Raw genomic sequence first — 57399 nt, 5'->3', positions numbered from 1 at the left:
GCGACACCGTGCGGCGGGAAGTCCGTGTAGTAGAGCTCGGCGATCTGCGCGAAGATCGTGTCACCGGTGATCGCGTAGCAGCAGATGTGCTGGGTCATGTGGATGGTGTGGTAGGTGCTGGCGTCCGAGCCGTGCCGCAGGCAGTACTTGCTGCGCCAGTGCCGGTTGCGGATGTCGGCGTAGACGTCGCGCATCGTGGTCAACGCGCCCTGCAACAGCACCTTCGCCCGCTCGTCCCGGGTCAGCACGAAGAAGTCCCAGAGGCCGAAGAGCGAGAAGTTGTGCCCGTTGTAGGTGAGGTCGCCGGAGATCCGCTGCGGGTGCGCGTACTCCTCCAGCCAGAGGCGGCCGTTGCGCACGTAGACGCCCCAGGGGCGGCCGGCGACCGGGGTGACCAGGTAGGAGCCGAAGGTGCCGTTGAGACCGGCCAGCCAGATGCCGGCCCCGGTGAGCTTGTAGAGCCGGCAGAAGAGGCTGAGCGCCTGCCCCTGGGCCATCATCGAGTACCACGGCGGGTCGTAGCGCTCGTTCGTGCCGTGCAGGACGAACTCGAACGGGTACGGGAAGAACCATCCGCCGCCGTGCTCCACCCGCCGGTCGACGAGCCGCTGCGCCTGCTTCTTCGCCCGTTCCAGGTATTCGGCGTTGCCGGTGATCCGGTGCGCCTCGATCAGCGCCAGCCCGTACTGCGCCTGGGCCACCGGGTGGTCGTACATCCGTCCGTTCCGGATGGACATCCGGACCCCGGTCGAGTCGTGCGGCTCGGTGTCCTCGAGTGGCACCGCGAGCCGCAGGTAGTAGGGCCGGATCTCGTCGGGAAGGTCACGGATCTCGAACGGGTGGTACTGGAAGTCGAACGGAACTCCGGGCACCGAACTCGACGAGGAGAGCGACGCGATGCCCACGGTCGACTCGGCGGCGGGGGCGAGCCGCCGGGCGTCGGCCTCGGAGAGCCTGGGTACGTCCCAGAGGGCCTCGGGATTCAGCGGCGGCGAGATCTCCCGGGCCGGGTCGATGAGCGGCCCGGGGGAGCCGAGGAAGGCCGCCTCCGGGCGGAGTCGTTCCCTGCCGGGTGCCGGCGGCTGCCCGCCCGGCACCCCGACCGGCCGGGCCCAGGCCGTCTCGCCGAGCAGGGCGGCGCCACCGACCGCCAGCCCGGCACCGAGGACGCCTCGTCGTGACAACCGCCCGGATCGGGGCTCACCTGCTGGAACCTTTCCGCTCATATCCACTCCCCTCGATTGCGTGCCAGGCTGGGTCACCTATCTAGCAGCATGGGGCATGAGTGGCGGAGCCGGAAGCCGGACACTCCTTTCTGTACCGGCGAGCCGCTGTCGTCCCCGGCCCCGTGGCCTGCCGACCCCGATGGATGTCGATCGGCGACCCGGGGCCGGGGAGACGTTCACTCCGTGCGCAGTCCGGTCGGGCGGAGCAGCCGCCACAGCGCGGGCAGGCTGAGCGCGGTCACCAGCAGGACGACGGCACCGGCGATCCCGGACATGCTGGCGATGCTGGGCCAGTCGAGGCGTACCGGCTGACCGACCAGGACCAGCAGGATGGCGCCGAGCGCCGTACCCAGTCCGATCGCCAGGGCGAGCCCGAGCAGCACAGGTACGGCGGTCTGCCAGAGTACCGAGGTACTCAGGGTGCCGCGCCGGGTGCCGAACGCCACGAGTACGGCAAGCGCGCGGCGCCGCTCCCGCAACTGCTCCAGGATGCCGACGAGCAGGCTGGCCCCGAGCAGCAGCAGCGTGGCCACCACCCCGACGTAGAGCGCACGGCGGATCTGGGCGAACCGGGTGACCTCCTCGGTGGCCCGCAACGTCTGCACCTGCGCCACCGGGTCGATTGCGGCCGCCGCGTTGCGGACCAGTTCGATGGTGTCGGGCCGGCCCAGATCCATGCTGAGGTAGACCCTGGCACCGAGGCCGCGCAGCGTGCCCGGGTCGAGCGCGCCGGGGGTGGCGAGCAGGCCGGTGAACTGGTTGCCGGCCGGGTCGGTCCGGCCGGGCACGGTCCGCAGACCGGCCGGGACGGTCCACCTGGTGGTCGTCGCCGGGTCCCGGATGCCAATCTCCAACTCCCGGCCGGGTGTCGGGACGTTCGCGGCGTCCAACGGCTGTTCGCCGGCGACCTGGAACACGTCACCGTCCACACAGCGTCCCGGGTCGGCGAGTTCGCGCAGCGCCGCGCAGTCCGCGATCCGCAGCAGGGTCGCCGGCCGCTCGCCGTACTCGTCGGGCGTCCAACCGACCGGCGAGACGGTGGTGTCGAAAACGCCGACCGCCGCGTCGACCCCGGATATGGTCCGGAACCGCTCGGTCAGGGCGCCGGGGTCGGCCCCGGTGAGTCCCTCCCGGGCGACCACCATCGCCTGGGCCCGGCTGACGTCGTGGCCGGTGGCCTTGACGTATTCGTGTTGCACCCCGGCGAAGAGCATCTGCAGGGCGATCCCGCCGGCGACCGCGACCGCGACGCCGCTGACCATCCGGGCCGAGGACTCGCTGTCGAGTTGCAGCCGCCGGATGGCGAGCTGCCAGGAGACGCTGCCGCCGCGCAACCGGCCCACCACGGACTCGACCAGCCAGGGCAGCAGCGCGGCGACCCCGACCAGCAGCAGGGCGACTCCGGTGATCACCTGGGCCTGGTTGACCGGGCCACCGGTCTGGTCGATCCCGCCGGTCAGCGGAGCCAGCAGTGCGGCGCCGACGATCGGCAGGGTCAGCCGCCACCACAGCCGGCGCCGCCGGTTGGCCGACCGGCGTACCACACCGAGCGGCTCGACGACGATCCGGCGCAGCGCGAGCTGGGCGACCGCGACGGCGACCGCGGGTACCGCCAGTGCGATCAGGACGGCCAGCGCCGGGCTCGGCCGGACGTCTCCGGCGAAGACGCTGATCCCCTCCAGGGTGACCTGTTCGACGAGTTGCCGGCCGAGCAGGAAGAAGACCGCGCCGGCCAGCAGTCCGAAGAGCGCGCCGACCAGCGCCTCACCGGCCGCGACCCGCCGGGTGGTGACCGCGTCCGCACCGACCAGCCGGAGCGCGGCGAGGCGCCGGTCCCGGGCCTCGCCGCCGAAGCGCACGGCGGCGGCGATGAAGACCGCGATCGGCAGCAGCAGCACCACGAAGATGATCAGGACGAGCAGCATCAGGACCGGATCGAGCCCCTCGGGGCGCGACCCGGAACCGAAGTGGTCGATCCGTATCGTGGGGCCGCCCGGCCGGAGCTGGTCGCTGCCGAGGTAGTAGGCGTACTCGTTGGGGCCGGAGAGGCCCTGGTCGGCGATGGTGCCGACGACGGGATGGTCCAGCCGGGGCCGCAGCAGCGCCCCGTCCGGCGAGTCGAGCAGCCGGGCCAGCGCGGGGGAGACGACCAGCTCACCGGGGCCGGGAAGCCGGGTCAGCCCCGGCGGTACCGGCGGATGCGCGCCGTCGGGCTGGAGCAGCCGGCCCCGGATCACCTCGTCCCGGTAGACGGTGTCGGCCGCCGTGACGAGCAGGGTCCGGTCGCCGGGCGGCGGCTGGGCGGCCCCGAAGAACTGGTCGTCGCGGGCGGCGTTGCGCTCCGACCGCCCGTCGAGCATCGTCGAGACGGAGGCGCTGGTCAGCAGCAGGGCCACCCCGAGACCCACCCCGACGGCGGTCATCAGGGTGCGCAGCAACCCGTTGCGGCCACCGGCGAAGACCAGCCGGGCGCCGAGGGCGAGATCCGCCACCCACCCGGTGGCGCGGTGCCGGCTCATCGGTCCGCCAGCACGGTTTCCCGGGTACGCCCGTCGCGCACCACGACCTCCCGATCGGCGTACGCGGCGACCCGGGGCTCGTGCGTGACAAGCACGACGGCGGCGCCAGCCTCCCGGGCCGCCCCGGTGAGCAGCCGCATCACCTGCTCGCCGTTGAGCGAGTCCAACGCACCGGTCGGCTCGTCGGCGAAGACGACCCGGGGCGCGCTGACCAGGGCCCGGGCCACCGCGACCCGCTGCCCCTGCCCGCCGGAAACCTCGCCGGGGCGCTGCCCGGCGACATCGGTGACCTCCAGCCGGGCCAGCCACTCCGTCGCCCGGCGCTCGGCCTCGCGGCGGCGCACCCCGGCCAGCCGCAGCGGCAGCGCGACGTTCTCCAGGCAGCTCAGTTCCGGCACCAGTTGGCCGAACTGGAACACGAAGCCGAACTCGCTGCGGCGCAGCGCGCTGCGTTCGGCGTCAGACATCGCGGAGAGTTCCCGGTCGCGGTAGCGCACCGTGCCGGCGTCCGGACCGACGATCCCGGCCAGGCAGTGCAGCAGGGTCGACTTGCCGGAGCCGGAGGGACCCATCACGGCCACCACCTCGCCGGCCCGGATCGCCAGGCTGGCACCGTCCAGGGCCGGAGTCGTCCCGTAGGTCTTGTGCAGCGCTATCGCGGCGAGCAGTGGCTGGTCCTCGGTGTTCATGCCGGCACCTCGCGTCCGGTCGGGCCGTCGTGTTGCTGTGCCGGACCTTGCCCTGCGGCGGGTGGATCGGCGGTGAGCGTGGCGGCGAGTTGGTCGAGGCGGGCGGCGGTCAGCTCCAGCCACCGCAGGTCGGCCTCCAGATGGAAGAGCGCGAAGTCGCAGATGAGCTGGTCGGCGAGGTCGCCGTCGGCCTTGCGCCGGGTGAGGGTACGCATCAGTCGCAGGTGCTCGGCGCGCTGCACGTCGAGGATGTCGGCGGCGTCGCGGCCGGTGAGCAGCCCGAGTACGACCTTGGCGTAGAGGGTGTTCTGTAGGTAGGTGTCGGGTTTCTCCGGTCGGCTCAGCCAGTGCTGCACGTCGGTGACCCCGGCATCGGTGATGGCGTAGCGCTTGCGCTCCGGGCCGGCGCCGGGCTCGACCCCGTCGACGGTGACCAGGCCGCTGCGCAGCAGCCGGGCCAGCGTCGAGTAGACCTGCCCGTAGTGCAGCGGGCGGCCCTGGCCGAAGCGCTCGTCGTAGACCCGTTTCAGCTCGTAACCGTGCCGTGGGCTGGCCTCCAGGAGGCCCAGGAAAGTCTGTCCGATCGACATGCCGGGGACTCTACACCAGGCGTATACACCACGTGTATAGCCCGGGTGCGTACCGTCTGCGTGACCTCGGTGATCGATTTGCGTTGTGAGGGTTCGTTAACACGACGGACATCGATGAACTCAGATTCATGAAATCCATCATTCCTACGGTTCTCGCACTACGCAGCGGTCCTGCGGCGAAAGGGGAGAGGCGGATGCCACGAGGCGTGCGGAACCGGCTGGTCATGCTGGTCGCGGCGGCGGTGTTGCTTGCCGTTGGCGGATGTGCCGAAGATCCGACGACGGCGTCGGGCGCTGGCAGTGGAGGCACCATCAAGGTCGGCGTCCTGCACTCGTTGAGCGGCACCATGGCGATCAGCGAGGTGACCGTACGGGACGCCGAACTGCTCGCCATCGAAGAGATCAATGCGGCCGGTGGGGTACTCGGCAAGAAGCTCGAACCCGTCGTCGAGGACGGCGCCTCGGACTGGCCCACCTTTGCCGAGAAGGCACAGAAGCTCATCTCCGCCGACCGGGTCGCATGCGTCTTCGGCGGCTGGACCTCGGCCAGCCGCAAGGCGATGCTGCCGGTCTTCGAGCGCAACAGGGCGCTGCTCTGGTATCCGGTCCAGTACGAGGGGCTGGAGAGCTCGCCGTACATCTTCTACACCGGGGCGACCACCAACCAGCAGATCGTGCCCGGCCTCGACTACCTCAAGGAGCAGGGCAAGAAGAGCATCTTCCTGGTCGGCAGCGACTACGTCTTCCCGCGTACCGCAAACAAGATCATCAAGGCGTACGCGGCGGCGAACGGGATGACCGTGCTCGGCGAGGAGTACACGCCGCTCGGGCACACCGAGTACAGCACCGTGGTGAACAAGCTCCAGCAGGCCAAGCCGGACGCCGTCTTCAACACCCTGAACGGGGACAGCAACGTCGCCTTCTTCAAGCAGTTGCGCAGCAGCGGCATCACCGCCGAGACGATGCCCACCGTCTCGGTGAGCGTCGCCGAGGAGGAGGTCGTCGGCATCGGCCCGGAGAACGTCGCCGGCCACCTGGTGGCCTGGAACTACTACCAGACCACGGCCGGGGCCCGGAACGAGACCTTCGTCAAGGCGTTCAAGGCGAAGTACGGCGCCGCCAAGGTCACCTCCGACCCGATGGAGGCCGGTTACAACGCCGTCCACCTCTGGGCGGAGGCGGTCAAGAAGGCCGGCAGCGTGGAGGTCGAGGCGGTGAAGAAGGCGTCGGCCGGGATCTCCCTGGAGACCCCCGAGGGGACCGTCACCATCGACGGCGAGAACCAGCACGTCTTCAAGACCGCCCGGATCGGGCTGGTCCAGCCGGACGGCCAGATCAGGGAGGTCTGGAACTCCGGCAAGCCGATCAAGCCCGACCCCTACCTCAAGGGGTACCCGTGGGCCGCCGGCCTCTCCTGAGTACCGGATGAACCCCGACCGACGGCCGCGAACCGGGACGGAGGTGCCGGCGCCATGGCGACACTCAACCAACTGGTGATCGGGGCGAGCATCGGAGCGGTGCTGCTCCTGATCGCCCTCGGTCTGACCTTCACGTTCGGCCAGATGGGCGTGATCAACATGGCCCACGGCGAGTTCATCATGGCCGGCGCCTACACCGCGTACCTGCTGCAACCGCTTGTCGGTACCCAGTCGGTGCTGGTCGCCCTGCCGCTGGCGTTCGCCGTCTCCGGGGTGCTGGGGCTGATCCTCGAACGGCTGGCGATCCGGCACTTCTACGGACGACCACTGGACACCCTGCTGCTCACCTGGGGGATCAGCCTCGTCCTGCAACAGGTCGCCCGGGACATCTTCGGCGCGCCGAACGTGCAGGTACGCGCACCGGGCTGGCTCACCGGCGGTCTCGACCTCGGCGGCGTACGGCTGCCGTACAACCGGGTCTTCATCATGCTGCTCGCGGTCGGCTGCGTGGTGGCGATCTGGCTCTACCTGACCCGGCTGCGGCACGGCCGGCGGATGCGCGCGGTGATGCAGAACCGGCAGCTCGCCGCGGTCAGCGGGGTGGCCACCGAACGGGTCGACCAGCTCACCTTCTTCATCGGCTCCGGCCTGGCCGGGGTCGCCGGGGTGGCGCTCACCCTGATCGGTCCGGTCGGGCCCACCCTCGGCACCAACTACATCGTGGACGCGTTCCTGGTGGTCGTCGCCGGCGGCCTCGGACAACTCCGGGGCGCGGTCATCGCCGCCTTCGCCCTCGGCATCCTGAACAGCTTCGTCGAGTTCTGGGTCGACAACGGGGCCAGTTTCGCCAAGGTGGTGGTGTTCGCCGTGATCATCGGGTTCCTCCAGCTCCGTCCACAGGGGATGTTCGTCGTGCGTACCCGGGCACTGTCGTGACCGGGGCGGTCGCGTCCGGGCCGGACCGGGCGGCCGGCCCGCCGCGGCGCCGGCTGGCCGGCCCGGCGCTCTTCGTCGCCGCCGGCCTGCTGCTGGTACTTGTCGCTCCGGCGGTACTGTCGCCGTTCCGGCTGGACCTGCTCGGCAAGTACCTCTGCTACGCCATCGTGGCGGTCGGGATCGGCCTGGCCTGGGGTCGGGGCGGGATGCTCACCCTCGGCCAGGGCGTCTTCTTCGGCCTCGGCGGCTACGCCATGGGGATGCACCTGAAACTGCGCGAGGCCGGCCCCGGCGGGCTGCCGGACTTCATGGTCTGGAGCGGGGTGGAGAGCCTGCCCGCGCTCTGGCGGCCGTTCGCCAATCCGGTCTTCGCGCTCGCCATGGTGGTGCTGTTGCCGGTCACGGTCGCGGTGCTGCTCGGCCTGCTGGTGTTCCGGCAGCGGGTCCGGGGCGCCTACTTCGCCGTGCTCTCCCAGGCGCTTGCCGCCGCGTTCGTGATCCTGCTGGTCGGCCAGCAGGGGCTGACCGGCGGCACGAACGGGTTGACCAACTTCCAGATGTTCTACGGCCTGGATCTCTACCAGCCGGGCGACAAGCGGATCCTCTACCTGGTCGTGGTGGGCGTGCTCGGGGCGATGTTCCTGCTCGCCTGGCAGCTCTCCCGCAGCCGGTTCGGGCAGTTGCTGCTCGCCGTCCGCGACGGCGAGGACCGGGTGCGCTTCCTCGGCTACGAGCCGGCCGTGGTGAAGACCATCGCGTTCGCCGTCTCCGCCGGGATGGCCGGGATCGCCGGTGCGCTCTTCGTGCCGATGGTCGGCCTGCTCAGCCCGGCCAACCTGGGCATCGTCGCCTCGCTCGAACTGCTGATCGGGGTGGCGATCGGCGGCCGGTTCTCGCTGGCCGGGGCGGTCGGCGGCGCCCTGCTGGTCAACTACGCCAAGACCATCTTCAGCGAGGAGTCGGCCGACAACTGGATCTATCTCCAGGGCGCGATGTTCGTGGTGGTGATGCTCTGGGCGCCGCGCGGGCTCGCCGGGCTCGTCGCCGACCTGCGGGCCGCCGTCCGGCACCGGCGCCGCCGTCCGGCCCGCTCCGTCGCGGCTGCGCCCCCGTCGGGTACGCCGGCAGCGAACGGATCCGCCCCCGTCGACCCGGTCCTCGTCACACCGGCCGAACGCCCGCCGGCCGGGGTGCCGGTGGCCGCCAACCGGGCGGAGGAACCGGCATGAGCGAACTGCTGCGGGTACGCGGGCTGAACGTGGTCTTCTCCGGCTTCCGGGCCGTCACCGACCTCGACTTCACGGTCAGCGCCGGTGAGCTGCGCTTCCTGATCGGGCCGAACGGGGCAGGCAAGACCACCCTGATCGACGTGATCACCGGGCTGACCAGGCCCGCCTCCGGTTCGGTCCACTTCGCCGGTAACGAGCTGGTGGGGCGGCGGGAGCACCAGATCGTCCGGCTCGGCATCGGCCGTACCTTCCAGACGTCGGTGGTCTTCGAGCAGTTGACCGTACTGGAGAATCTGGATCTGGCCGCGACGTTCCGGCGCCCGCTCGGCACCCTGCTGCGGCGGCGCCGGGGCATCGCCGACCAGGTGGCGGCGGCGCTGGAGACCACCGGGCTGGCCGGGTTGGCCGACCGGCCGGCCGGGGTGCTCTCGCACGGGCAGCGGCAGTGGCTGGAGATCGGCATGCTGCTCGCCCAGCGGCCCAGCCTGCTCCTGCTGGACGAGCCGGTGGCCGGGATGAGCCGGGACGAGCGGGCCCGGACCGGCGAACTGCTCCGGCAGGTGGCCAGGGAGCACACGGTGATCGTGGTGGAACACGACATGGACTTCCTGCGCCGGTTCGCCAGCACCGTGACGGTGCTGCACGAGGGCCGGCTGCTCTGCGAGGGGACGGTGGCGCAGGTGCAGGCCGATCCCCGGGTGCAGGAGGTCTATCTCGGCCGGAGTCGCAAGGAGAGCGCCGAGTTGGTCAAGGAGGCGTCGTGATGCTCACCGTGCAGGGCCTGGACGTGGCGTACGGGCGGGCGCAGGTGCTCTTCGGGGTGGACCTGGTGGCGCCGGCCGGTTCCCTGGTCTGCGTGATGGGACGCAACGGGGTCGGCAAGACGACACTGCTCAAGGCGATCATGGGCGTACTGCCGGTCCGGGCCGGCCGGGTGCACTTCGCCGGGGAGGACATCACCGGGTGCAGGACCCACGACCGGGTACGCCGGGGACTCGGCTACGTGCCACCCGGCCACGAGACCTTTCCGCAGCTCACCGTCGGGGAGAACCTCCAGGTGGCGGCGGAGGCGGCCGGCGAGGCCAGTCGGGGAGCGGTGGACGAGGCCCTCGACCTCTTCCCGGCGCTGCCGGGGCTGCTCAAGCGCCGGGCCGGCTTCCTATCCGGTGGGCAGCAGCAGCAACTCGCCATCGCCCGGGCGCTGGTCAGCCGGCCGAAGATGCTGCTGCTGGACGAGCCGACCGAGGGCATCCAGCCGTCGATCATCCTGGAGATCGAGGAGGCGATCCAGCGGCTGCACAGCGAACTCGGGCTCGCCATCCTGCTTGTCGAGCAGTACCTGGACCTGGCACTACGGCTCGCCGACCGGTTCGTGATCCTCGACGCCGGCGAGGTGGTCCGCTCCGGTGACCGGGCCGACCTGCGCGATCCGTCGCTGCACTCACTGCTCTCGGTCTAGGTTCCGCCCTGCTCTCGGTCGAGGTTCCGTCCTGCGCTCGGTCCAGGGTCGTCCTGCTCTCGGTCGAGGGTGCGTCGTCGCTGGTGCGGGCGGAGTCCGTCGCTGCCCGCCGTGTCCGGCATGCCCTCTGTGTCGGGCATGCCGGTCCTTGCGCGAGGTCCGGCCCGACCTGCCACCCCGAATAGGATGCGGTAACCGATCGTCGATGCGCTGGCGTCGCCCGATCACCTCTCAGCCCCCTTACGGTCGACTCGCCAGCCGACTCCGCCGTGGATCTGGCGCCGGCCGAGCCTCCACGAGAGATCGCCACCATCGTGTTTCCGTTTTTCCCGGCCATCGCCCCGGCGGACGGGTGGCCTCCCGGAACGGCGTGCCGCCGATGACCGATCCACCCTGGACCGGCGCACCGCTCTGGAGCTGGGGCGTCTCCGGCCGGCCACCCCGGCCGTTGCCGGCCCGCCCCGGGCCGTACCAGCCGGTGCCGGCCTGGGTCACCGCGCTGGTCGGGTTCACCGACGACCGGACCGGCCGCCCCCGGGCGCTGGTCACCAGCTACGCCGGGGCCCGGGTGGTGCTCGACCTGCCCGACGGCGTGCTGGTCGGCGCGGTGGACGAACGGGCGCACGCGCGGTCGTCCGCGACCGCCCGGATCGGCGGCGAGCAGTTGGTCGTCTCGGGCGCCGGGGCCGGTTACCTCCAGGTCAGCGACCTCGACACCGGCCGCTCCCGCTGGCGGCAGTGGTGCGGCGACGTGCGGTCGCTGGCGAGCGTCACACTGGCCGGTCGCCCGTTCGCGGTGCTGACCGGCGGGTCGCCGCACCTTGAGATCTGGGCGCTCGGCGCTGACCGGGGCGCCCGGGTGCACACGCTGCGGACCGGTGGTGACCGGATCAGCGTGCTTGCCGCGACCGAGGCGGGGCAGGGCGCCGTACTGGCGGTCGGCACGAGTACCGGTCGGGTGTCGCTGTGGCGGCTGGCGTCGACGCCGGGCGGGGACGGCGTCCGGGTCGAGCCGCTCGGCGGGTACGCCTTCGAGGTCCCCGGGCTGGTGAGCGTGCTGACCTTCGCGGAACTGTCCGGCCGGCGGATCCTGCTCGGCGCGGCCGGCCGGGTCGCCCAGGGCTGGGATCTGCGCGCCGGGCGCCCTCTCGGACCGGCGTTCACCGGGCACACCGGCCAGGTCAACTCGGTACTCGTCGGCCGGCTCGGTGGGCGTGCGGTGCTGTGGAGCGGCGACGACGCGACGGTACGGGCCTGGTTGCCGGAGACCGGCCGGCAGCTCGGCGAGGCGTTCCGCTACCCGTACGAGGCGGCGCCGACCCGGACGATCGGAGCCGAGATCGCCGGACGGCCGATGCTGGTCACCGGGGACGGTGCGGGCCTGGTCTGGGTCTGGGACCCGGAGCGGCCGTACCCGTTCCGCCGTGATCCTCCGTCGACCGACCGGGAGGAGAGGACGGCTGATCTCCCGGACGTTTCCCGGTCCCGCCTCGCGACCGGCGGGTCACCGGGCCGGCCGGTACTGCTCGCGGCCTTCCCCGGGCACCCGGCCCGGGGATTCGAGCCCGGTACCGGCGGAGAGGTCGAGCTGCCGCTGCGCGGTACCCCGGAAGATCTGACGCTGGCCCCCGGCACGCATCCGCTGCTCGCCGAGGTCGGCCCCGAGCGGGTGGAGCTCCGGGATCCGGCCACCGGCGACCGGATCGGCGCGCTGCCGGTCGGCAGGTACCGGCCGGGCCGCCCCGGTGCGCAGCCGGTGGGCGACTCGGGGGTGGCTGGCGACCCGGCGCCGCTGGGACCGCTCGCCGTCGGGATGTTTGACGGTCGCCGGGTGCTGCTGGTGGCCGACGGTGCCACGCTGTTCCGGGGCGACGTCACGGCCGGCCGGCTGGACGGGCCGCTGACCAGCCACTCCGGACGGATCCGCGCGGTGGCGGTCGCCGAGCTGGCCGGGGTACCGGTCGGGTTGACCGCCGCCGAGGACGACACCGTACGGCTCTGGGAACTCGGCGCCGGCTCCTCCGGCTGGACGGTGCTGGACGGCCACGGCGGCGCCGCGTACGCGGTGGTGGCCGCGACTGTGCACGGGCGCGCCCTGGTCTTCGGGGCCGGCCGCAACGGCCAGGTCCGCTGCGCCGACGTCACCGACCTGGTCCGGTCGATCCGGGCCGCCCGACTGAGCGACAACGAAACCGATGCCGGGGCGGCCCTGCCGCCCACCGACGAGCTGCCGCCCGAGCCCGTCGTCGTGCTGACGGCCACCCGGCCGGTGCGGTCGCTGGCGGTCGTCCAGGCAGACCGGGCGAGCTGGCTGGTGGCGGCGGACGGCAGCGTGCTGCGGTGGCAGCCCGTCGGCGAGCCGGGACGACCGGGCCGGATCATCGAGATGGGCGCACCGGTGACCGATCTCGTCGCGCTGGCCGGGGTGCTGGTGGTGGCGACCGTGGACGGCCTCGTCGGTTACCGCCCTCCGCCCGACCCGACCGGATAACCCGACCGGGCCGGACAGCATGGTCGGGCGGCTGCTACCAGCGGAACCCGGCGCCGTACGAGATCTCGGCCAGTACCCGCTGCCCGGAGGCGTTCGGGTGGAAGTAGTCCCAGCCGGACAACTGGCCGAGCGTGAAGGGGTAGTTGAACACCGCGTTGCCGTCGAAGACGCAGTTCGACCCGTACCCGGCACAGGCCTGGGCGAGCTGGCTGTTGTAGTCGACCACCCGTTGCCGTACCCGGTTGCGCCGGTCCACGTCGGCCTGCGCGGTGGAGGTCGGGTTGGCCAGCATCGACTGGCAGATGCCAAAGAGCGACCAGGCCGTACGCGCGGCGACGCTGCCCCGGCCGACCGACCAGAGGCGCTGGATGTCCGGCACGCTGATCACGAGTACCCGGGCGTTCGGCAGTCCGGACCGCAGCCGGCCGAGTGCCGCGTCGATGTTGCTCCGGAAGGTTCCCACCGGGGTCATGCTCGACTCCGAGCTGGTGCAGGCGTCGTTCGCGCCGATCAGCATCGTCACGTAGTCGACGCCCTGTGAGACGGCGGTGTCGGCCTGGCCGGCCATGTCGGCGGACTTGGCGCCGGAGCGCCCGTCGTTGTGGTTGCGGCCGTTGATCGCCGGGTTCACCGCCCGGATCCGCAGGTAGTGGCTGTTCACCCCGGAGTCGTCGCCGGTGCCGAACGAGCGGGACGGGCAGTCGACGTACCAGCCGCAGGCGTTGAAGCCCCGGGTGATCGAGTCACCCAGGCTGGCCATCGAGGCGGGCGGTGGACCGGGGTCGGCCTGTGCGGGGCTGGCGACGAGCCCGACCGAGCCGACGAGCACGACGGCGGTGAGGAGGGTGGACAGCAGGGTGGTGGTGCGGCGGGGAGCGGACATGGGCGGCCTCCGGATCGCGGTTGCCTGAGCCAGCTGAGGTGGGCCGAATCATATAGAGCGACCTGAGTCTCCACAACGGAGTCGACCATAAGGTGAACGCCCCGTTGCAGGCGATATGTTAGGCATCTTGTTCATGATCTTAGATGTCTGAATACTCGTATCAGATGTGCCAACTCGGCGCAGACACCTCCAAACCCCCCTTGGGAGGCTCTACATGCGACCCACAAGGTCATCGATCCGATTTGTCGCGATCGCGTCCGCGACCGGATCCCTCGTCGCCGGAATGCTGATCGGGGTGCCCGCGCAGGCTGCCCCGGTCGCCACCCCGGAGGCCGCGACGGCGCTCTCCGAGCGGCTCGGCGCCCGGTCCGCCGGCACCTACCTGGACGCCGACGGCAAGATGGTCGTCACCGTGACCGACGAGGCGGCAGCCCGCCAGGTCCGGGCCTCCGGGGCGACCCCCAGGGTCGTCGCCCGCGGTGCCGCCGAACTGGCCCAGGTCACCGCCGAGTTGGACAGGTCGGCCCGGATCCCGGGCACCGCCTGGTATGTCGACCCGGTCAGCAACCAGGTCGCGGTCGACGTGGACAGCACGGTCACCGGTGCCAAGCTGGCCAAGATCAAGGCCGTCACCGCGCGCTTCGGCGGTGCCGTCCGGATCCAGTCGATCCCGGGCACGCTGAGCACCACCATCTCCGGCGGACAGGCGATCTACACCAGCGGCAGCCGGTGCTCGCTGGGCTTCAACGTCCGCAGCGGCAGCACCTACTACTTCCTCACCGCCGGGCACTGCACCAACGCCGGGGCGAACTGGTCGGCCAGTTCCGGCGGCTCGATCATCGGCACCCGGGCCGGCAGCAGCTTCCCCGGAAACGACTACGGCATCGTGCGGTACAGCAGCACCGCACAGCAGCCGGGCAACGTCTACTTGTACAGCGGCACCCGGGACATCACCGGTGCGGCCAACCCGACCGTCAACCAGTCGGTGCAGCGCAGCGGCAGCACCACCGGGCTGCGCAGTGGCCGGGTGACCGCGCTCAACGCCACAGTCACCTACCAGGGCAGCGGTACCGTCTCCGGGCTGATCCGGACCACCGTCTGCGCCCAGCCGGGCGACAGCGGCGGCCCGCTCTTCGCCGGTAACACCGCGCTCGGCCTGACCTCGGGCGGCAGCGGCAACTGCAGCATCGGCGGCACGACGTACTTCCAGCCGGTGGTGGAGGCACTCAACGCGTACGGCGTACAGGTCTACTGATCCGAGCCAGGTGCGGTGACCCGAGTCGACGACCGGTCGGCGTGATCGGGATCCCGGGTAGGTTCGCCGGCGTAGTGCCGGCGCCCCACCTGGCCGATCACGCCGACCGGCGTGTCGCGCGGTTGCCGCGGCGGTACAGGGTCACCACGACGACAAGCGGCCAGAGCGCCTCGGCGCCGGCCGCGGCCCGTTCAGCCAGCCCGGTCCACGCGCCGTCGGGCACCTGCACCGCCAACCACAGCCCGAGCGCGAGCATGACGCCCGAGGCGGTGCCGCCGACCGCCGGGCGCAGCACCCAGGGCCGGCCCCGGTCACCAGGGCCGGCCCGCCGACCGTGCCGCGACGGCACCGGCAGGGTGGCCACCGCAGGCCACGCCGCGAGCGCCACGAAGGCGACCACCGCGGCGATGCCATGTGCCCTCGGCGTCTGGGAGTCGATCTTCGGCACCGTCGCCACCACGATGGTGGCGACGCCGCCGAGACCGTAGACCAGGCGGGCGGCGGTGCGGAGCGGCCGCAGCCCGATCGCGGTGACCAGGTGGGCCACCCCGAGTCCGGCGAGACAACCGACAAGGATCTGCCGGTTGACAGTCCCGTACGACGACAGCTCGCTGATGGTGTCGCTGATCGGGTCGTAGCCGGGTGGTTGCCGTACGGCCCCGGCGGTCCAGCCGAAGGCCAAGAGCACCGGCAGGGTCGCCGCCGAGAAGACCGCCCACCAGGGCACCGCAGGCATGTCGTCACCTTACGGGACAACATGGGGCGAACAGGGGTGAAGGCTTCTCCAGCCGTTACAGCGGCTTGTCCGGCCGGGTCTCCGGAGCCGGGGCGATGCTGGAACTGTAACCGCCCCTGGTGCCGTACCAGGTGCTGTTGTGCAGGAACGCCTTCCAGTTGGCGGCGCTGGTGAGGGACCCGCTCCTGCCGATTCGGGATAGTGCCGTTGACACGGCACCGCTGGTCTGCGATCCCCACGCGCCGTCGATGGAGACCGAGAGGCCCCAGATGTAGGTCAGGCACGACTGGATGGTCCGGATCAGGACCGGGGAACCGGAGTTGAAGGTGGTGCTGGTTGCCGTCCCCGACCGGCCGTTGTCCATGTGCACGTGGTTGCGGTGCTCGGCGTTGTAGCGGTGGTGCAGGACGTCTGCGGACCGGTAGTTCATCGCTGCGATTGTCGACCAGTAACGGATCCGGTCGATGTCGTAGGCACGTGCCGTGCCCCAGGAGTCCACTCTGGCCTCGAATGCGGCGAAACGGTTGCCCCCATCGATGTCAATCATGGTTATAGAGGCGAAATCGATGGCCCGACCGTACATGTGCCAACTGTTGGCCTTGTCGACGTGCACCCCGAGAACGTTGATTCTCATCTCGGGTCGCCAGTCCTGTGGAACGAGATAGTAGAAGTCTTCCAGGAAGTATTCGACCCGGTGGTAGAAGGCCGCGTCGTAGGCGCCGGTGAAGCGGCTGCCACCATAGAAGGTGGGCTGGTCCCAGAGTTCGTTGCGGGACACGAGGTCGCCGTGGAAGGGAACCACCAGGTCGGTCGGAAAGTCCTCGGCGCAGTTCCCGGCCGTGGTATCGGCGTGCGCCGGCATGGCGCCGCCGCCCAGGACCAGGCCCGCCGCCCCCGCGCCGGCGAGCCCGAGCACCGATCGGCGGGACCAGGACCGTTGCCCGCCGGGTGGTGGTGCGGCATGGGTCGGACGCGATTCGCCGTCCTTGTCCGAACCAGGTGCATCAGTAGTTGGAATCATTCGGCTGCCTTCCGTGATGCCCGAATTTGACGGACATCGTCAATTGACGGAGGGCAACAGAAAACTCGCGGTGCGTGACACCGCGGAAACTGCCGACACCCCCGTGCTGGCCTCTGGGACGGTTCATCGTCCAGGTGCGACGAAGGTATCCCCATAGCTGATCGAGGTCAATACCGTTCGATATCAGAACTCGAGCCGAAATCGTTGTCGGTGGGCTGACCGGCACTTTCGCCGGCACTGCGTCGGTCGCTCTACTGTGGCATCGCGGCGACCGCGCCGAAACCGCCAATGAAACGGAGCGACAGAGTTACCAGCCGTGACGTACCGTTCGTCGAACCCCCGCCGGAGGTCTCTTCATCGATCACGTCGACACGCCGTCAACAACGCTCATGGTCACTACAGCCAGCGCCACAGCAGGGAAAGCGCACCACTACCAGGCCTGCGGGACCGAGAGCTTGTCGAGGTGGTCGCGGACGGTTGCCGGATCGGGGCCGACGGCACTGATCAGGACGGCCGGGCCGCCGGCCAGCGGCAGGACCGCCGCCGCATCGCCGGACCGGACCCCCTGCGGCGGCCTGGGCTCGGGCTGTGGTCCGGTTTCGGACCAGGCGGGTTCGACAATCAGGACCGATCCGGTCGCGCGGGCGGAGCCGAGCACCGCCGCGCCGGACCAGCCGGACGAGCGGGGCCCGACGGCCAGGTCGCTGCGGAGCAGGGTACGGCCGGCGTACCGCAGCGTCGTCTCGATCCGTACGTCGCCGGGCGGCTCGGCGTGCCGGCCGCAGACCAGTTCCTCCCGCCAGATCAGGCTGGCACCGGCGGCCAGCTCGACGCGGCTGGTGGTGACATGGTTGCAGCCGGTCGCCCCGATCAGCGGCTCGGGCAGCCAGCGCAGCGCGCCGCCGGCCCCGACCCGGGCGGTCACCGACAGCCGGGACTGGGCACCGGCCGGACCCGGCAGGGCCAGCGCGGCGGCGACGCTGCGTACGCAGAGCCGGGCACCCGGACCCACCTCGATGTCGAGCTGGAGGTCGTCGCCGCCGAGCGGTCCGGCCGCCCCGCCGACCAGGTGCAGCCGGACCTCGCCGTCGGCGGCGGGTGGCCCGGTGCGGCGCAGCAGCAGCGGTGGATCGCCGCGCAGCACGGTCAGCCGGGTGCCCCCGGATCCGTCGGCGACGACAGCGAGCCGGGCGCGGGCCCGCATCAGCCGCGCGGCGTCGGCGTGGGTCCGCCACCGAGCCGCGAAGGCTCGCCGTGCCGGCTGGCGACCAGCCCTCGGATCCACTCGGCCACCTCGGTCGCCACCGGATCGGCGACCAGGGAGAGGAAGACCGTCGGCAGGTCGCCCCGGCGGGCGGCGGCGTCCCGGGCCATCACCGACAGGTCGGCACCGACCAGCGGCGCGAGGTCGGTCTTGTTGATCACGAGCAGGTCGGCGGAGGTGACACCCGGGCCACCCTTGCGGGGGACCTTGTCGCCACCAGCCACGTCCACAACGAAGATCTGCCGATCCACCAGGCCCCGGCTGAAGGTGGCGGTCAGGTTGTCGCCGCCGCTCTCGAGCAGCACCAGGTCGAGTGGACCGAGCGCGTCGGTCAGCTCCTCCACCGCGTCGAGGTTGGCGGAGATGTCGTCCCGGATCGCGGTGTGCGGGCAGCAGCCGGTCTCCACCGCCCGGACCCGCTCCGCCGGGAGTACGCCGTTGCGGAGCAGGAAGTCGGCGTCCTCTGTGGTGTAGATGTCGTTGGTGACCACCGCCAACCGGTACTCGTCGGCCAGCGCCCGGCAGAGCGCGGCGACCAGGGCGGTCTTGCCGGAGCCGACCGGGCCACCGATGCCGACCCGCACCGGCCCGGCGGTACCGGACGTTCGGGCGACCAGCGGCGGGTGCGGGTCGACGGCCGGATCAGGATGCCGGTGCGGCACCGCCCCGTCCGAATGGTCGTGCGGCCCGGCCTGCAAGTGTGGTTCAGAATGCTGCGACTGTGGTTCAGGATGCTGTGACTGTGGTTCAGGATGCAAAGAGACGCACCTCCCAGCTTGCGTGAATCTCGGCACCGATCTCCAGCAACGGTGCGGAGTCGGCGGGCAGCAGGTCGACGGGATCCCCGATCCGGGTGACCGCGTCGGCGGCGATCCGGTCGCACTCGCCGGCCAGCTCGGCGAGGAGCGCGTGTACCGCGTACGGGTCGAGGCCGAGCAGCCGCACGGCGGCGCTGGCCGGACCGCTGATCGCGCCGTAGGCCCCGGCGACGGCGGCCTCGGCCGGGTCGAGCCCGGCCGCTGCCGCCACGACGCCGAGGGCGACCGGATGGTGCAGGTCCCGGTGGGCCGGGTCCACCGACCAGAGCGCCCGACCGGCGCGGAGCAGGGCCCGACCCTGCACCCGGGAGGCCCGCCGCACCGCCGGGGCCGGGGTCCGGGCGTCGAGCCCGTTATCGAGTTCCGCCAGCCGGTCGGCGGGGCCAGCGGTGGCTGCCGGCCGATCCCCGGTGGTGGCGGCGACAGCAGTCGGCCGGTCGGCGGGACCAGCGGGGGTGGTGGCGGCGCAGGCGGCGGCGGTGAAGGCGGCGCCTACCCGGCCGGTGGTGGCCAGCCGGCCGCGCAGGAATGCTGCCAGCCCGGCCAGGTCGTGCAGCCCGCCGCCGACCACCGCGGCCTCCAGCCCGCCCGAGTGCGCGTGCCCGCCGGCCGGCAGCCGACCGTCGGCGAGGGTGAGCAGGGTGGCGAGTCCGGACATGACTCAGAAGAGGAAGTAGCGCTGGGCCATCGGCAGCTCCACCGCCGGCTCGGGCGCCACGACCGCACCGTCGATGCGTACCGTGAAGGTGTCCGGCTCGACCTCGATGCGCGGCAGGGCGTCGTTGCCCGGCAGGTCGGCCTTGCCCCGGGACCGGGTGTCGGCGACCGGGGCCAGCGCGCGGCGGATCCCGATCCGGTCGCCGAGCAGCGCGTCGATCGCGGCCGGGGCGACGAAGGCGAGGCTGGTCGCGGCGGGTGCCGCACCGTAGGCGCCGAACATCGGCCGGGGCAGCATCGGCTGCGGGGTCGGGATCGAGGCGTTGGCGTCGCCCATCTGGCCGAGCGCGATCATGCCGCCCTTGAGTACCAGATGCGGGCGTACCCCGAAGAAGGCCGGATCCCAGAGCACCAGGTCGGCGAGCTTGCCCGGCTCGACCGAGCCGACCTCGCCGTCGATGCCGTGTGCCACGGCCGGGCAGATGGTGTATTTGGCGACGTACCGGCGGGCCCGCGCGTTGTCGGCGGCGCCGTCACCGGGCAGCGCGCCGCGCCGGGCCTTCATCACGTGCGCGGTCTGCCAGGTACGGATGATCACCTCGCCGACCCGTCCCATCGCCTGTGAGTCCGAGCCGATCATCGAGATCGCCCCGAGGTCGTGCAGCACGTCCTCGGCGGCCATGGTGCTGGGCCGGATCCGGCTCTCCGCGAACGCCAGGTCCTCCGGCACGGTCGGGTTGAGGTGGTGGCAGACCATCAGCATGTCGAGGTGCTCGTCGAGGGTGTTCCGGGTGTACGGCCGGGTCGGGTTCGTCGACGATGGCAGTACGTTCGGCTCGGCGGCGACCCGGATGATGTCCGGCGCGTGCCCGCCGCCCGCCCCCTCGGTGTGGTACGCGTGGATGGACCGCCCGCCGATCGCCCGCAGGGTGTCCTCGACGAAACCGGCCTCGTTGAGGGTGTCGGTGTGGATCGCCACCTGCACCCCGGAGGCGTCGGCGACCCGCAGGCAGGCGTCGATCGCGGCCGGGGTGGTGCCCCAGTCCTCGTGCAGCTTGAAGCCGCCCGCCCCGCCGCGCAGCTGTTCCCAGAGCGACTCCTCGCTCACCGTGTTGCCCTTGCCGAGCAGCACCACGTTGATCGGCCAGGGGTCGAGCGCCTCCAGCATCCGCCCCAGATACCAGGGGTTCGGGGTGACAGTTGTCGCCTTGGTCCCCTCGGCCGGGCCGGTACCGCCGCCGATGATCGTGGTGATCCCACTGGCCAGCGCGGTTTCCAGGATCTGCGGGCAGATCAGGTGCACGTGGCTGTCGATCGCACCGGCGGTGAGGATCTTGCCGTTGCCGGAGATGATCTCGGTGCCCGGCCCGATCACCAGTTCCGGGTGGACCCCGTCCATGGTGTCCGGGTTGCCGGCCTTGCCGAGCGCGACGATCCGGCCGTCCCGGATGCCGATGTCGGCCTTGACCACACCCCAGTGGTCCAGCACCAGCGCGCCGGTGATCACCGTGTCCGGGGCGCCGCCCGCGCGGGTGACCATGGACTGTCCCATCGACTCGCGGATCACCTTGCCGCCGCCGAAGACCGCCTCGTCGCCGTACCCGCAGTGGTCCTGTTCGACCTCGATCAGCAGGTTGGTGTCGGCGAGCCGGATTCGGTCGCCGACGGTGGGACCGTAGAGGGCGGCGTACCGGCGCCGGTCCATGGTGCTCACGGTGCCTCCCCGCCGGGGGGCGGTGCGGCCGGGTCGGGATCGGGCGGCTCCGCCCGGTCGAGCGGGCCGGCGCACTCGCCGCGCAGTCCGGGGACGATCCGGGCGCCGCCGAGCGGCACCAGGTCGACGTCCCGGTCGATGCCGGGCTCGAACCGTACGGAGGTGCCGGCGGGTACCCCGAGCCGGTGTCCCCAGGCAGCCGCCCGGTCGAACTCCAGCGCCGGGTTCGCCTCGGCGAAGTGGTAGTGCGAGCCGACCTGCACCGGCCGGTCCCCGGTGTTGCGCACGGCAAGGGTGCGTACCGGCCGGCCGGGGTTGATCGTCACGTCGCCCGTACCGGGCAGCAGTTCGCCGGGGATCACGCCCGCCCCCGTCACGGAATCGGCTCGTGTACGGTCACCAGCTTCGTACCGTCCGGGAAGGTCGCCTCCACCTGCACCTCCGCGATCATCTCCGGGACACCGTCGAGTACGTCGTCGCGGCCGAGCACCGTCCGCCCGGTCTCCATCAGCTCGGCGACGGTACGCCCGTCCCTGGCGCTCTCCAGCAGGAACGCCGTGATCACGGCGACCGCCTCCGGATGGTTGAGCCGTAGCCCGCGCTCACGCCGGCGCCACGCCAGATCGGCCGCGACATGGACCATCAGCCGTTCTTGCTCGTGACGGGTGAGGAACATCGACACCTCCGCAGCGGGCGAGGACTCAGCGGATCGTGTCAGTCAGAGATTTCGATGAGGTTACGGCCGCCGCCTGCCGGGATCGACCCGCGGACCGGCTCCGGGCCACGCCGCCTCGCCTGACCGGGCCGCCACACGTCGACCGAACGGCCAGAACCCGACGCGGCACTTGGAGCCCTCCGGGCGAACACGTACGGTTACGAAAACCAAACCCGAAACCTGCTCGGAAAACTAACACTACCTGCGCAAAGGGCCCCTCGATGCGGGACGCCATCCTGTTGGCATCAATTACTCTCGGTGCAATTGTTCTGCTGGCAGTACTCGTGTCCTTCGGTGTCGGCTTTGTCTTCCCGGACCGGGTCGCGACGGCTCGGCACCGGCGACCCGACTACCCCCGACACCAGCCGGTCCCGCCGGAGCGGGTGGCGATCCTGATCGCCTGCAAGGACGGCGCGGCGACGATCGCCGGGACGGTCGCGGCGGCCCGGGCCACCGGCGCACCGGTGTACGTGGTGTCGGACGCGTCGACCGATCAGACCGCGAGGATGGCGGCCGAGGCCGGGGCCCAGGTGCTCGAACTCGACGTCAACGTCGGCAAGCCGGCCGCGCTGCACGCCGGCTACACCCACTTCGCCCTCGGCCGGAGCTACGCCGCGGTGGCGATCCTCGACGACGACGTGCTGGTCGCCCCGGACTTCGTCGCCGCCGCCGTCACGCTGTTCGGCCCCGAGGTGGCCATTGTGGTCGGCCACAACGTCACCTGGTGGCCGCCGGAGCACCGGTGGAACATGTGGCTGGCCAAGCGCGCCTTCAGCTACTGGGCCTACCAGGCGGTGATCCGGCGGATCCAGAGCCGTTTCAACGTGATGAACTGCATCTCCGGCTCGAACTCGATCTACCGCACCGAACTGCTGGACCTGATCCTGCCGCAGCAGCCGCCGTACATCGTCGACGACACGTACTGGGTGCTGGAGACCCACCGCCGCCGGCTCGGCAAGGTGGTCTACGCGCCGAGGGCGGTCGCGCAACTCCAGGACCCGACCACACTTCGGGACTGGTACCGGCAGAACCTGCGCTGGCTGTGGGGCACCTTCCAGGGCATCATCGGGCATCAGGTCGGCCGCCGGAACAGCCGGTTCGATCGCGCGTACCTGCTGTTGATGTTGCACTGGTCGCTCTACGTCCTCGGCGCACCGGTGACCGTGTGGCTGCTGGCGACCGCGGGTCCCGGGCTCGGTCCGGGGCTGCTCATCCTGCTGGCCGTCCAGGCCTGCTGGCTGGCCGTCGCCGCCTGGCGGCTGCGCCGGCCCCGGCTGCTGCTCTTCCTGCCGCTGATCATCGCGGCCGATCTGCTCTACCGGGTGGTGCTGGTGCACGCCCTGGTCAAGGCGATCCGGCAGCCCACCGTCGACCGGTGCGTCTGGGTCTCTCCCGCCCGCGTCGCCGTTCCCGTCCCAGCACATCAGGAGGGGAGGTGAACATGTCCGCACAGCAGGATCTCCCGGTTACCGGGGCGCCCGCCGCCGCAGCCGGGCTGATCGGTGGCCTGGCCCTGGCGCTCGGCACGCTACTGATGGCCGCCGCGCGGTGGGGTGCGAAGGCACGCCGCCGGTCTGGCTGACCGATCGGGGCGGTTCGGGGCCTGCCCAGGGCGCCGAACCGCCCTGACCCCACCCTCGGCACGTCGCCACCGACCCGAGTGGCCGTCGACCGGAGTCCACCGTCGTCGGTCGAGTTCATGCTGGTCAGAGGCCCTGTGTGTCGGTGATTTGTCCGTGCGAGGAAATGGTCCGTCACCGGTGGCTCGGTAACATGAGTGCTATCCGGGGTGATCGAGTCCGTCGATCATCGACCTGGCGACCCGGCCGGCGGTGGGGGCAGTGACCTCCCAGGACCTGCGGGCGGGCGGAGCGGCGTTGGGCGTGCACCTGTCGCGGTAGCCCGCACCCCACGAGGTCTGTTCGGGAGAGACCATGCCCACACCGCTCGTACCACTGACCTGTTGGCCGGGACCGGCCACCACCGGCGTACCGCCGAACACCGCCCTCACCCGATCCGGTTCGCTGGAACTGCGTCGGGACGGACAGGTGATCTCGAACCTGAACATCACCGGACGGGTGAGCGTGCACGCCAGGAACGTCACGATCCGCCGGTCGAGGATCGTCTCCGACGGCGCCACCTTTCCGATCCGCACCTTCGACTCGGCGGTCAACCTGCTGATCGAGGACGTCGAGATCGACGGTCGCGGACGCTCCCCGGTCGGTGTCTGCTTCGACGACTACACGCTGCACCGGGTGAACCTCCACCACGTCCAGGATGGATTGTGGATCGGCTCCCGGGTCAACGTCGTCGACTCGTGGATCCACGACCTCGTCCAGGTGCCCGGCTCGCACAACGACTGCCTGCGGGTCGTCGGTGTCGGCGACGTCCTCATCCGGCACAACCGGCTGGACGCGTACCGGCCGAGTACGGCCGAGGCGATGAACTCCTGCCTCAGTCTCGGCGTCGCCGTGCAGAACCTGCGCTTCGAGGAGAACTACTGCGACGGCGGCAACTACACGATCGGGATCCGCCCCGACCTCGCCGCATCGTCGGTGGTGTTCCGGGGCAACGTCTTCGGTCGCCACCACCGGACCGGGATCACCGCCCGCCCCACCCATCCCGGGGTGACCTGGGAGAAGTCCAATGTCTGGTTTGACACCGGTCGGCCGGTCGGACATGAATGAGCGCGAACCACCCCGGCGACCCCGGCCGCGCTGGCGTCCCGGACCCGTCCGGATGGTCTCCGGCCGGCATCCGTTCGAGGTGACCTCGCTGGCCACCGCGGTGGTCTGCGGAGCGCTCCTGGTCGTGCTCGACAGCCGTCCCCGGTCGGTCGCCGCGGCCATGCCCACCCTGCTGGAGCAGGTCTGGGCCGGCGGTCTCGTCGTGGCCGGGATCGCGGGGTTGTGCGGGGTCGCCTGGCGGGGGCAGCCCGCCACCGGCATGGGCGTGGAACTCGGGGCGCTGCTCTCCTTCGGCGCCCTCACCGGGATGTACGCCATCGCCGTCTTCGTCATCTCGGGCCGGCCCGGACTCGCCGCCGGCCTGTTCATCGCCGCGGTGGCCGTCGCCTCCTGGTGGCGGTGCGTGCAGATCGCCCGGGACCTCCACCGGCTGGCCCGGGCGCACGAGAAACGCGGCCCGGTGGTACCGGTACTCGTGGAAGGAGCATTCGGTGACCGCTCCAGTGCCCCCTGAGTCGGGCCCGCCCTGGGTCCAGATCCTGCTCTCCGCCATCGGCATCCTCGGTGGCGGCGGCGGAGTCGCCTCGGCCGCCGCCGTCCTGCTGCAACGGCGCCGGTTCCGGGCGGACGCCGCCGACGTACTGACCGACACCGCGCTCACCCTGGTGCAACCGCTCAGGCACCGGGTCGCCGAGCTGGAGGCGGAGACGATCATCGCCCGGGAGCAGGTGGAGAAGGCGACCCGGGAAATCACCGAACTGCGGACGGTGGTCGGCGAGGCGACCACGATGATCCGGCGGTGGCGGACGGCGATCCTCGCCCCGGACGCCACGATCGGCCAACTGCGGGCTCTCGTCACGCACAGCAGGCCCTGGCACGACGACATCTAGCGGCTGGCGGCGGTCGCGGGCTGGTAGTGGTCGCGGGCCGGCGGCGGTAGCGAGCACCGGGCGGTAGCGAGCACCGGCGGCTTCGGGCGCCGGGCGGCTTCGGGCACCCTGAAGCCGCCCGGCGCCGAACAGGACTTCCGCGACCTGCTCGCCGCTGCGGTCGACTCGCTGCCGACGGATTGACCGGACGGACGGTCAGGGGACCGCCCCGGGCGCTTGTCACATTCGCAGGGCCGTGTGGAGATGGCCGCGCAGGAAGGCGAGGATCTCGCGGCGCCCGGGTCGGGCCGCGGGCACCAGACCCGGGGTACTCAGGAAGCCGTGGGTGGCCCTCGGATAGCAGGTCAGGTGGGCGTCGGTGCCGTGCTCGCGGAGCCGCTCGACGTAGCGGCGCCCGTGGTCGGAGACCGGGTCCAGCGCGGCGGTGACGACCAGCGTCGGTGGCAGGCCGGCGAGATCGTCGAACTTCACGGGAGAAACACTGCGCGGATCGAGGGCGGCCGGCAGGCTCAGCCTGTGGCACGTGCGTAACCGGGACAGTGAGAGGGTGGGGTTGTCGGCGTTGCGCGTGACCGAGGGATAGTCGGTGATCGTCTCTGTCCAGTCCGTACTCGGATAGATCAGCACCTGTGCGGACAGCGGCGGGCCCTCCTTGCGGGCCCGCAACGCGATGAGCGCGGCGATCATGCCTCCGGCACTTTCGCCCACTACCGCGACGGTGCCGGGGTCGATGCCCCAGCCGGCGGCGTCGTCGACGAGCCGGACCAGCGTGTCGTAGCCGTCCTCGACCGGTGCCGGCAGCGGATGTTCCGGAGCGAGCCGGTATTCCACCGATACCACCACCGCCGGACAGCGGGCCGCGAGGTGACTGTTGAGCCAGTCGTTCTGCGCGGCGGTGCCCGCGACGAAACCGCCGCCGTGGAACGAGACGACCAGCGGCAGCCGCCGGTCTGCCCGCTTCGGGCGATGCACCCGCAGCGTCAGGCGGCGGCCCGGCAGGTCGATCGTCGTCTCCTCGATCCGGGCCTGCCGGTCCGGCCAGCCGGTGACGATCCGGGCGGCCCGGGACGACACCGTCCGGTTCGACTTTTCCCGGGCGGCGATCACCTGATCGTTGGTCAGGGTCGTCCAGTCCTGGGCGTCCTTGAGGATGCGGGTACCCAGTGGAGCCTTGCCTCTCATCGGTCCTCCCTGCACGAGCGGATTACGCTACGACCGGTAGCGTAATGGCCAGAGTAGCCTGAGTCGGTGTCGGTATCCACTCCGTCCCCGCCCGGGCGCCCACGATCGGACCTGCACGCGACCGTGTTCGCGGCCACCCTGCGCACCGTGCACGAACTGGGCTACGTGAACGCGACGATGGATCGGATCGCGGCGGCGGCGGGCGTCGCGAAGACGACGATCTATCGGCGATGGCCGTCGAAGGGTGCTCTGATCACGGACTGTCTCGTCGACCACTTCGGCGAGGTGCCGCTGACCGGCACCGCGCGTAGGGAGATCGTCTCCTCGGGGGTCCGCTTCCTCGCGGCGAAGATCAGCGAGCCCGGGGTCGGTGCGGCGTTCGCCGGCGTGTTCGTCGAGGCCATCAGCGATCCCGGGCTGCGGGAGATCCTTGCCGCCCGGCTCCAGGATCCATATCGGCTGCTGCTCCAGGACGTGCTCGGCGAGCCGGAGCACCGGGTCCTGCTGCTCATCGACGTCCTCGTCGGCACCATGCTGCACCGGATGGGCATGACCGGCGCACCCATGGTCGAGGCCGACGTCGCCGCGCTGACCGAGATGGTCCTGCACCTGCTTCACGACTGACTGGTTTCATCTGGTTCGATGCCTCGGTCGGGTCGACCAGGTTGACCAGGCGACCGGGTGACTCAGTCGGCGTCCGAGCCGTCATCCGGCGGTGCCGGTTCGTGGGCTGGACCCGTTCCCGCCGGGGGTGAACCGGTGGCGGGGCGGCTGTTCGGCGGCCGAGGCTCGGGCGGTCCCGGTGGACCCGGGCACGTGCTCAGGCCACTCCCACCGGTCGGAACTGCACGCTGACCCGTGGACCCACCGGTCGGGAGGTCTTCGGGACGGCATGCTCCCAGGTGCGTTGGCAGGAGCCGCCCATCACGACCAGGTCGCCGTGCCCGAGCGGGAAGCGCAGGCTCGGCCCGCCGCCGCGGGGGCGCAGCAGCAACGGCCGGGGCGAGCCGAAGGAGACGATCGCGACCATCGTGTCCTCGCGGGCGGAGCGGCCGAGCGTGTCACCGTGCCAGGCGACGCTGTCCCGCCCGTCGCGGTAGAGGCACATCCCGGCGGTGACGAACGGTTCGCCCAGCTCGGCGGCGTAGTGCTGACTCAGCCGCTCCCGGGCGGCGCCGAGCACCGGGTGCGGCAGCGGCTCGCCACCGGCGTACCAGCGGAGCAGTCGGGGGACGTCGACCACGCCGTCGTACATCCGGCGGCGCTCGGCCTGCCAGTCGACCTCGCCGAGCAGGGTGCGCAGTACGGCGTCGGAGCCCCGGACCCAGCCGGGCAGGTGATCGACCCAGGCCCCGGCGGTCAGCTCGTGCCGCCGGAGTGCCCCGGCGAGCGGACCGAGGGTGGCGCCGTCACCGGCGATACCGTCCCCGATGGCCAGATCCAGCATCGAGGGCTGGTAGGCGCCGGTCGTCATCCGGCCATGCTAGCTCCGCTCGAACGCACGTACGAGCGGGGATCTATTTACTCAGTAACTACTTATCGAGTAAGTTGGGCGGCATGCAACGCAACGCGGTGCGCTGGGGGCTGCTCGCCCTCTTCGCTGACGGACCCAAATACGGCTACCAGCTCAGGACCGAGTTCGACACCCGGACGGGCGGGACCTGGGCGCTCAACGTCGGCCAGCTCTACACCACACTGGAGCGGCTGGACCGGGACGGCCTGGTCGGCGCGGTCGGCACCAACGACGAGGGCCGGACCATCTACGCCATCACCGACCAGGGCCGGGCGGCGCTGGCGGAGTGGTTCGCCACCCCGGTCACCGACACCGACCGGCCGCGCAGTGAACTGGCCATCAAACTCGCCATGGCGGCGGCCACCCCCGGCATCGACGTCACAGCGGTCGTGCAGGCCCAACGGACCGAGTCGATGCGGCAGATGCGCGACCTCACCGACCTGCGTCGGCGGGCCGACCGGACGGACGACGTCGCCTGGCTGCTCCTCCTCGACCACCTGGTGTTCGGGCTGGAGAGCGAGATCCGTTGGCTCGACCACGTCGAGGCGACCGTGCTGCGGTACCGTACCCGCCGGCCGGGCCCGACCGGGTCCGCTGACCGGGCGATGGCGGAGACCGCCGACGAGCCGGCGGCGGAGGGGTCGAGCGCCACGGGGGCGGTCCGATGAGCGAGGTCGTGCTGCGGTTCACCGACGTGGGCCGGACGTACCCGTCCGGCGAAACCGAGGTCCAGGCCCTGCACGGGGTGAGCTTCGAGGTGGCGGCGGGGGAGCTGGTGGCCGTGATGGGGCCGTCCGGCTCCGGCAAGTCGACCATGCTCGCGCTGGCCGGCGGCCTGGACCGGCCGACCCGGGGTGCGGTCCAGGTCTCCGGCGTCGACCTCGACACGCTGGACGCCGCCGGCCTGGCCCGGCTGCGCCGCGACCGGATCGGCTACGTCTTCCAGGATCTCAACCTGGTCACCGACCTGACCGCGGCGGAGAACGTCGCGCTGCCCCGGGAACTGGCCGGGGTGTCGGCCCGCTCCGCCCGCCGGGAGGCGATCGCCGCACTGGTCCAGGTCGGGCTCGGCGACCTCGGACACCGCTTCCCGGACCAGCTTTCCGGTGGGCAGCAACAGCGCGTCGCGATCGCCCGGGCACTGATCGGCGAGCGCCGGCTGGTGCTGGCCGACGAGCCCACCGGCGCGCTCGACTCGGAGACCGGCGAGGCGGTGCTCGCGGTACTGCGGTCCCGGGTCGAGGCGGGCGCCGCCGGAGTACTTGTCACCCACGAGCCCCGGTACGCCGGCTGGGCCGACCGCACGATCTTCCTGCGCGACGGCCGGCTGGTCGACTCCACCGGCCCGCGCCGCACGCCCGAGCAGTTGCTGGGCGGGCGGGCATGATCCGGCGGACCGGACGCCTGACACGACGCGGAGCCGTCGACGGGCCGGCCGGCGAGGTGGCGGCATCACGGCCCGACGAGGTGACGGCATCACGGCCCGGCGAGGTGACGAAATGACGGGACAGTGGCGCGGGTCGTGGCGTACCGCGACGCGGATCGCCCGCCGGTCCGTCCGGCGCAACCGGGGGCGCAGCGCGCTGATCCTGCTGCTGCTCTTCCTCCCCGGGTACGCCGCCACCGTGCTGGTGGTCGCCTGGGCGAACGTGGCCGGCCTGGACCGGAGCATCGACCACCGGATCGGCGCCGCCGACCTGATGCTGTCGGCCCAGCCCGACGAACTCGCCCGGCTCGCCGGCACCCTGCCGCCGGGCAGTCGCACCCTCCCGCTCGGTACCGGCCGCACCGTCGTCTCGCTCCCCGGTGGGCAGCTCGCCGGCTACGAGTACGAGGCGACGGACCCGACCGACCCGCTCAACCGGGGCCGGTACGTCGTCCGGGCCGGGGTCCCGCCCCGGGGTCCCGGCGAGGTCGCCCTCAGCAGTGTGCTGGCCGACCGGCTCGGTGTGCGGCCCGGGGCCGAGATCGCGGCCGGGATGCCGCAACGCCGGCTCACCGTCGTCGGGATCATCGACCTGAGCCGGTCACTCAAGCTCGCCGCGCTGGTGGTGCCGGCCGACGCGCCGCTGTCCGGCGGGATGAGCCGCAGCCTGCTGGTCGAGGTCGCCGGGGGCCCGGCGGCCTGGGTACGCCCGCCGGTCGGACCCGGCGAGGTGATCGGGTCCCCGGACGGCAGCACTGTCGGCCTGGGGCAGAACTACACGGTGACGGACCGGCAGTCGCTGACACCGACCCCGCAGGCTCGGGCGTTGCAGGCCGCCGCGACCGCGCTGGTGGTCAGTTTCGCCGCCGCCCAGGTGGTGCTGCTCACCGGCGCCGCCTTCCTGGTCGGCGCGCGGCGGCAGCGGCGGGAACTCGCACTCGTCGCGGCGGCCGGCGGCACTCCCCGGCAGGTGGCCAGGATCGTGCTGGCCGGTGGGCTGCTGCTCGGTGCCGTCGCGGCCGGCACCGGAGTCGGCCTCGGGCTGGCCACCTTCGCCCTGGTCGGTCCGACCGTCGAGCGGATAGCCGACCGCCCGATCCTCGACGTCGAGGTCCCGTACCTGTCGGTTCTCGCGGTGGCGGCGCTGACCGTCGCGATCGGACTGTCCGCCGCGTACCTGCCGGCCCGGTCCGCCGGCCGGGCGACACTGCGGTCCGCCCTCGGTGGCCTGCGACCGCGACGCGGTGCCGACCTCGGCTGGCTGGCCGTCGGGCTCGCCCTGCTCGCTGGTGGCGCGGCGACCCTGCGGTACTCGGCGCATCCGGACGGTCGCACCGAACTGATCGCGGCCGGCGGGGTGCTCCTGCTGGTCGGTGCCGTCGCCACCGCGCCGGCACTCGTGCGCGGGGTCGGGCGGCTCGCCCCGGTGCTGCCGCTCGCCGGCCGGCTCGCTCTGCGGCACGCGGCCCGGCACCATCTGCGTACCGCGGCGGCGGTCGCCGCGGTCGGCGCCGCCGTCGCCGGCAGCGTGGCGTTGACCCTGGTCGGCACGGCGCGTGGCGAGGCCGCGGCGGTCTGGCGGGACGCCCGCGACGGGCAGGTACTGCTGCCGGCCGAGGCGGCGGCCACACTCGGGCTGGACGGGATCGGGCGGTTCGCCGCCACCCTGCCCGCCCGGAGCGCGGTCGCGCTGCGTACGGCGACAGACCCGGAGCGGCCGGGAACCGGCGTACTCCTGCCCGGGGCACCGGCTGGCGAGGTGCGGGACGGCACGATACCCGTCGCCAGCCAGCAGTACGGCATCGCGGTCGGCGGGGCGGAGACCATCCGCGCCGTCACCGGCCGGGAACCGACAACGGCGGAACTCGCCGCGCTGCGGGACGACGCGGCCGTGCTCTTCAACGACGCGCTGGCGGTGGACGGCCGGGTGGCGGTCAGGGCGGGCGAGGACGGCCCGGTGGCGGTGCCGGCGGTGGTCGCGGTGCGCGGCGAGTACTTCCGGGACCTGCCGGGAATCCTGATCTCCGAGGCCACCGCCGAGCGGGTCGGGTTGGTGGTCACCCCGGGCAGGCTGCTGGTGGACACCACCCGGGCGCCCCGGCCCGACGAACTCGCCGCCGCGACAACGGTGCTGCTGCGGGCGCAGCTCGCCGCCGTACCGGTGCCGTCGGCGCCGTTCCGCGTCGAGCCGGCGGCGGTGCGGCAGACCGCGCCGGAGACGACCCGGACGATGTTCTACCTGCTGGTGACGGTGAGTGCGGTGGTGACCGTGGCGGCGAGCGTGGTCGCGGTCGGGCTGGCCGCCGCGGAGATGCGCGCCGACCTGACCACCATGACGGCGGTGGGGGCCGGGCCGGGCACGGCGCGTCGGATCCGCGCGGCCCAGGCCGCCGTGGTGGTCGGGCTGGGCGCCCCGCTCGGGCTGCTCGCAGGTCTCGGCCCCGCCGCCGGGTACGTCGCGTTCAACAGCGCGGCGGACTGGCACACCCCGTGGGGCAGGCTGCTGCTCGTGGTACTCGTCCCACCGCTGCTCGCCACCCTGCTGGCCGGCACCCTGGTCCGGTCCCGGCCGATGCGCCGGACGGCCTGACCGGTCGGCCCGCACAGCGGCCGGTACCCGCGCCGACCGGTCGACCGGCGCGGAACGTGGCCGACGGTGGCGGGTACCGACCGGGGTGCCGGACCCGGCGGGTGGGGCGCCGGGCGGTCCGGACCGTCCTGACAGAATGTCAGGGCAGCAACCCGGACCGCCCGGAAAGACGTGAGGAGACACCTGTCGTGATCCGTACCCATGACGCCGGCACCCTGCGCGCGAGCGACGCCGGCAGCACGGTGACCCTCGCCGGCTGGGTCGCCCGCCGGCGGGACCACGGCGGAGTCATCTTCGTCGACCTGCGGGACGCCTCCGGCGTGGTGCAGGTGGTCTTCCGCGAGGGGATGGATTCGGCGCACGCGCTGCGCAACGAGTTCTGCGTCCAGGTCACCGGCGAGGTGACCCGCCGTCCCGAGGGCAACGACAACCCCGAGCTGGCCACCGGCGAGATCGAGGTGACAGTCAACCGGCTGGAGATCCTCTCCGAGGCGGCGCCGCTGCCGTTGCCCGTCGACGACCAGGTGGAGGCCGGCGACGACATCCGGCTCAAGTACCGCTATCTCGACCTGCGGCGCAGCGGACCGGCGAAGGCGATGCGGCTGCGCTCGGCGGCCAACCAGCTCGCCCGGCAGGTGCTGCACTCCCGTGACTTCCTGGAGATCGAGACGCCGACCCTGACCCGGTCGACGCCGGAGGGTGCCCGCGACTTCCTGGTGCCGGTACGCCTCCAGCCCGGCACCTGGTATGCCCTGCCGCAGTCACCGCAGCTCTTCAAGCAGCTGCTGATGGTCGGCGGGATGGAGCGCTACTACCAGATCGCCCGCTGCTACCGGGACGAGGACTTCCGGGCCGACAGGCAGCCCGAGTTCACCCAGCTCGACATCGAGATGTCCTTCGTCACCGAGGACGACGTGATCGACCTCGGTGAGGAGATCGTGGCAACCCTCTGGCGTGAGCTGGCCGGGCACGAGATCAGCCGGCCGATTCCCCGGATCACCTGGCACGACGCGATGGACAGGTACGGCTCCGACAAGCCCGACCTGCGCTACGGGGTCGAGCTGACCGAGCTGACCGACTACCTGCGCGGTACCGAGTTCCGGGTATTCGCCGGGGCGATCGACGCCGGTGGCTACGTCGGCGCGGTGGTGATGCCGGGCGGTGCCGGGCAGAGCCGCAAGGAGCTGGACGGCTGGCAGGACTGGGCGAAGGCGCGCGGGGCCCGTGGCCTGGCGTACGTGGTGCTGGACGCCGAGTCCGGCGAGGCCCGGGGGCCGGTGGCGAAGAACCTCTCCGCCGAGCACCTGGCCGGGCTCGCCGACGCGGTCGGGGCGAAGCCGGGCGACGCGGTCTTCTTCGCCGCGAGCACCCAGCGGCGGGAGGCGCAGGAGCTGCTCGGTGCGGCCCGGATCGAGATCGCCAGGCGGGCCGGCCTGGTCGACGAGAGCGCCTGGGCGTTCTGCTGGGTGGTCGACGCGCCGATGTTCGAGCCGGCCTCCGAGCAGGAGGGCGGTCGGGCGGGTGGCTGGACCGCCGTGCACCACCCCTTCACCTCGCCGAACGCCGACTGGATGGACCGGTTCGAGGAGGCGCCGGACCAGGCGCTGGCTTACGCGTACGACATCGTCTGCAACGGCAACGAGATCGGCGGTGGCTCGATCCGTATCCACCGGGCCGACGTACAGCGTCGGGTCTTCGACCTGCTCGGCATCAGCCCGGAGGACGCGGCGGACAAGTTCGGGTTCCTGCTGGAGGCGTTCAAGTACGGGCCGCCGCCGCACGGCGGGATCGCCTTCGGCTGGGACCGGGTCTGCATGCTGCTGGCCGGGGCGGACTCGATCCGCGAGGTGATCGCCTTCCCGAAGACCCGGGGCGGGTTCGATCCACTGACCAGTGCACCGACTCCGATCACGGCGCAGCAGCGGGCCGAGGCGGGCATCGACGCCAAGCCGAAGCCGGCAGCGCCCGCGCACGGTGGTACCGCCGGGGTGGCCGCCCCGGTCGAGCCTTCCTGAGGCATTTCGGGGCAAAGCCTCCCGGGACGTCCGGCGTACCGGGAGGCACCTGCTGGGGGCGTATTCCGGGACGGCGGGGGTGGGCGGCAATCGACTTGCCTGGGATGCTCATACTCGGTCCATGGTGCCCAACCCTGATCTGATCATTGACCTGGATCCGAGCGAGGCGGGAGTCGAGGTCGTCAAGACCGTCGTCCTGCCCTGGTCGGGCCAGAGCACCCCATTGCGGATCCCGGCCGGCCTCGGCGACGGCAGCGTACTGCGGCTGCCCGGCATCGGCCCGGCGACCATGCCCGGCGGCCCGCCCCGGGACGCGTACGTCCAGATCCGGATCGTGCCGGGCGGAGGCGGCGCGGCCCCCGCGGGCTTCGGAGCCGCCCCCTTCGGTGCCCCCGGCCCGGTCCCACCGGTGACCTCGGCCCCGCCGACCACGCCGTTCGGGGCCCCGCCGACCGCCCCCTACGGCACCCCGCCGGTCTCGGCCCCGCCGACCGCCCCCTACGGCACCCCGCCGGTCTCGGGTCCCCCGACCACGCCGTTCGGTGCGCCGCCGCCGGTCTCGGCCCCGCCGACCGCCGCCTTCGGTGCCCCGCCGGTGTCGGGTCCGCCGACCACGCCGTTCGGTGCGCCGCCGCCGGTGTCGGGTCCGCCGACCCCGTACGGGGCCGGTCCGCCCGGGCCGCCGTTCGGCCACCCGCCGCAGTTCGGTGCGTTTCCGCCGCCACAGCCCGCCAAGTCGGGGCGCGGCAAGATCATCGCCATCGTCGGCGGTGCCGTCGCGGTGGTCCTGCTGGTTGCCCTGGCGGTACCGCTGCTGATCTGGGCCGGCAACCGGGGCTCCGACGACGGCGGCTCGAACCGGACGGCCTCCGGGCAGGACGCCGATCCCTCGCCGAGCGCGGCGCCGATCAGCGTCCAGGAATACCAGGCGCTGCTGGCCGAGGTCGACAAGGCACTGGCGCCCGGCTTCACCCAGCTCAGCGCGGCGAAGAACCCCAAGGCGGTGGGTGACGCCGCCGGCACCATCGGCCGGACCCTCGACCAGCAGATCAGCGCGCTCTCCACAATCGTGCCGCCGCAGAACGCCGCTACGGCACACGCCGACCTGCTGCGTGGCCTGGAGGGCATGGTCGACTCGGTCACCGAGACCGGCTCGGCCGCCGGGGCCGGCGAGGTCTGCCTCGGTTCGTCGGCACTGGCCCGGCTGAGCCGGGACCCGTCCGCCGAGGACGTACGCACCGCGCAGCAGGCGCTGGCGGCGGCGGACCCCGCGCAGCCGTACCAGGTCGGCGCGTTCGTGCCGAAGAAGACGGCGGACAGCAACCGGCGGCTGAGCAACGGCGCCTACCTCAAGCGGGTACGCAGCGGGCAGGGGCAACTGAAGATCGAGAATGGCGGCAGCAGCGACGCCGTCATCAACCTGGTGCTCGGCAGCGCCAAGACGCCGACGGTGAGCGTCTACGTCCGGGCGAAGGGCAAGCACACCGTCTCCTCGATCAAGGACGGCACCTACCGGATCTACATGACCGGTGGCAAGGACTGGGACGCCCGGGCCAAGGCGTTCAGCCGGAACTGCAACTTCCAGCGCTTCGAGGACACCTTCAAGTTCACCACCACCTCCAGCCAGTACACGATCTGGACGATCACGCTGACCCCGGTCGCGGGCGGGAACGCCCAGACCAGCGAGGTCGACCCGAACTCGTTCCCGGGCGGCTGACCGGAGGCGATCAGGGCCTCCCTGGCGGGAGGCGGGCGGCGCCATAGCTGACGGCGTGCCGGCGGGGTCCACGGACCCGGCCGGCACGCCGCTGCTGTTTCCGGCTTGATCTTCATGCACAGGTTCTGTGCACAACTATTGTGCACGGAACCTGTGCACAGTTACTGTGCATCCATGGAACCGTCGCCTCCCGACCAGTCGTCCTCGGTGGTGGCGCTGGACAGCGCCCAGATCCGCGTCCTGGCCCACCCGCTGCGCGCCCGCCTGCTGATCGCGCTCCGCTCGGACGGCCCGGCCACCGCGACCCGGTTGGCCCAGGCACTCGGCACCAACACCGGGGCCACCAGCTACCACCTCCGGCAGCTCGCCGACGCCGGGCTGGTGGTGGAGGAACCCGACCGGGGATCCGGGCGGCAGCGCTGGTGGCGAGCCGCCCACCAGTTCAGCAGTTGGCGCCGGAGCAACTTCGACGGCGACCCGGACGCGCTGGCCGCGGCCGACTGGCTGCACCGGCACGCGGTACGGCTGCACGCCGACCTGACCGAGCGCTGGATAACCGATCAGCTCGAGTACCCGGTCGAGTGGCGTGACGCGGCGACCTTCTCCGACGTACTGCTCCGGCTGACCCCGGCACGGTTGCGGCAACTCACCGACGAGTTGCACGCGGTGGTCGACCGCTACCGGGACGCCGTACCGGCGGTCGACGGCGCGGACCCGCCCCGGCCGGGGGACGGCACCGAGCAGGTCCTGCTCTATCTGCACAGCTTTCCGGTACGCGGCCGGATACCCCTGGCCGGCGGAGTCGACGAGAACGGAGAGCGGCCGTGACCGCGCTGACCGGCCGGCAGGTCCGGCGGCGTTACCTGATCCTGCACGGGCTGCGCTGGCTGCCCACCGGACTGCTGATCCCGGTGCTCATGCTGCTGTTGCTGGAACGCGGGCTCAGCCTGCCGCAGGTCGGGTTCGTCGTCGCCGCGCAGGGGCTGCTGGTGCTCGCGCTGGAGTTGCCGACCGGCGGATTCGCCGACGCGCTGGGGCGCAAACCGGTGCTGGTCGGGGCGGCGCTGGCCAACCTCGGATCGCTGCTGCTGCTGTTGACCGCCGACACCTTCGCGCTGCTGCTTCTCGTCTTCGTACTCCAGGGGATCTTCCGGGCCCTGGACAGCGGCCCGCTCGAATCCTGGTATGTCGACGCCGCCCTGGCCGCCGACCCCGACACGCCGATCGAGCGGGGCCTCAGCGCCGGCGGAGTCGTTCTCGGGGTCTGCATCGGCACCGGCGCGCTGCTCAGCGGTGGCCTCGTCGCGTTCGGTCCGATCGGTCCGGTCAGCGCGCTCACCCTGCCGGTGGTGGTGGCGATCGTCCTGGAGGTCGTCGCCCTGACCAGCATGCTCCTGCTGCTGGTGGAGGTCCGCCCGGCCGGCGGGGTCGCCGCGCTGCGCGGCTCGCTCCGGGCGGTACCCGGCGCCATCGGTGGCGCGCTCGGGCTGGTCCGCCGGTCCCGGATCGTGCTCGCGTTGATCGCGGTGGAGTTGTTCTGGGGCTTCGGGATGGTCACCTTCGAGGCGCTGCTTCCGGTACGCCTCGCCGAGGTGCTGCACGACCCGGAGCGGGCGGCGGCGCTGCTCGGCCCGACCGCCTCGGTGGCCTGGCTCGCCTCAGCGGGTGGCGCGGCAGTGATCGCGTACGCCAGCCGGTGGCTGGGCGTGCCGATCACCGCAGGGCTGCTCCGGATCCTCCAGGGGGCCACGGTCGTCGGGATGGGACTGCTCGCCGGGCCGGTCGGAATCATCACGGCCTACCTGCTCTGCTACGCCGTGCACGGCGCGTCCAACCCGCTGCACTCCGCACTGCTGCACCGGCAGGTCGACGGCCCGTACCGGAACAGCGTCATCTCGCTGAACTCGATGGTGGCCCAGCCGGCCGGCGCGCTCGGCGGCGTCCTGCTCACCTCGCTGGCCGCGGCGACCTCGGTGAGTACGGCGATGGTGGTGGGCGGTGTCGTACTGGCCGTCGCCGCACCGCTCTACCTGCCGGCCTGGTGGGCGGGCCGCCGCGCGCCGGTGCCCGCCCAGCCCGGTCCGGTCGACTCCGGTCAGACCGACTCTCGGCCGGCCGGCCGGGCCGGAGTCGGCTGACCAGCCGACCTCCGTCGGGATGCCGGTGGATTGGCCGACGCCGCTGTCGGGTACATCGTGGCCGACCTACTGGGACCCCCGCCGGAGGAACTCATGCTTGCCTATATCGCCGCCGGAGTTTTCGCCTTCGCGTTGCTGCTGGACCTCTTCGAGGAGGACCTGGGCGCGCCCGACCTGTTCAACTTCTCCACCCTGGTGCTGATCGGCCTGCTCTGCCTCGCCCTCTACCTCGCCGGAGTGGGCCGTGGCCCGCGCGCGGCCGGCGGTGGTGGCGGCGGCGGCGGACGGTGGTACCGAGGTCGCCGGCCCGGTCGAGGCTGATGACCGTCGGAACACGACCGGCCCGGTTATCGGTGCATTTCCGGCACCGGAAACCGGGCCGGTAATGTCTTCGTGATGGAGTCCGACGGCCTATTCTCACTCGTCGATCCCGCAGGTGGGCGCAGCGCGCCGGCCGGGACCGCCGCCGACGGCTTCACCGTACCCTCGGCCGATTCGCCGCTGCCGGTCCGGATGCGTCCGGCCAGCCTGGACGAACTGGTCGGCCAGGATCACCTACTCGCCCCCGGGGCACCGCTGCGACAGCTCGTGACCGGTGCGTCACCGATGTCGGTGATCCTCTGGGGGCCGCCGGGCAGCGGCAAGACCACCATCGCGCACCTGGTGGCGCGGGCTACCGAGCGACGCTTCGTGGCGATGTCGGCGCTCTCCGCAGGGGTGAAGGACGTCCGCGCGGTGATCGAGACGGCCCGTCGGGAGCGGCGGGCCGGCGGACGGCCGACCGTACTCTTCATCGACGAGGTGCACCGGTTCAGCAAGACCCAGCAGGACTCGCTGCTCGCCGCCGTCGAGGACCGTACGGTCACCCTGCTGGCGGCGACCACGGAGAACCCGTACTTCTCGGTCATCTCACCACTGCTCTCCCGGTGCGTACTGCTGACCCTGCAACCGCTGGACGACGACGCGGTACGGGGACTGCTTCGGCGCGCCGTCGTTGACGAGCGTGGACTGGCCGGTGCGCTCACCCTCGCCCCGGATGCCGAGGAGCACCTGGTCCGACTCGCCGGTGGGGACGTACGCAAGGCGCTCACCGCGCTGGAGGCGGCGGCCGGCTCGGCCACCGCCCTGGGCGAGATCGTGATCAACCTGGCCACCGCCGAGCAGGCCGTCGACGTGGCGGCGGTCCGCTACGACCGCGACGGCGACGCCCACTACGACGTGGTGAGCGCCTTCATCAAGAGCATGCGGGGTTCCGATGTGGACGCGGCGTTGCACTGGCTGGCCCGGATGCTGGTGGCCGGCGAGGACGCCCGGTTCATCGCCCGACGGATCGTGATCTTCGCGAGTGAGGACGTCGGGATGGCCGATCCGACCGCGCTGAGCGTGGCCACCGCCGCCGCGCACGCAGTGGAGTACGTCGGCCTGCCCGAGGCACAGCTCAACCTCGCCCACGCCGTCATCCACATGGCCACCGCGCCGAAGTCCAACTCGGCGACGATGGCGATCGGCGCGGCGATCGGCGACGTACGGGCCGGGCGGGGTGGTTCGGTGCCCCGGGCGCTGCGCGACGCGCACTATCCCGGGGCTCGGGGGCTGGGGCACGGCACCGGTTACCGCTATCCGCACGACGACCACCGGGGGGTGGTCACCCAGCAGTACGCCCCCGACGACCTGGTCGGGGTGGAGTACTACCAACCGACCGGGCACGGCGCGGAGCGAGCCGTCGGTACCCGGCTGCCGCTGCTGCGCCGGATCGTCCGGGGGCAGAGCCCGCCGCCGCCCACCGGCGGCACCGCGGGACCCGCCGGAAGCGCGGGCGGTGCCGGCAGGAGATCCCCGGCAACCCCGTCCGGCGGCGACACACCACCGGAGGCCGGCAACGGCGGGGTGCCCGACGCCGGCAACGGCAAGGTGCCTGAGGCCGGGAACGGTGGAGTGCCTGAGGCCGGGAACGGCAGGGCGCCTGAGGCCGGGAACGGTGGAGTGCCGGAGGGTGCCGGGCCGGGAGGGACGCCGGGGGAGACCGCGAACGGCAGGGCTCCGGAGGCCGGGAACGGCGAGGTGCCGGAGGATGCCGGGCACGGCAGGGTGACAGCAGACAGCGGTGGAAGGCCCGAGGGGGAGGAAGACCAGTGAGATCGCGCGGTTCGGACCGGGGCGAGGACGGCCACGACGAGCGGCGGGAACCACGGGGCAAGGGACGCCGCTGGGGCCGGGGCAGGGCGGAGGAGGCCCCGCCCGCAGAGCCGGAGGTCAGTGGCGAGGAGCTCGGCTGGATCACCGACCTGCGTACCGCCAAGGAGCAGAAGGTCGACATCGGCCCGGCCGAAGGCACGTCCCCGGCCGACCCGCCGGCCCGGGTGCCCGCCGCCTACGAGCGGTTGCCGGAGGCCGGACCGGACGACACTGGGTCGATGCCGCCGCCCGGGTTGCCGCCGGTGGATCCGATGGCCGGTCCCGGACGACGCCGGGACGAGCCGGAGCCACCGGTAGCGCCCCGGCGCGCCCCGGAGACTGCGGAGCCGGTCCCGCCCGCGCGGGGCTCCGGTCCGCAGCCGCCGCGTGCCGAGCCGCGCCCGCCGGGTGCCCCGCCGACGCCGGCCCCCGTGGTGCCGCCGGTCGTGCCGGCGCCGCCGCTCGGCCGCCCGGGCCGCCCGGTCGAACCCGCTCCGACGGCCTGGTCCGGCCCGGCGCCGGAGCGTCGTCCCGGGGGTGACCGGGGCGAGCCGGCGATGCGGCCCGGCCACACGCCGTGGCCGGGTGAGCCGGTACCACCCGCCGGGCACCAGTCCCGGCACGGTGCCGCCCCGGTCGAACCGGCTGCGGGGCGGCGGGCGGCGGGCGCCCGTGCCGACGAGCCGTTCCCGGGACGCCGGGCGGCCCCACCCGGGGAACCCGGCGACGGTCGGCACGGCCGGCCAGCCGGCTCCGGCTCGGCCCCTGGCGCCGGCCCGGTCCCCGTCCCCGGACCTGGCTCGGTCCCCGGCTCCGGTGACTTTGCCGGTCCGGGCAGCCCGGCTGGAGGGCGGGTCGGACCACCCGCCGTTCCCACCGGCGGTGAATTCGTCGTACCGGCCTCCGGCAACGCCCCACCGGTGCCGACCGCTCCGACCGCACCGGGCCAGCCCGGTGCCGCCGAACGTGACCAGGGCGGGCCGGGACGCGGCGGTCCGGTCCTGGGCGCGCGTCGCCCCGGTGCCGCCTCGCCGCCCTCCGGGGCGCACGCCGCCGACGCCGGTACGCGTTCCACCCCCGGCTACTCCCCGGGTGCCGGTACGCCCCCGCTCGGCGGGGCACACGCCGCCGGCTCCGGCGCACCATCGCCGGCCGGAGGAACACACTCGGTAGCCGGGGGAGCACACTCGACCTCCGGAGGAACACACTCGGTAGCCGGGGGAGCACACTCGACCTCCGGAGGAACACACTCGGCGGCCGGAGGGGCACACTCGGCCTCCGGAGCGCACGCCGCTCCGGGGAGCGCACATCCGGCCGGCGAACGGGAGGGCCGCCCGGCGGGCCACCCCGAGCGGCCCGCGGACTGGATCCGCAAGGCGGGCCGGGGCGGCGTACGCCCGGTCACGCCGGCCGCCGGATACGGGCCATCGGCCCCGACGTCCGGTGCGCCCGGATTCCCACCGGTCCCGGGTGGTCCGACCGGGCCGGAGCCGGGTGGCCGGACGGTAGCCGGGCCGGGTGCGACTGCCGCGCCGGGTTCGGGGACCAGGCCGGGCAGGGCCGCCAACCGGCCACCATCCGGACCGGACGGCTTCGACGGCGGGCAGCCAGGGCCGGGCCGGCACGGGGCACCCTCGACCGACGACTCCCGGGACGGCGGACGGGCCCGGGGCCGCTCCGGCGGTACGACGCCGCCCGGATCGCCGTTCGAGGCCGACGGTACCGCCGGACGGCACGGTGGACCGCCGCCGGTCGTACCCGGGCGGCACGGCGCGGTGGCTCCACCGCCCGGCGCCGGTGGCCGTGGCGATCTTCCGGCCGCCGGGGGCCTGCCCGGGGCCGGTGCTCCGTCGGCGCCGGGTGCCTCCCGATCCGCGCCGCCCCGCGGCGGTGCCTCCCGACCTGTCGAGCCGGGTGGTGACCCCGGATCCGCTCGGGTCACCGGGCTCGGCCGAACTCCCGTGGAGCCGGCGGAGCGACGTGTCGCGCCGGGCGGCAGGTACCCGGTCGAGCCGGCCGACCGGACCGGCCCGCCGGCACCGGGCCGGGGCGACGCACCGCGCGGCCGCCCGGTGGCCGGTCGCGCGGGTACGCCCGTCGACGGTGGCCCGGCCGGTCGGCCCGGTGGCGCCGGCATCGACGGCGGGGTACCGGGGCGATCCACCGCCGCGACCCCCGGCGGCCCGGCTCGGGCGTCGGCCCGGGGACCCGCGGTACCCGTCCACCCTGGACCGGGTGGGCCGGCCCGCGATCCCGGCGCCGGTACGACCGCCCGCCCCGCACCGGTCCCGGCCGGTCGGATGCCGACGGCCCGGCCCGCACCGGGCCTGCCGGACGGCCCGTCCCGGGACGAGGCGGTCCGACCCGATCCGCCGGTCCGGCCCGAGGCCCCGACCCGCCCGCCGGTACGCCCGGACGGCGCCATCCGCCCGGACGGTCCACCCCGTCCCGACGGTCTGCCCCGCCCCGACGGCTCGAGCCGCTCGGCCGCCGTGCCGCCGGTCACCGGGTCCCGGCCGGACGGGGCGGGTCGCTCGGCCGTCGTGCCGCCGCTCACCGGGTCCCGCCCGGACGGCGCAACGGAGTCCGATCCGGCGCAACCGTCGGCGGAACCCGCCCGGGGAGCCCGGGCGGAGCTGCGTCGTCAACTCCGCGAGCAGCGTCGGCTGAAGACGATCGCCCTGCTGCTGGCCAGCCTGCTGGTGCTCGGCGCCCTGCCGACGTACTTCGGGGTCCGGGCCGCGACCCGGGATCCGGTGTTCAACTCCCTCGACGCGCTGGCGGTGCCGGCCTGGGCCGCCACCGACACGGTCGACGGGGTGAGCGGCAGCCGGTGGTGCTTCATCGAGTGCCGCTTCCGGGAGCGGACCGTCGAGTCGGACCGGGCGTGGGAGGAGACGGCGCAGGTCTACGAGACCGCGCTGACCCGGGAGGGGTGGCGGCCCTGGAAGGTGGCGCTCTGCCCGGAGCAGCCGGTCGAGGGGCACTACACCTGCTGGCGCCGGGACGAGTTGACCCTCGACATGTGGGTACGCCAGCCCGCCTGCCCCGACTCGACGGTGACCGCCCCGGGTGCGAGCCCGCCGCCCGCCTCGACCGGTCCGGGAGGGGTGAACTGCGACGGTGCGCTGGTTTCGATCAAGGTCCGCAACGCGATCGCCGACGACCGGATCGGCCCGCAGCCGGCCACCGATCCGTCGCTCACCGGCGTGGACCCGGATCCACTCCTCACCGACGATCCGCTCGACGGGCTGACGCCCACACCCACCCCGTCGTGAGGCCGTCGGTCGTCACCGACGGTAGGGTTCGGGGTTGGTACTCCGAAGGGCTTTCCGGGTAAGGGTCGTCAGACGGTGCCGAGCGTCCGGGTGGGACGCCTCGCGCGCGATTTCCCAGACGGTGCATAGAGCGAATTCCGAGACGGTGCATAGAGGAGGACACGGGTGGACGCTGGAGAGATCGGCCAGATCGCTGCGCTCGTCGCGGCCGGCGCGTTCCTGATGCTGGTGTTGGTGCTGGCCAGGCCGATCTGGCGGCTGGGCAACACGGTGGACGCGGCAACCCAGGCAATCAACGACATCAACGACCGTACGGCTCCGCTGCTGGCCAACATGAACGTCACGGTGGAGAACGTGAACACCGCGCTGGGTCAGGTGCACACCTCGCTGGACGGCGTGAACATCCAGCTCGCCAAGATCGACACAATGACCGGTCACGCCCAGAACGTCACCGCCAACATCGCCAACCTGAGCACCGTGGTCTCGGCGGCCGCGGCGAACCCGCTGGTCAAGGTGGCTGCCTTCGGGTACGGCGTGCGCAAGGCCGCCTCCGCCCGTCGGCACGCCGAACAGGAGCGCGAGGTCCGTACCACCCTGAAGCAGCAGCGTCGGGCCGCCCGGCGCGCGGCACGCTGACCCGCCGCACACGGTGATCCGGTACGGAGGAAGGATGAGGCCATGAAGCGACTGCTCTGGTTGGGCATCGGGCTGGCCGTCGGCGCCCTGGTCGTCCGCAAGCTGACCCGCACCGCCCAGGCGTACACCCCTGGTGGCATCGCGAATTCGCTGGCGGAGTCGGCCGGTGGTCTGGTGCAGTCTCTGCGGGACTTCGCGGAAGACGTCCGGGACGGCATGGCCGAGCGTGAGCAGCAGATCCACCAGGCGTTCGCCGAGGGCGTCGCCTACGACGACCAGTTCGAGGAACTGCGCGAGGACCCACGCATCGGCGACCGCGAGTTGTTTCCGGAGGATGGCGCCAGATGAGGTTTCCGGAGGAAGGCACGAGATGAAAACGGCGGAAGTCAAGCGGCGCTACCTGGCGCACTTCGAGGCCAACGGGCACACGGTGGTGCCGTCCGCTCCGCTGCCGGCGATCGACGACCCGAACCTGCTCTTCGTCAACGCCGGCATGGTGCAGTTCGTGCCGTACTTCCTCGGACAGCAGACGCCGCCGTTCCGGCGCGCGGTGTCGGTGCAGAAGTGCATCCGTACCCCGGACATCGACGAGGTCGGCAAGACCAGCCGGCACGGCACCTTCTTCCAGATGAACGGGAACTTCTCGTTCGGTGACTACTTCAAGGAGGGTGCGATCGCGCTCGCCTGGGAACTGGTCACCAAGCCGGTCGCCGAGGGCGGTTTCGGGCTCGACCCGGAGCGGATCTGGCCGACTGTCTACCTGGACGACGACGAGGCCGAGGCGATCTGGCGCAAGACGGGTGTGCCGGCCGAGCGGATCGTCCGGCGGGGCAAGGCGGACAACTTCTGGTCGATGGGAATCCCCGGGCCGTGCGGACCCTGCTCGGAGATCTACTACGACCGGGGCCCGGCCTACGGCCGCGAGGGTGGCCCGGCGGTCGACGAGGACCGTTACCTGGAGTTCTGGAACCTCGTCTTCATGCAGTTCGAGCGGGGTCCGGGCACCGACAAGGAGAACTTCCCGATCCTCGGCGACCTGCCGGCGAAGAACATCGACACCGGGATGGGCCTGGAGCGGATGGCGGCCATCCTCCAGGGTGTCGACAACCTCTACGAGATCGACGAGGTGCGGCCGATCCTGGACCGGGCGGCCGAGCTGACCGGCCGGCGGTACGGCGCCAACTCGGGGCACGCGGCGAGCGAGTCGCACCCGGACGACGTACGGCTGCGGGTGGTCGCCGACCACGTGCGGACCGCGCTGATGCTTATCGGTGACGGGGTGACCCCGGCCAACGAGGGGCGCGGCTACGTGCTGCGCCGGATCATGCGCCGGGCGATCCGGGCGATGCGGCTGCTCGGCTGGCAGGAGCGGGCGCTGCCCGAGCTGCTGCCGGTGGCCCGGGACTGCATGTCCCCGTCCTACCCCGAGCTGGCGAGCGAGTTCGACCGGATCTCGTCGTACGCGTACGCGGAGGAGGACGCGTTCCTGTCCACCCTGCGGGCCGGTACGACGATCCTGGACACCGCGATCGCGCAGACCCGTTCGGCGGGTGGCGCGAAGCTCTCCGGCGACAAGGCGTTCCAACTGCACGACACGTACGGCTTCCCGATCGACCTGACCCTGGAGATCGCCGCCGAGCAGGGGCTGTCGGTGGATCAGGAGGGGTTCCGCCGGCTGATGGCCGACCAGCGGGCCCGGGCCAAGGCCGACGCGCAGGCCCGTAAGACCGGGCACGTGGACCTGTCGGCGTACCGTTCGGTGCTCGACTCCGGCGGGCCGGTGCAGTTCACCGGCTACTCCGAGGTCTCCCGGGAGTCGTCGGTGCGGGCGCTGCTCGGTGCCGGCGGCACCCCGGTCGAGGTGGCCGGTGAGGGCGACACGATCGAGTTGGTGCTGGACGCCACCCCGTTCTACGCCGAGGGTGGCGGCCAGCAGCCGGATGTCGGCCTGATCACCGTCGGCGCCGGTCAGGTCGAGGTGCTCGACGTGCAGCAGCCGGTTCCGGGACTGATCGTGCACCGGGCCCGGGTGGTCCGTGGCGAGGTACGCACCGGTGAGGCGGGTCTCGCCGAGATCGACGTGGTACGCCGACGGGCTATCTCCCGGTCGCACACCGCGACCCACCTGGTGCACCAGACCATGCGCAACTTCCTCGGCGAGTCGGCGACCCAGGCGGGTTCGCTCAACGCACCGGGTCGGCTGCGGTTCGACTTCAACACCCCGACCGGGGTGGCGCCGAGCGTGCTGCTCGACGTGGAGCAGCAGGTCAACGAGGTGCTCCTGGCCGACCTGGAGGTGCACGCCTTCATCACCTCGCAGGAGGAGGCCCGCCGGCTCGGTGCGATGGCGCTCTTCGGCGAGAAGTACGGCGACGAGGTGCGGGTCGTCGAGGTCGGCGACTACGCCAGGGAGCTGTGCGGCGGTACCCACGTGGCCCGCTCGGCCCAGCTCGGCCTGGTGAAGATCCTCTCCGAGTCCTCGATCGGCTCCGGAGTACGCCGGGTCGAGGCGCTCGTCGGTCTCGACGCGTTCCGGTTCCTGGCCAAGGAGCACCTGCTGGTCTCCCGGCTGGCCGAGCTCTACCGGGTCCCCGGTGACCAGGTGGCGGACCGGGTCGAGCAGACGGTCGCCCAGCTGCGGGATGCCGAGCGGGAGCTGGAGAAGCTGCGTGCCCAGTTGGTGCTCGGCGGTGCGGCGGCGCTCGCCTCGGCGGCCCGGGACATCCGTGGGGTCGCCTTCGTCGGCACCGAGGCGCCGGAGGGCGCGGCCGGCAACGACGTGCGTACCCTCGCCCAGGAGATCCGGGGCAAGATCGACGCGGCCCGTCCGGCGGTGGTCGCGGTGGCGGCCCGGGCGAACGGCAAGGCGTCGCTTGTGGTCGCGGTGAACGGGGCGGCCAAGGACCGGGGCGTCTCGGCGGCGGTCCTGGTCAAGGCGGCGCTCTCCGGGCGGGGCGGCGGCAACGCCGACCTGGCCCAGGGTGGCGGCCTGCCGGCCGGCGAGGCGCCGAGCCTGCTGGCCGCGGTCGAGAAGGCGCTAGTCGAGGCGTGACCGCCGGCATCGGTTGCCCGCCGGTGGGCCGTTGTGATTGGATCTCCAGCCACGACGGCCCGCCGGCCGGGCGGAGCTGTTCCGGGCCGGCCTACAGGAATCGGATGAGCCAGTTTTCCCGGTGGCGTAGCACGATGAACCGACCTTCCCCGAGCGCATCTCCTCGGGTCCGACGTTGCTGCGGACCTGACGCACTGACCACCGGGTCAACCGCCGGCGGGGCGCGATGAGCGTCCTGCCCCGGGGCGTGCGGCTCGGCGTGGACGTCGGCCAGGTGCGGGTGGGTGTGGCACTCTCCGACCCGGACGGGGTGCTGGCCACCCCGCTGGTGACGCTGGCCCGTGACCTGAAGACCGGTGTTGAGGCGGTTCCAGCCGATATTTCGGAACTCGCGCGGCTTGTGGAACTCCACGAGGTGGTCACGGTGGTGGTCGGACTGCCGGTGACGCTCGCCGGGGCACACGGACCGGCGGCGATCCAGGCGAAGGCGTACGCCGAGCGGCTGGCCGCCGCGATCGCGCCCGTGCAGGTCGATCTGGTGGATGAAAGGATGTCGACCGTCGTGGCTTCTCGTAGGCTAGCCGAGCGGGGCGTCCGAGGACGACGTCAACGGGCGGTGGTCGATCAGGCGGCCGCGGTGGAGATTCTGCAGAGCTGGCTGGACAGGCAGCGGAGGCGGACGGGATGATCGACGAGTTGGAGCTCGCGTTCGACGAGCGTGCGGAGAAGGGACGCCACCGGCGCGGAGCGCAGCGCAAACGCAACGGCAAGAAGAAGCGTGGCGGGCGCGGCCGTACGGTCGCCGCACTGTTGATGGCGTTCGTGCTGCTCGGCGTCCTCGGTGGCGCCGGCTGGTACGGCTTCGACCGGGTGCAGGGCTACTTCGTCACGCCGGACTTCGACGGCAACGGCAGCGGTGAGGTCCAGGTCCAGGTCGAAGAGGGCCAGAGCATCGCCGATATCGCCAACACGCTGGTCGAGGCCGGCGTCATCAAGAGCACCAAGGCCTTCATCGAGGCGGCCCAGGAGAACTCGCGGAGCCAGAACATCCAGCCGGGCACCTACAAGGTCCGCAAGGAAATGAACGCGAAGGCGGCGCTCGGCCTGCTGCTCGACCTGAAGAACAAGCTCGTCAACGGCTTCCTGGTCAAGGAGGGCGCCACCGTCAAGCAGATCTTCAAGGCGCTTTCGGCCGAGACGAAGCTTCCGGTCAAGGACTTCGAGACGGCAGCCAAGGACCTGAAGGGGCTCGGCATCGCGGACTTCTGGTTCAACCGCGACGACAAGCAGAAGGCCGACAAGTCGATCGAGGGCTTCCTCTTCCCGGACACCTACGAACTCCCGCCGAACGCCAGTGCCGAGGCGATCCTCAAGATGATGGTCCAGCGGTTCATGTCGGTCGCCGAGGACATCGACTTCGTCAAGCGGGTGGAGAAGGAGCGCGAGATCACCCCGTACGAGGCGCTGATCGTGGCGTCGCTGGCCCAGGCCGAGGCGGGCAACCCCGACGACCTCGGCAAGGTCGCCCGGGTGGCCTACAACCGCATCTACAGCGGCGACCACTACTGCAAGAACGGCAACGGCCTGACCGGCTGTCTGGAGTTCGACGTCGGGGTCAACTACTACTGGGAGCGGACCGGTAAGAAGACCAAGCGCTCCGGGGACATGTCGGACACGGAGCTCTTCGACAAGAACAACCCGTACCGGATGCACGGCAAGGCCGGGCTCCCGCCGGGTCCGATCAACAACCCGGGGCAGAAGGCCCTGGAGGGGGCGATGAACCCGCCGAAGGGCGACTGGCTGTTCTTCGTGGCGATCGACAAGGAGGGCCACTCCGAGTTCGCCACCACGAACGAGGAGCACGAGCGCAACATCCAGAAGGCCCGCGAGAACGGCGTGCTCTGAGGTGACCGTGCCGCGCCGGGCGGCGGTGCTGGGCAAGCCGATCGCCCACTCGCTCTCCCCGGTGATCCACAACGCCGGTTACGTGGCGGCCGGGCTGACCGGCTGGTCCTACACGGCGATCGAGTGTGCCGAGGCCGAGCTGCCCGACCGGGTGGCCGGGCTCGGCCCGGAGTGGGCGGGGCTCTCCCTGACCATGCCGCTGAAAGAGGTGGCGCTCGCGGTGGCCGGCGAGGTCTCGCCGGTCGCCGCCGCGATCGGTGCCGCCAACACTCTGGTACGCCGACCGGACGGCTCCTGGGCCGCCGACAACACCGACGTACCGGGGATGGTCGACGTGCTTACCGGCGCCGGGGTACCCGCCGGTGCGGAGGTGGTGCTGCTCGGTGCCGGCGGTACGGCCCGGGCCGCGCTCGCCGCCGCCGTCCGGTTGACCGCCCGCCGGGTCACCTGCCGGGTACGCCGTCCGGCCGCCGGTGCCGAGCTGGCTCGGCTGGCCGAGGCGCTCGGGCTGCGGTTCGAGATCGCGGAGTGGGCGGCCCCGACCGGGCGGGACGGCGCGGATCTGGTGATCTCCACGGTGCCGAAGGGCGCCGCCGACGGGTTCGCGGCGGCGGCCCGGTCCTGGCGGCCCGAGACGGTCTTCTTCGACGTCGTCTACGACCCGTGGCCGACCCCGCTCGCCACGGCCGCGGCGGAGGCCGGCTGCCGGATCGTCTCCGGCCTCGACCTGCTGCTCGCCCAGGCGGTCGGGCAGTTCGAGCAGTTCACCGGGGTCTCCGCACCGGTCGCCGAGATGCGTTCCGCCCTCGCCGCCGCCCGCGCCGCGCACTGAGGGCGTATGGAGGCCCGCCCCGGAACGCCGAGGGGAAGGCGGCGAACCGGGGCGGGCCGGCGGGTGATGAGGCAGGTTATTGGCGGCGCCGGGGCACCCAGTAGAGGATCTGTCCGGCGATCAGCGCGGGGTGTGTGTCGGGCATGGCCTGCAGTGCGCGGGTGAGGTGTACGCCGAGGTACATCATCAGTCCCACCCGGTCACCCTTGAAGCCGACCAGCAGGGCCAGCCGGGCCGGCGCACAGGGCCAGGGATCCTGACAGGTTTCGCAGCTGTACGACTGCGCCGGGGTGTGGCTGCCGGTCGGGTAACGACGCTGGGCGAGCCGGCGCATGTGTCGGTACCAGCGCTCCTGCGGCCCGATCACGGCTACGTCCGACCGACGCGCCCGGGCTCGGACGCTCGCTCCCCGTAGCGGCCCCGGTGGGTCTGGGCCGGTGTCAGCGCGCCGGCTCGGCCGATCTGGTGTCGACCGGACGGCGAGTTCCAGAGCGGATCGTCGCTGCCGTCCCTGCCCTGCCGCGACCAGTGCAGCTTGGCCGGCGGCGGTCCGACCGGAGCCGAGCGCGTCACCCTGGGCGAGAACGCCGCCATCCCGGCCTGATACTCCGCCTCGGTCATCGGTCGCAGCGGCGGGCCGAATGGCAGCGGAATCCGAACGAGTGAGTCCGGGCAGACCCAACGGTGCCCGCATCGGCAATAACGCCAGAGCCGTCGCCAGTCTCGTCGGTGTTCTTGCCACCTTTCCTGGGACATCGGATCACCTCTCAGTCTTTTTGTCTGCCCTCCACCCTGGACCGGAAGTCATCTGGAGCGGAAGATTAGCGAGCGAGAGTATTGAAGGATATCGACTAGTTGATCAGGAGTCGGGTGGATTAAGTGAACGACCTACGCGAAATCCTTAGGGCAGAGCGAAAGCGGGCGAAGCAAACCCGGGATCAGGTAGGGGCGGCCGTCGGCCTGAGTGGTGCGTCGATTGCGGCGTTCGAGCAGGGCCGGATGATTCCCCAGCCGGAGACCGCCGAACGCCTCGACGCGCATTTCAAGACCGGCGACCAGATCCAGCGGGCGACCAGGGAGGCCCGGAATGACGCCCGGCCCATTTGGCTGCGCCCCTGGACGGAGCAGGAGCAGCGGGCGACCATGTTGCGCTGCTTCGAGCACAGCCTGATTCCCGGACTACTCCAGACCGAGGCGTACACCCGGGCGCTGCTGGCCAGCGGCAGGCTGCCTGAGGATGTGATCGAGCGGACGACGCAGGTGCGGCGTGAACGGCAAGCCGCGACGATCAACCGCCCCAACCCTCCGATGCTGTCTGCGCTCATCTGCGAGGTGGCCCTCAGGTATGGGCCTGCCGACGTCGTGAAGGAGCAGCTGGAGCATCTGCTTGAGGTAAGTCGCCGGCCGCAGGTGCAGATCCTGGTTGTGCCGCAGGCCGCCGGCCTGCATCCTGGCTTGGCGGGAGCGTTCGTGCTGGCGACCCTGCCGGCCCGGGGCCGGGCCGTCTATCTTGACGACCAGCTTCGAGGACGTTCGGTGACCGACGGGGCGGACGTGGACGATCTGGAGCGATCGTGGGAGATCGTCCGGGGTCTGGCGCTGCCGGTAAGCTTGTCGCAAGATCTGATCATGAAGGCGGTCAACAACAATGACTGAGCCGAACTGGCACAAGAGCAGCCGCAGCAGCACCAACCAGGGCAACTGCGTCGAGGTCGCCGACAACCTTCCGGGTCGCGTACTCGTTCGGGACACCAAGGACCGGGACGGCGGCACCCTGACGTTCGGCCCGGCCGCCTGGCGGGCGTTCGTCGTCGAGGTCGCCCGGCGGTCGTAGCCGGCAGAGGACATGCCCAGCGCCCCGCTGTCCGGACGACCCGGGTGGCGGGGCGTTCATGCGTGTTCCGCCGGAGTGGCCCGCCGGACGTACGCGAATGCTCGGTTCTGCGCAGGCTCACGCGCCCCTAATCTTGGAACAGCCGACACTTTTGCTCTGTAGGTGGAGTCATTGTGATGTGAGGTAACCGAGGCCGGGACGGTGCCGGCCGAGGAGACGACGGGGGCGAGGATGACCGACGACGCGACGGCCGGCGCTGCGGAGACGCTCGGCGGCGCGGTGGCCGACCTGCACCGGGTACTGCGCCGGTCGACCGGTCGGCGTACCGGCCGGACACCCCTGCCGGACGCCCAGGTGGAGGTGCTCCGGCTGGTCGAACGCTGCGCCGGGATCAGCGTGAAGGAGGCCGCCGAGCGGCTGAACACCGCCGCCAACACGGTCAGCACGCTCGTCGGCGACCTCGCCGGGGCCGGCCTGCTGGAGCGCACCCGGGACCCGCAGAACCGGCGGATCGTCCGGCTCCGGCTGACCCCGGACGCACACCTGCGGATCGACGACTACCTGGCGCACCGGCGCGACCTGCTGCTCGACGCGCTGCACCGGCTCGACGAGCCGGCCCGGCGGGACGTCGTGCGCGCCGCCGACCAGCTACGCCGGCTCGCCGACCTGCTCACCGACCAGGAACGCGGGGACCGTCCGGCCGCCCCGCCGGAGCCCACCCTTCCGTAGAACATGCCCGCCCGTCCGTAGCACCGGAGCCCGCCCGTCCGCAGTACGGGACGGCGCGGGCGGTGCGCGGCCGCGCACCGGCGCCGTGCCAAACTTGACCGGCGGCCGGCCGGCCCGGTCGCGACGAGGAGAGGGTTGGTCGTGTTGCGCTGGTTGACGGCGGGGGAGTCCCATGGTCCCGCCCTGGTTGCGGTGCTGGAAGGGTTGCCGGCCGGGGTCGAGGTGACCAGCGAGGAGATCGTCCGCCAGTTGGGCCGCCGCCGGCTCGGCTACGGTCGGGGCGCCCGGATGTCGTTCGAGCGGGACGAGGTCGAGGTCATCGGCGGTCTCCGGCACGGACTGACCCTGGGCAGCCCGGTGGCGATCCGGGTGGGCAACTCCGAATGGCCCAAGTGGCAGACGGTGATGGCGGCCGATCCGGTCGACCCCGAGGTGCTGGCCGGCCAGGCCCGCAACGCTGCCCTGACCCGCCCCCGACCGGGGCACGCCGATCTGGCTGGCATGCAGAAATACGGCCACACCGACGCCCGGCCGATCCTGGAACGGGCCAGCGCCCGGGAGACCGCCGCCCGGGTCGCGGTCGGCACCGTCGCCCGGGCGCTGCTGCGGCAGGCGCTCGGTGTCGAGATCGTCTCGCACGTGGTGGAACTCGGCTCGGTGGCCGCCAAGCCCGGGCTCCAGCCCCGCCCCGAGGACGCCGAGCGGGTCGACGCCGACCCGCTGCGCTGCCTCGACCCCGAGGCCAGCGCCCGGATGGTCGCCGAGGTGGACGCCGCCAAGGCCGACGCCGACACCCTCGGCGGCATCGTCGAGGTGCTCGCCTACGGGGTGCCGCCAGGGCTCGGCAGCCACGTGCAGTGGGACCGCAAACTCGACGCCCGGCTCGCCGCGGCGCTGATGTCGATCCAGGCCATCAAGGGTGTGGAGATCGGCGACGCCTGGCAGCAGGCCCGGTCCCGGGGCTCGGTGGCGCACGACGAGATCGTCCCCACCGCGACCGGGGTACGCCGGCTCACCGACCGGGCCGGTGGCCTGGAGGGCGGCATCACCACCGGCGAGCCACTGCGGGTACGCGCCGCGATGAAGCCGATCTCCTCGCTCAACCGGGCACTCTCGACAGTCGACGTGGCGACCGGTGAGCCGGCGACCGCGATCAACCAACGTTCCGACGTCTGTGCCGTACCCGCCGCCGCGATCGTCGCCGAGACGATGGTCGCGCTGGTGCTGGCCGAGGCGGCGCTGGAGAAGTTCGGCGGTGACTCGGTCGCCGAGATCCGTCGCAACGTCGACGGCTACCTCGACAACCTCGTGATCCACTGATGGCGCCGGTCTGTGTCCTGGTCGGTGTGATGGGCGCCGGCAAGACCAGCACGGGGCTGCTGGTCGCCAAGGGTCTCGGGGTCGACTTCCGGGACACCGACGCTGACATCGAGGCGATGGCCGGCAAGCCGATCCCGGAGATCTTCGTCGACGAGGGCGAGGAGCATTTCCGTACCCTGGAACGGGCCGCCGTGGCGGACGCGCTGGCCTCCTTCGACGGGGTGCTGGCGCTCGGCGGCGGCGCGATCCTCGCCGAGGAGAACCGCGCCGCGCTCGCCGGGCACCGGGTCATCTATCTCTCGGTGGAGCTGCCGGACGCCGTCAAGCGGGTCGGCCTCGGCACCGGCCGGCCGCTGCTCGCGATCAACCCCCGGGCCACCCTGAAGCACCTGCTCGACCAGCGGCGCCCGCTCTACACCGAGGTGGCCACCCGGACCGTGGTCACCGACGGTCGGACGCCGGAGCAGGTGGCCGAGGAGATTCTGGCCGGGCTGGCGGGCGACCGGATCGGCTAACGGCTCGGCCGGTCGCGTTCGGCGGTGCTCCGGTAGGCGAACCAGGGCAGGCAGAACTGCGTGATCGGGCCGACCGTGAGGGCGTAGAGCACCGTGCCGACGCCCACCGTCCCGCCGAGCAGCCAGCCCGCGCCGAGCACGGTGAGTTCGATCAGGGTCCGGACCAGCCGGATCGAACGTCCGGTCGACCGGGACGCGCCGGTCATCAGGCCGTCCCGGGGTCCGGGACCGAGCCGCGCACCGACGTAGACGGCGACGGCGAGTCCGTTGAGCAGGATACCGCCGGCCAGCAGGGCGATCCGGGTGGGCAGGCCCAGCCGCTCGGGCAGCAGTGCCAGACCGAGGTCGGCCGAGAGCGCCAGGACCACGATGTTCGCGCCGGTGCCGAAGGTCGGCATCTGCCGCAGCGGGATCCAGAGGAGCAGGACGAGCAGGCCGACGACGCCGCTGACCGTGCCGAAGCTCAGCGGGGTGTACCGGGTCAGGCCCTCGTAGAGCACGCTCCACGGGTTTACTCCGAGTGCGGCTCGAAGCATGACCGAGAGGCTGAAGCCGTAGAGGGCGAGTCCGACGAAGAGCTGGGGCAAGCGTCGCCACGGGCGTTCGGCGAGTCGGACGTAGCCCAACTGTGGCAGGGCCGGGCCCGGGAGCGACCGAAGCGCGGCGCCGATCCGGGCGGCTGCCGTCCGGTGCTCGCGGCGCTGCCCGTGCCGGTCGAGAATCTCCTGCGCCATCTGCCCGTCCTCCAGGTGTGCCGGCATGCGTCGAGGCCAATCCGGGAAGCCTGTCCGGTCGTTGGTCTGGATTACAGGGCCAATCCAGGGAGAATGGTCGGCATGCCCTCGAACCACTGCCGCTGGTGACCCCGGACCGCGTCCCCCGGACGCTGGGCAGCCGCCAGCTCGCCGCGATGCTGCCCGACCTGGCCGGGGCACGCCCCGCGTACCGGCAACTGGCCCAGGCGATCGGCGCGCTGATCCTGGACGGCCGGATCGCGCTGCACGTCAGGCTCCCCGCCGAGCGGGAGTTGGCCACCGCCCTGGAGACCAGCCGGGCCACCGTCACCGCCGGCTACGACCTGCTGCGCGAGCGCGGGTTCGCGCACAGCCGCCAGGGCTCCGGCACCTGGACGGCGCTGCCCCAGGGGCGCCGGCCCAGCGGCATCGAGCGGCTGCTCGCGCCGGAGGAGAGCGCGATCGACCTGGCCCGGGCGGCCCCCACCGGGCTGCCGGCGCAACTGCTCGCCGACGCTCTCGCCCTGGTCACGCCGGAGCTCGCGAAGCACACCCACACCCCGGGCTACCACCCGTACGGGCTGCCCGAACTGCGCGCCGCGATCGCCGAGCGGTACACCCGGCGGGGACTGCCCACGGTGCCCGAGCAGATTCTGCTGACCTCCGGTGCCCAGCACGCGTTCACGCTTGTCGTCGGGTTGCTGTGTCAGCCCGGTGACCGGGTCCTGGTGGAGAGCCCGTCCTATCCGAACGCGCTGGAGGCGCTGCGCCGGGCCCGGCTGCGTACCGTCCCGGTCCCGGTCACCGACGCCGGCTGGGACGTCGAGATCGTCGAGTCGACCCTGCGCCAGGTGGTCCCCCGGCTGGCCTACCTGATCCCGGACTTCCACAATCCGACCGGCTGCCTGCTGCCCGACCCGGAACGGGGCCGCGTGCTGCGCGCCGCGGCCCGCTCCGGTAGCTGGCTGGTCGTCGACGAGACCCTCGCCGACCTTGCCCTCGACGTCCCCGCCCCGCCGCCCGCCGCCACGCAGGGCCCGCCGGGTGGCACCGGCCAGGTCGTCACGATCGGCTCGATGAGCAAGACCCACTGGGCGGGGCTGCGGATCGGTTGGCTGCGTGCCCCGGCGCGGCTCGTCACCGAACTGGCCGGGCAGCGCGTCGCCACCGACATGGGCGGTTCGGTGCTGGATCAGTTGCTGGCGCTGACCCTGCTCGACCGATCCAGAGAACTCGTGCCGTCCCGGCTGGCACGCCTGCGTGAGCAGCGCGCCGCGCTTGCCGCCGCGCTGACCGAGCACATTCCACAGTGGAGCTGGCGGCTGCCGCCGGGTGGCCTGTCACTCTGGGTGGACCTGGGCGAGCCGATCGCGGCCACCCTGGCCGACCGGGCACTCGACTACGGGGTTCGGATCGAGAGCGGCAGCTACTTCGGCTCCGACCCGGGCGTCTTCGAACAGCGGATGCGCATCCCGTACACCCTGGCGCCGGAGACGCTGCGCGAGGCCGTACGCCGACTCGCCGCCGCGCTCGCCGCCGGGCCGGCCTCGTCGTCGCCGGCCCGACGCGCGCACTGGGTCGCCTGAGCCGCGCGCACCGACCGCCGACGCCGGCCCGCTAGTCGGTGCCGGTCGAGGCTGCGCGGCCGATCCGGTCCAGCAACTCGGCCAGGCGCTTCGGCTCGCTCAACATCGGCCAGTGCCCGGTCGGCAGCCCGTACAGGTCGGCACCGACCAGCCCGGCGAAGAACGGGTGCCCCTGCGCGATCATCTCCCGGACCGTCTCCACCGGGAAGGTGCAGACGATAAGCGCGGTCGGCACCGCGCCGCCGTGCGGCAGCGTCACCGGGTCGGTGGCGACCCGCAGCGGCTCGGCCGTTGCGCGGCGGCGGAGCAGGTCCAGGGCCGCGTCGTCCAGCCCGGCCAGGTTCGGGTCGGCGGCCGGGTCCCAGTCCGGCGGCGGCAGCAGGTGTCCGTCGCCGATCAGCGCCCGGAGCCGCTCCTGTTCCTCGGGCGGGTTGGTGTCGAACTGCGCCATGCCCGCCGGCAGCGGTCCGCTGTCCAGGTAGACCACCCGGGAGATCCGATCGGGGATCCGGTCCGCCGCCTGCTGCACCGGCATCCCGCCGCCGGAGTGCCCGACGAGTACGACGTCGTGCAGCTCCTCGGCCTCGATCAGTCCGACGATGTCGGCGGTGTGTGTCTCCAGGCCCACGTCGGGGCCGGCCAGGTGGGCCCGGTCGGCCAGCCCGGTCAGGGTCAACGGGTACGCCCGGTGCCCGGCCGCGCGCAGCCCCTCGGTCACCTCCCGCCAGGCCCAGGCGCCGAGCCAGAAACCGGGTACCAGGACGAACGTGGCCATCTGTCTGCTCCTCAGGTGTCGGTCGATTCCTTCTTGCCGGTCGAGCCGGTGGCGACGGTACGGTCGAATCCGGGCGAGTTCCACCCGGATTAGGAGAGTGACCCGTGCCACACCCCGCCGCCCGGGTACTCGGGATGCTGGAGCTGTTGCAGAGTGCGCACCGGCTCACCGGTGCCGAACTGGCCGACCGGCTCGGCGTCAACGAGCGGACCGTCCGGCGCTACGCCGACACCCTTGTCGAACTCGGCAT

General features: G+C 72.3%; 55 protein-coding genes (2 of these 55 running past the window's edge). 36 read left to right on the top strand and 19 right to left on the bottom strand.

Annotated features, from left to right (window positions below; all coding sequences use genetic code 11):
- The 4 genes from CLT71_RS09475 to CLT71_RS09460 all read right to left on the bottom strand — a co-directional run.
- Positions 1-1226, bottom strand: partial view of a D-glucuronyl C5-epimerase family protein gene (locus CLT71_RS09475; protein ID WP_101366784.1) — the 5' portion only. It extends 460 nt beyond the left edge of the window; 1226 of the gene's 1686 nt are visible here — the first part of the coding sequence; its start codon is at positions 1224-1226; its stop codon lies off the left edge, out of view.
- A gap of 176 nt (positions 1227-1402) precedes the next feature.
- Complete coding sequence (locus CLT71_RS09470) at positions 1403-3745, bottom strand: FtsX-like permease family protein (RefSeq protein ID WP_101366783.1); 2343 nt, start codon at positions 3743-3745, stop codon at positions 1403-1405.
- Positions 3742-4434, bottom strand: coding sequence for an ABC transporter ATP-binding protein (locus CLT71_RS09465; protein WP_101366782.1), 693 nt, complete (start codon positions 4432-4434; stop codon positions 3742-3744). Before CLT71_RS09465 ends, CLT71_RS09470 begins: the two co-directional genes overlap by 4 nt.
- Complete coding sequence (locus tag CLT71_RS09460) at positions 4431-5024, bottom strand: PadR family transcriptional regulator (RefSeq protein WP_101366781.1); 594 nt, start codon at positions 5022-5024, stop codon at positions 4431-4433. Before CLT71_RS09460 ends, CLT71_RS09465 begins: the two co-directional genes overlap by 4 nt.
- Before the next feature lie 194 nt (positions 5025-5218).
- Here CLT71_RS09460 and urtA point away from each other — a divergent pair, with 194 nt between their 5' ends.
- The 6 genes from urtA (at position 5219) to CLT71_RS09430 (ending at position 12557) form a co-directional block, all read left to right on the top strand.
- A complete protein-coding gene (urtA, locus tag CLT71_RS09455; RefSeq protein WP_199187562.1) occupies positions 5219-6442 on the top strand; it encodes an urea ABC transporter substrate-binding protein in 1224 nt (407 codons plus the stop codon).
- Positions 6443-6496: 54 nt separating this feature from the next.
- On the top strand, positions 6497-7378 hold the full coding sequence (gene urtB, locus CLT71_RS09450; protein ID WP_101366780.1) for an urea ABC transporter permease subunit UrtB: 882 nt from the start codon (positions 6497-6499) through the stop codon (positions 7376-7378).
- Positions 7375-8607, top strand: a complete 1233-nt coding sequence (gene urtC, locus CLT71_RS09445; protein WP_101366779.1) for an urea ABC transporter permease subunit UrtC — start codon at positions 7375-7377, stop codon at positions 8605-8607. The genes urtB and urtC overlap by 4 nt, the downstream gene beginning before the upstream one ends.
- On the top strand, positions 8604-9371 hold the full coding sequence (gene urtD, locus CLT71_RS09440; protein WP_101366778.1) for an urea ABC transporter ATP-binding protein UrtD: 768 nt from the start codon (positions 8604-8606) through the stop codon (positions 9369-9371). Before urtC ends, urtD begins: the two co-directional genes overlap by 4 nt.
- A complete protein-coding gene (gene urtE, locus CLT71_RS09435) occupies positions 9371-10066 on the top strand; it encodes an urea ABC transporter ATP-binding subunit UrtE (protein ID WP_101366777.1) in 696 nt (231 codons plus the stop codon). The genes urtD and urtE overlap by 1 nt, the downstream gene beginning before the upstream one ends.
- Positions 10067-10445: 379 nt before the next feature.
- On the top strand, positions 10446-12557 hold the full coding sequence (locus CLT71_RS09430) for a hypothetical protein (protein WP_143743421.1): 2112 nt from the start codon (positions 10446-10448) through the stop codon (positions 12555-12557).
- 34 nt (positions 12558-12591) lie between these two features.
- On the opposite strand, the gene CLT71_RS09425 is transcribed toward CLT71_RS09430, so the two are convergent.
- Complete coding sequence (locus CLT71_RS09425; RefSeq protein WP_101366775.1) at positions 12592-13440, bottom strand: GDSL-type esterase/lipase family protein; 849 nt, start codon at positions 13438-13440, stop codon at positions 12592-12594.
- Positions 13441-13654: 214 nt separating this feature from the next.
- On the opposite strand from CLT71_RS09425, the gene CLT71_RS09420 reads away from it, so the two are divergent.
- Positions 13655-14695 carry an alpha-lytic protease prodomain-containing protein gene (locus CLT71_RS09420; protein ID WP_101366774.1) on the top strand — a complete coding sequence of 347 codons (1041 nt, stop codon included), beginning with the start codon at positions 13655-13657 and terminating at the stop codon, positions 14693-14695.
- A 97-nt stretch (positions 14696-14792) separates the two neighbouring features.
- Here CLT71_RS09420 and CLT71_RS09415 read toward each other — a convergent pair whose 3' ends face one another.
- From CLT71_RS09415 to CLT71_RS09380, 8 genes are all read right to left on the bottom strand, one after another.
- Complete coding sequence (locus CLT71_RS09415) at positions 14793-15431, bottom strand: DUF998 domain-containing protein (protein ID WP_101366773.1); 639 nt, start codon at positions 15429-15431, stop codon at positions 14793-14795.
- 55 nt (positions 15432-15486) lie between these two features.
- Positions 15487-16347 (bottom strand): hypothetical protein, encoded by an 861-nt coding sequence (locus tag CLT71_RS09410; protein ID WP_101366772.1) that lies wholly within the window; start codon positions 16345-16347, stop codon positions 15487-15489.
- A 535-nt stretch (positions 16348-16882) separates the two neighbouring features.
- Positions 16883-17737 carry an urease accessory protein UreD gene (locus CLT71_RS09405; protein WP_486483163.1) on the bottom strand — a complete coding sequence of 285 codons (855 nt, stop codon included), beginning with the start codon at positions 17735-17737 and terminating at the stop codon, positions 16883-16885.
- Positions 17656-18378, bottom strand: coding sequence for an urease accessory protein UreG (gene ureG, locus CLT71_RS09400; RefSeq protein ID WP_101371289.1), 723 nt, complete (start codon positions 18376-18378; stop codon positions 17656-17658). Before ureG ends, CLT71_RS09405 begins: the two co-directional genes overlap by 82 nt.
- Before the next feature lie 85 nt (positions 18379-18463).
- Positions 18464-19192, bottom strand: coding sequence for an urease accessory UreF family protein (locus tag CLT71_RS09395; RefSeq protein WP_101366770.1), 729 nt, complete (start codon positions 19190-19192; stop codon positions 18464-18466).
- A gap of 3 nt (positions 19193-19195) precedes the next feature.
- A complete protein-coding gene (locus CLT71_RS09390) occupies positions 19196-20905 on the bottom strand; it encodes an urease subunit alpha (protein ID WP_101366769.1) in 1710 nt (569 codons plus the stop codon).
- Positions 20902-21282, bottom strand: coding sequence for an urease subunit beta (locus tag CLT71_RS09385; RefSeq protein WP_486483162.1), 381 nt, complete (start codon positions 21280-21282; stop codon positions 20902-20904). Before CLT71_RS09385 ends, CLT71_RS09390 begins: the two co-directional genes overlap by 4 nt.
- Entirely contained in the window at positions 21279-21581 is a 303-nt protein-coding gene (locus CLT71_RS09380) for an urease subunit gamma (RefSeq protein WP_101371287.1), read from the bottom strand. Before CLT71_RS09380 ends, CLT71_RS09385 begins: the two co-directional genes overlap by 4 nt.
- Positions 21582-21904: 323 nt before the next feature.
- On the opposite strand from CLT71_RS09380, the gene CLT71_RS09375 reads away from it, so the two are divergent.
- From CLT71_RS09375 to CLT71_RS37900, 5 genes are all read left to right on the top strand, one after another.
- A complete protein-coding gene (locus CLT71_RS09375) occupies positions 21905-23059 on the top strand; it encodes a glycosyltransferase family 2 protein (protein WP_486483161.1) in 1155 nt (384 codons plus the stop codon).
- Positions 23060-23061: 2 nt separating this feature from the next.
- The gene (locus CLT71_RS37420) at positions 23062-23202 is read left to right on the top strand and encodes a hypothetical protein (RefSeq protein ID WP_199187561.1); all 141 of its coding nucleotides are present in this window, start codon (positions 23062-23064) and stop codon (positions 23200-23202) included.
- Positions 23203-23554: 352 nt separating this feature from the next.
- Positions 23555-24307, top strand: a complete 753-nt coding sequence (locus CLT71_RS09370) for a hypothetical protein (protein WP_101366767.1) — start codon at positions 23555-23557, stop codon at positions 24305-24307.
- Positions 24300-24821 (top strand): hypothetical protein, encoded by a 522-nt coding sequence (locus tag CLT71_RS09365; protein ID WP_143743420.1) that lies wholly within the window; start codon positions 24300-24302, stop codon positions 24819-24821. The genes CLT71_RS09370 and CLT71_RS09365 overlap by 8 nt, the downstream gene beginning before the upstream one ends.
- Positions 24799-25197 carry a hypothetical protein gene (locus CLT71_RS37900; RefSeq protein ID WP_486483160.1) on the top strand — a complete coding sequence of 133 codons (399 nt, stop codon included), beginning with the start codon at positions 24799-24801 and terminating at the stop codon, positions 25195-25197. The genes CLT71_RS09365 and CLT71_RS37900 overlap by 23 nt, the downstream gene beginning before the upstream one ends.
- A 219-nt stretch (positions 25198-25416) precedes the next feature.
- Here CLT71_RS37900 and CLT71_RS09355 read toward each other — a convergent pair whose 3' ends face one another.
- Positions 25417-26379, bottom strand: coding sequence for an alpha/beta hydrolase (locus tag CLT71_RS09355; RefSeq protein ID WP_486483159.1), 963 nt, complete (start codon positions 26377-26379; stop codon positions 25417-25419).
- Positions 26380-26445: 66 nt separating this feature from the next.
- On the opposite strand from CLT71_RS09355, the gene CLT71_RS09350 reads away from it, so the two are divergent.
- Positions 26446-27003: a TetR/AcrR family transcriptional regulator gene (locus CLT71_RS09350; RefSeq protein WP_486483158.1), complete on the top strand. Its 558-nt coding sequence runs from the start codon at positions 26446-26448 to the stop codon at positions 27001-27003.
- A 196-nt stretch (positions 27004-27199) separates the two neighbouring features.
- Here the strand turns inward: CLT71_RS09350 and CLT71_RS09345 are convergent, their stop codons facing one another.
- The gene (locus CLT71_RS09345; protein WP_101366764.1) at positions 27200-27853 is read right to left on the bottom strand and encodes an alpha-ketoglutarate-dependent dioxygenase AlkB; all 654 of its coding nucleotides are present in this window, start codon (positions 27851-27853) and stop codon (positions 27200-27202) included.
- Between the two features lie 83 nt (positions 27854-27936).
- On the opposite strand from CLT71_RS09345, the gene CLT71_RS09340 reads away from it, so the two are divergent.
- From CLT71_RS09340 to CLT71_RS09265, 16 genes are all read left to right on the top strand, one after another.
- The gene (locus CLT71_RS09340; protein ID WP_101366763.1) at positions 27937-28560 is read left to right on the top strand and encodes a PadR family transcriptional regulator; all 624 of its coding nucleotides are present in this window, start codon (positions 27937-27939) and stop codon (positions 28558-28560) included.
- Positions 28557-29279: an ABC transporter ATP-binding protein gene (locus CLT71_RS09335; RefSeq protein WP_101366762.1), complete on the top strand. Its 723-nt coding sequence runs from the start codon at positions 28557-28559 to the stop codon at positions 29277-29279. Before CLT71_RS09340 ends, CLT71_RS09335 begins: the two co-directional genes overlap by 4 nt.
- 112 nt (positions 29280-29391) lie before the next feature.
- Positions 29392-31908, top strand: a complete 2517-nt coding sequence (locus tag CLT71_RS09330) for an ABC transporter permease (RefSeq protein ID WP_101366761.1) — start codon at positions 29392-29394, stop codon at positions 31906-31908.
- A gap of 188 nt (positions 31909-32096) precedes the next feature.
- The gene (aspS, locus tag CLT71_RS09325) at positions 32097-33923 is read left to right on the top strand and encodes an aspartate--tRNA ligase (protein WP_101366760.1); all 1827 of its coding nucleotides are present in this window, start codon (positions 32097-32099) and stop codon (positions 33921-33923) included.
- A gap of 121 nt (positions 33924-34044) precedes the next feature.
- Positions 34045-35640, top strand: a complete 1596-nt coding sequence (locus CLT71_RS09320) for a hypothetical protein (protein ID WP_101366759.1) — start codon at positions 34045-34047, stop codon at positions 35638-35640.
- 174 nt (positions 35641-35814) lie between these two features.
- Entirely contained in the window at positions 35815-36468 is a 654-nt protein-coding gene (locus CLT71_RS09315) for a helix-turn-helix domain-containing protein (RefSeq protein ID WP_101366758.1), read from the top strand.
- Entirely contained in the window at positions 36465-37778 is a 1314-nt protein-coding gene (locus tag CLT71_RS09310; protein ID WP_101366757.1) for an MFS transporter, read from the top strand. The genes CLT71_RS09315 and CLT71_RS09310 overlap by 4 nt, the downstream gene beginning before the upstream one ends.
- A 57-nt stretch (positions 37779-37835) precedes the next feature.
- Complete coding sequence (locus CLT71_RS09305; RefSeq protein WP_486483157.1) at positions 37836-38099, top strand: hypothetical protein; 264 nt, start codon at positions 37836-37838, stop codon at positions 38097-38099.
- Positions 38100-38174: 75 nt separating this feature from the next.
- A complete protein-coding gene (locus CLT71_RS09300) occupies positions 38175-39914 on the top strand; it encodes an AAA family ATPase (protein WP_101366756.1) in 1740 nt (579 codons plus the stop codon).
- Between the two features lie 2675 nt (positions 39915-42589).
- Positions 42590-43231 (top strand): hypothetical protein, encoded by a 642-nt coding sequence (locus CLT71_RS09295; RefSeq protein ID WP_101371284.1) that lies wholly within the window; start codon positions 42590-42592, stop codon positions 43229-43231.
- Between the two features lie 165 nt (positions 43232-43396).
- Positions 43397-43867 carry a DUF948 domain-containing protein gene (locus tag CLT71_RS09290; RefSeq protein WP_101366755.1) on the top strand — a complete coding sequence of 157 codons (471 nt, stop codon included), beginning with the start codon at positions 43397-43399 and terminating at the stop codon, positions 43865-43867.
- A gap of 42 nt (positions 43868-43909) precedes the next feature.
- Positions 43910-44215, top strand: coding sequence for a hypothetical protein (locus tag CLT71_RS09285; protein ID WP_101366754.1), 306 nt, complete (start codon positions 43910-43912; stop codon positions 44213-44215).
- Positions 44216-44237: 22 nt separating this feature from the next.
- A complete protein-coding gene (gene alaS / locus CLT71_RS09280) occupies positions 44238-46919 on the top strand; it encodes an alanine--tRNA ligase (protein ID WP_101366753.1) in 2682 nt (893 codons plus the stop codon).
- Positions 46920-47145: 226 nt separating this feature from the next.
- Entirely contained in the window at positions 47146-47607 is a 462-nt protein-coding gene (ruvX, locus tag CLT71_RS09275) for a Holliday junction resolvase RuvX (protein ID WP_101366752.1), read from the top strand.
- The gene (gene mltG, locus CLT71_RS09270) at positions 47604-48824 is read left to right on the top strand and encodes an endolytic transglycosylase MltG (protein ID WP_101366751.1); all 1221 of its coding nucleotides are present in this window, start codon (positions 47604-47606) and stop codon (positions 48822-48824) included. The genes ruvX and mltG overlap by 4 nt, the downstream gene beginning before the upstream one ends.
- Position 48825: 1 nt before the next feature.
- The gene (locus tag CLT71_RS09265) at positions 48826-49656 is read left to right on the top strand and encodes a shikimate dehydrogenase (RefSeq protein WP_101366750.1); all 831 of its coding nucleotides are present in this window, start codon (positions 48826-48828) and stop codon (positions 49654-49656) included.
- Positions 49657-49732: 76 nt separating this feature from the next.
- Here the strand turns inward: CLT71_RS09265 and CLT71_RS09260 are convergent, their stop codons facing one another.
- Positions 49733-50023 (bottom strand): hypothetical protein, encoded by a 291-nt coding sequence (locus tag CLT71_RS09260; protein WP_101366749.1) that lies wholly within the window; start codon positions 50021-50023, stop codon positions 49733-49735.
- A 2-nt stretch (positions 50024-50025) separates the two neighbouring features.
- Positions 50026-50277 (bottom strand): hypothetical protein, encoded by a 252-nt coding sequence (locus tag CLT71_RS09255; RefSeq protein WP_101366748.1) that lies wholly within the window; start codon positions 50275-50277, stop codon positions 50026-50028.
- 258 nt (positions 50278-50535) lie between these two features.
- On the opposite strand from CLT71_RS09255, the gene CLT71_RS09250 reads away from it, so the two are divergent.
- The 5 genes from CLT71_RS09250 to CLT71_RS09230 all read left to right on the top strand — a co-directional run bounded on the left by CLT71_RS09250 (position 50536) and on the right by CLT71_RS09230 (position 54054).
- Positions 50536-51312, top strand: a complete 777-nt coding sequence (locus CLT71_RS09250; RefSeq protein ID WP_101366747.1) for a Scr1 family TA system antitoxin-like transcriptional regulator — start codon at positions 50536-50538, stop codon at positions 51310-51312.
- Positions 51305-51490, top strand: a complete 186-nt coding sequence (locus CLT71_RS09245) for a DUF397 domain-containing protein (protein WP_101366746.1) — start codon at positions 51305-51307, stop codon at positions 51488-51490. Before CLT71_RS09250 ends, CLT71_RS09245 begins: the two co-directional genes overlap by 8 nt.
- Positions 51491-51721: 231 nt before the next feature.
- Positions 51722-52219 carry a MarR family transcriptional regulator gene (locus CLT71_RS09240; protein ID WP_101366745.1) on the top strand — a complete coding sequence of 166 codons (498 nt, stop codon included), beginning with the start codon at positions 51722-51724 and terminating at the stop codon, positions 52217-52219.
- Between the two features lie 141 nt (positions 52220-52360).
- Complete coding sequence (aroC, locus tag CLT71_RS09235; protein ID WP_101366744.1) at positions 52361-53539, top strand: chorismate synthase; 1179 nt, start codon at positions 52361-52363, stop codon at positions 53537-53539.
- Complete coding sequence (locus tag CLT71_RS09230; protein ID WP_101366743.1) at positions 53539-54054, top strand: shikimate kinase; 516 nt, start codon at positions 53539-53541, stop codon at positions 54052-54054. The genes aroC and CLT71_RS09230 overlap by 1 nt, the downstream gene beginning before the upstream one ends.
- Here CLT71_RS09230 and yczE read toward each other — a convergent pair.
- Positions 54051-54689 carry a membrane protein YczE gene (gene yczE, locus CLT71_RS09225; RefSeq protein ID WP_101371283.1) on the bottom strand — a complete coding sequence of 213 codons (639 nt, stop codon included), beginning with the start codon at positions 54687-54689 and terminating at the stop codon, positions 54051-54053. The genes CLT71_RS09230 and yczE overlap by 4 nt on opposite strands.
- A gap of 224 nt (positions 54690-54913) precedes the next feature.
- Here yczE and yczR point away from each other — a divergent pair, with 224 nt between their 5' ends.
- On the top strand, positions 54914-56374 hold the full coding sequence (yczR, locus tag CLT71_RS09220; protein WP_199187560.1) for a MocR-like transcription factor YczR: 1461 nt from the start codon (positions 54914-54916) through the stop codon (positions 56372-56374).
- 31 nt (positions 56375-56405) lie between these two features.
- Here the strand turns inward: yczR and CLT71_RS09215 are convergent, their stop codons facing one another.
- Positions 56406-57149: an alpha/beta fold hydrolase gene (locus tag CLT71_RS09215; protein ID WP_101366742.1), complete on the bottom strand. Its 744-nt coding sequence runs from the start codon at positions 57147-57149 to the stop codon at positions 56406-56408.
- Positions 57150-57253: 104 nt separating this feature from the next.
- Between CLT71_RS09215 and CLT71_RS09210 the strand changes: the two genes are divergently transcribed.
- Positions 57254-57399, top strand: partial view of a helix-turn-helix transcriptional regulator gene (locus tag CLT71_RS09210; RefSeq protein ID WP_101366741.1) — the 5' portion only. Its footprint extends 841 nt past the window's final position; only the first 146 of its 987 coding nucleotides appear in the window; its start codon is at positions 57254-57256; its stop codon lies beyond the right edge, outside the window.

The organism is Plantactinospora sp. CNZ320, from assembly GCF_002846275.1.
The sequence above is the reverse complement of the archived record's forward strand: the minus strand, read 5'-3'. Positions and strand labels throughout refer to the sequence as shown.

Bases quoted from the DNA above. Each gene is read 5' to 3' on its own strand.
- CLT71_RS09230 (WP_101366743.1), top strand. From the start codon at position 53,539: ATGGCGCCGGTCTGTGTCCTGGTCGGTGTGATGGGCGCCGGCAAGACC.
- CLT71_RS09215 (WP_101366742.1), bottom strand. From the start codon at position 57,149: ATGGCCACGTTCGTCCTGGTACCCGGTTTCTGGCTCGGCGCCTGGGCC.
- CLT71_RS09345 (WP_101366764.1), bottom strand. From the start codon at position 27,853: ATGACGACCGGCGCCTACCAGCCCTCGATGCTGGATCTGGCCATCGGG.
- urtA (WP_199187562.1), top strand. From the start codon at position 5,219: ATGCCACGAGGCGTGCGGAACCGGCTGGTCATGCTGGTCGCGGCGGCG.
- CLT71_RS09395 (WP_101366770.1), bottom strand. From the start codon at position 19,192: ATGTCCGGACTCGCCACCCTGCTCACCCTCGCCGACGGTCGGCTGCCG.
- CLT71_RS09300 (WP_101366756.1), top strand. From the start codon at position 38,175: ATGGAGTCCGACGGCCTATTCTCACTCGTCGATCCCGCAGGTGGGCGC.
- CLT71_RS09285 (WP_101366754.1), top strand. From the start codon at position 43,910: ATGAAGCGACTGCTCTGGTTGGGCATCGGGCTGGCCGTCGGCGCCCTG.
- CLT71_RS09380 (WP_101371287.1), bottom strand. From the start codon at position 21,581: ATGTTCCTCACCCGTCACGAGCAAGAACGGCTGATGGTCCATGTCGCG.
- CLT71_RS09425 (WP_101366775.1), bottom strand. From the start codon at position 13,440: ATGTCCGCTCCCCGCCGCACCACCACCCTGCTGTCCACCCTCCTCACC.
- ruvX (WP_101366752.1), top strand. From the start codon at position 47,146: ATGAGCGTCCTGCCCCGGGGCGTGCGGCTCGGCGTGGACGTCGGCCAG.
- urtB (WP_101366780.1), top strand. From the start codon at position 6,497: ATGGCGACACTCAACCAACTGGTGATCGGGGCGAGCATCGGAGCGGTG.
- CLT71_RS09315 (WP_101366758.1), top strand. From the start codon at position 35,815: ATGGAACCGTCGCCTCCCGACCAGTCGTCCTCGGTGGTGGCGCTGGAC.
- CLT71_RS09340 (WP_101366763.1), top strand. From the start codon at position 27,937: ATGCAACGCAACGCGGTGCGCTGGGGGCTGCTCGCCCTCTTCGCTGAC.
- CLT71_RS09460 (WP_101366781.1), bottom strand. From the start codon at position 5,024: ATGTCGATCGGACAGACTTTCCTGGGCCTCCTGGAGGCCAGCCCACGG.
- CLT71_RS09355 (WP_486483159.1), bottom strand. From the start codon at position 26,379: ATGAGAGGCAAGGCTCCACTGGGTACCCGCATCCTCAAGGACGCCCAG.
- urtE (WP_101366777.1), top strand. From the start codon at position 9,371: ATGCTCACCGTGCAGGGCCTGGACGTGGCGTACGGGCGGGCGCAGGTG.
- CLT71_RS09420 (WP_101366774.1), top strand. From the start codon at position 13,655: ATGCGACCCACAAGGTCATCGATCCGATTTGTCGCGATCGCGTCCGCG.
- urtD (WP_101366778.1), top strand. From the start codon at position 8,604: ATGAGCGAACTGCTGCGGGTACGCGGGCTGAACGTGGTCTTCTCCGGC.
- mltG (WP_101366751.1), top strand. From the start codon at position 47,604: ATGATCGACGAGTTGGAGCTCGCGTTCGACGAGCGTGCGGAGAAGGGA.
- CLT71_RS09470 (WP_101366783.1), bottom strand. From the start codon at position 3,745: ATGAGCCGGCACCGCGCCACCGGGTGGGTGGCGGATCTCGCCCTCGGC.
- CLT71_RS09330 (WP_101366761.1), top strand. From the start codon at position 29,392: ATGACGGGACAGTGGCGCGGGTCGTGGCGTACCGCGACGCGGATCGCC.
- CLT71_RS09465 (WP_101366782.1), bottom strand. From the start codon at position 4,434: ATGAACACCGAGGACCAGCCACTGCTCGCCGCGATAGCGCTGCACAAG.
- CLT71_RS09370 (WP_101366767.1), top strand. From the start codon at position 23,555: ATGCCCACACCGCTCGTACCACTGACCTGTTGGCCGGGACCGGCCACC.
- CLT71_RS09415 (WP_101366773.1), bottom strand. From the start codon at position 15,431: ATGCCTGCGGTGCCCTGGTGGGCGGTCTTCTCGGCGGCGACCCTGCCG.
- CLT71_RS09430 (WP_143743421.1), top strand. From the start codon at position 10,446: ATGACCGATCCACCCTGGACCGGCGCACCGCTCTGGAGCTGGGGCGTC.
- CLT71_RS09365 (WP_143743420.1), top strand. From the start codon at position 24,300: ATGAATGAGCGCGAACCACCCCGGCGACCCCGGCCGCGCTGGCGTCCC.
- CLT71_RS09320 (WP_101366759.1), top strand. From the start codon at position 34,045: ATGGTGCCCAACCCTGATCTGATCATTGACCTGGATCCGAGCGAGGCG.
- CLT71_RS09335 (WP_101366762.1), top strand. From the start codon at position 28,557: ATGAGCGAGGTCGTGCTGCGGTTCACCGACGTGGGCCGGACGTACCCG.
- alaS (WP_101366753.1), top strand. From the start codon at position 44,238: ATGAAAACGGCGGAAGTCAAGCGGCGCTACCTGGCGCACTTCGAGGCC.
- CLT71_RS09245 (WP_101366746.1), top strand. From the start codon at position 51,305: ATGACTGAGCCGAACTGGCACAAGAGCAGCCGCAGCAGCACCAACCAG.
- CLT71_RS09255 (WP_101366748.1), bottom strand. From the start codon at position 50,277: ATGACCGAGGCGGAGTATCAGGCCGGGATGGCGGCGTTCTCGCCCAGG.
- CLT71_RS37420 (WP_199187561.1), top strand. From the start codon at position 23,062: ATGTCCGCACAGCAGGATCTCCCGGTTACCGGGGCGCCCGCCGCCGCA.
- CLT71_RS09240 (WP_101366745.1), top strand. From the start codon at position 51,722: ATGACCGACGACGCGACGGCCGGCGCTGCGGAGACGCTCGGCGGCGCG.